At 43.9% G+C, this 57,671-nt stretch carries 50 protein-coding genes (1 of these 50 running past the window's edge); 26 read left to right on the forward strand and 24 right to left on the reverse strand.

Features of this window, described 5'->3' with window-relative positions; all coding sequences use genetic code 11:
* Nucleotides 1-168 precede the first annotated feature (168 nt).
* A complete protein-coding gene (gene galB, locus M1P97_RS19350) occupies nt 169-2,676 on the reverse strand; it encodes a beta-galactosidase GalB (RefSeq protein ID WP_249389939.1) in 2,508 nt (835 codons plus the stop codon).
* A 115-nt stretch (nt 2,677-2,791) separates the two neighbouring features.
* On the opposite strand from galB, the gene M1P97_RS19355 reads away from it, so the two are divergent.
* The 3 genes from M1P97_RS19355 to M1P97_RS19365 all read left to right on the forward strand — a co-directional run bounded on the left by M1P97_RS19355 (nt 2,792) and on the right by M1P97_RS19365 (nt 5,258).
* Nucleotides 2,792-4,096: an anaerobic C4-dicarboxylate transporter family protein gene (locus M1P97_RS19355; protein ID WP_195374441.1), complete on the forward strand. Its 1,305-nt coding sequence runs from the start codon at nt 2,792-2,794 to the stop codon at nt 4,094-4,096.
* A 115-nt stretch (nt 4,097-4,211) separates the two neighbouring features.
* Nucleotides 4,212-4,796, forward strand: a complete 585-nt coding sequence (locus tag M1P97_RS19360) for a cupin domain-containing protein (protein ID WP_249389940.1) — start codon at nt 4,212-4,214, stop codon at nt 4,794-4,796.
* A gap of 99 nt (nt 4,797-4,895) precedes the next feature.
* Nucleotides 4,896-5,258, forward strand: coding sequence for a thioredoxin family protein (locus M1P97_RS19365; RefSeq protein ID WP_195374439.1), 363 nt, complete (start codon nt 4,896-4,898; stop codon nt 5,256-5,258).
* Here M1P97_RS19365 and M1P97_RS19370 read toward each other — a convergent pair.
* A complete protein-coding gene (locus tag M1P97_RS19370; RefSeq protein ID WP_195374438.1) occupies nt 5,242-5,892 on the reverse strand; it encodes a DUF5715 family protein in 651 nt (216 codons plus the stop codon). The two genes, M1P97_RS19365 and M1P97_RS19370, sit on opposite strands and share 17 nt — an antisense overlap.
* 106 nt (nt 5,893-5,998) lie before the next feature.
* Here M1P97_RS19370 and M1P97_RS19375 point away from each other — a divergent pair, with 106 nt between their 5' ends.
* The 5 genes from M1P97_RS19375 (at nt 5,999) to M1P97_RS19395 (ending at nt 9,787) form a co-directional block, all read left to right on the forward strand.
* Nucleotides 5,999-6,166: a hypothetical protein gene (locus tag M1P97_RS19375; protein ID WP_249389941.1), complete on the forward strand. Its 168-nt coding sequence runs from the start codon at nt 5,999-6,001 to the stop codon at nt 6,164-6,166.
* 116 nt (nt 6,167-6,282) lie between these two features.
* Entirely contained in the window at nt 6,283-7,299 is a 1,017-nt protein-coding gene (locus M1P97_RS19380) for a PhoH family protein (protein ID WP_195374437.1), read from the forward strand.
* A 7-nt stretch (nt 7,300-7,306) separates the two neighbouring features.
* Nucleotides 7,307-8,257, forward strand: coding sequence for a phosphoribosylaminoimidazolesuccinocarboxamide synthase (locus tag M1P97_RS19385; RefSeq protein ID WP_195374436.1), 951 nt, complete (start codon nt 7,307-7,309; stop codon nt 8,255-8,257).
* A 6-nt stretch (nt 8,258-8,263) separates the two neighbouring features.
* Nucleotides 8,264-9,028: a bifunctional demethylmenaquinone methyltransferase/2-methoxy-6-polyprenyl-1,4-benzoquinol methylase UbiE gene (gene ubiE, locus M1P97_RS19390; RefSeq protein ID WP_195374435.1), complete on the forward strand. Its 765-nt coding sequence runs from the start codon at nt 8,264-8,266 to the stop codon at nt 9,026-9,028.
* Nucleotides 9,029-9,046: 18 nt separating this feature from the next.
* Nucleotides 9,047-9,787: a shikimate dehydrogenase family protein gene (locus tag M1P97_RS19395; protein WP_195374434.1), complete on the forward strand. Its 741-nt coding sequence runs from the start codon at nt 9,047-9,049 to the stop codon at nt 9,785-9,787.
* Between the two features lie 247 nt (nt 9,788-10,034).
* On the opposite strand, the gene M1P97_RS19400 is transcribed toward M1P97_RS19395, so the two are convergent.
* Together M1P97_RS19400 and M1P97_RS19405 are read right to left on the reverse strand one after the other, a co-directional pair.
* A complete protein-coding gene (locus M1P97_RS19400) occupies nt 10,035-10,799 on the reverse strand; it encodes a TIGR03915 family putative DNA repair protein (protein WP_195374433.1) in 765 nt (254 codons plus the stop codon).
* A gap of 4 nt (nt 10,800-10,803) precedes the next feature.
* A complete protein-coding gene (locus M1P97_RS19405) occupies nt 10,804-12,063 on the reverse strand; it encodes a putative DNA modification/repair radical SAM protein (RefSeq protein WP_195374432.1) in 1,260 nt (419 codons plus the stop codon).
* A gap of 67 nt (nt 12,064-12,130) precedes the next feature.
* Between M1P97_RS19405 and M1P97_RS19410 the strand changes: the two genes are divergently transcribed.
* Nucleotides 12,131-12,958 carry a helix-turn-helix domain-containing protein gene (locus M1P97_RS19410; protein WP_195374431.1) on the forward strand — a complete coding sequence of 276 codons (828 nt, stop codon included), beginning with the start codon at nt 12,131-12,133 and terminating at the stop codon, nt 12,956-12,958.
* Here the strand turns inward: M1P97_RS19410 and M1P97_RS19415 are convergent.
* Nucleotides 12,953-14,167: a multidrug effflux MFS transporter gene (locus M1P97_RS19415; protein WP_195374430.1), complete on the reverse strand. Its 1,215-nt coding sequence runs from the start codon at nt 14,165-14,167 to the stop codon at nt 12,953-12,955. The genes M1P97_RS19410 and M1P97_RS19415 overlap by 6 nt on opposite strands.
* Before the next feature lie 147 nt (nt 14,168-14,314).
* On the opposite strand from M1P97_RS19415, the gene M1P97_RS19420 reads away from it, so the two are divergent.
* On the forward strand, nt 14,315-15,487 hold the full coding sequence (locus tag M1P97_RS19420; protein WP_195374429.1) for a glycosyltransferase: 1,173 nt from the start codon (nt 14,315-14,317) through the stop codon (nt 15,485-15,487).
* 3 nt (nt 15,488-15,490) lie between these two features.
* Here M1P97_RS19420 and M1P97_RS19425 read toward each other — a convergent pair whose 3' ends face one another.
* The 12 genes from M1P97_RS19425 to M1P97_RS19480 all read right to left on the reverse strand — a co-directional run bounded on the left by M1P97_RS19425 (nt 15,491) and on the right by M1P97_RS19480 (nt 30,878).
* Nucleotides 15,491-16,735, reverse strand: a complete 1,245-nt coding sequence (locus tag M1P97_RS19425) for an ABC transporter permease (RefSeq protein WP_195374428.1) — start codon at nt 16,733-16,735, stop codon at nt 15,491-15,493.
* A gap of 86 nt (nt 16,736-16,821) precedes the next feature.
* Entirely contained in the window at nt 16,822-18,021 is a 1,200-nt protein-coding gene (locus tag M1P97_RS19430; protein ID WP_195374427.1) for a pyridoxal phosphate-dependent aminotransferase, read from the reverse strand.
* Between the two features lie 141 nt (nt 18,022-18,162).
* A complete protein-coding gene (locus M1P97_RS19435; RefSeq protein WP_195374426.1) occupies nt 18,163-19,059 on the reverse strand; it encodes a YitT family protein in 897 nt (298 codons plus the stop codon).
* Nucleotides 19,060-19,484: 425 nt separating this feature from the next.
* Entirely contained in the window at nt 19,485-20,453 is a 969-nt protein-coding gene (locus M1P97_RS19440) for a hypothetical protein (protein WP_249389942.1), read from the reverse strand.
* A 343-nt stretch (nt 20,454-20,796) separates the two neighbouring features.
* Nucleotides 20,797-21,150, reverse strand: a complete 354-nt coding sequence (locus M1P97_RS19445; protein ID WP_249389943.1) for a hypothetical protein — start codon at nt 21,148-21,150, stop codon at nt 20,797-20,799.
* 134 nt (nt 21,151-21,284) lie between these two features.
* A complete protein-coding gene (locus tag M1P97_RS19450) occupies nt 21,285-22,460 on the reverse strand; it encodes an MFS transporter (protein ID WP_249389944.1) in 1,176 nt (391 codons plus the stop codon).
* A 68-nt stretch (nt 22,461-22,528) separates the two neighbouring features.
* Nucleotides 22,529-24,412, reverse strand: a complete 1,884-nt coding sequence (locus tag M1P97_RS19455; RefSeq protein ID WP_195374422.1) for an ABC-F family ATP-binding cassette domain-containing protein — start codon at nt 24,410-24,412, stop codon at nt 22,529-22,531.
* A 150-nt stretch (nt 24,413-24,562) separates the two neighbouring features.
* Complete coding sequence (locus tag M1P97_RS19460; protein WP_249389945.1) at nt 24,563-25,447, reverse strand: hypothetical protein; 885 nt, start codon at nt 25,445-25,447, stop codon at nt 24,563-24,565.
* A gap of 57 nt (nt 25,448-25,504) precedes the next feature.
* Entirely contained in the window at nt 25,505-27,307 is a 1,803-nt protein-coding gene (locus tag M1P97_RS19465; protein ID WP_249389946.1) for a FimB/Mfa2 family fimbrial subunit, read from the reverse strand.
* Between the two features lie 41 nt (nt 27,308-27,348).
* Nucleotides 27,349-28,287, reverse strand: coding sequence for a FimB/Mfa2 family fimbrial subunit (locus tag M1P97_RS19470; RefSeq protein ID WP_249389947.1), 939 nt, complete (start codon nt 28,285-28,287; stop codon nt 27,349-27,351).
* An 81-nt stretch (nt 28,288-28,368) separates the two neighbouring features.
* Complete coding sequence (locus M1P97_RS19475; RefSeq protein WP_249389948.1) at nt 28,369-29,769, reverse strand: Mfa1 family fimbria major subunit; 1,401 nt, start codon at nt 29,767-29,769, stop codon at nt 28,369-28,371.
* Between the two features lie 308 nt (nt 29,770-30,077).
* Complete coding sequence (locus tag M1P97_RS19480; RefSeq protein WP_394803934.1) at nt 30,078-30,878, reverse strand: phospholipase A; 801 nt, start codon at nt 30,876-30,878, stop codon at nt 30,078-30,080.
* A gap of 196 nt (nt 30,879-31,074) precedes the next feature.
* Here M1P97_RS19480 and M1P97_RS19485 point away from each other — a divergent pair, with 196 nt between their 5' ends.
* Entirely contained in the window at nt 31,075-32,868 is a 1,794-nt protein-coding gene (locus M1P97_RS19485; RefSeq protein WP_249389950.1) for a MutS-related protein, read from the forward strand.
* 33 nt (nt 32,869-32,901) lie between these two features.
* Here M1P97_RS19485 and M1P97_RS19490 read toward each other — a convergent pair whose 3' ends face one another.
* Nucleotides 32,902-33,699 carry a M48 family metallopeptidase gene (locus M1P97_RS19490; RefSeq protein WP_249389951.1) on the reverse strand — a complete coding sequence of 266 codons (798 nt, stop codon included), beginning with the start codon at nt 33,697-33,699 and terminating at the stop codon, nt 32,902-32,904.
* 183 nt (nt 33,700-33,882) lie between these two features.
* Here M1P97_RS19490 and argR point away from each other — a divergent pair, with 183 nt between their 5' ends.
* From argR to M1P97_RS19515, 5 genes are all read left to right on the forward strand, one after another.
* On the forward strand, nt 33,883-34,326 hold the full coding sequence (argR, locus tag M1P97_RS19495; protein WP_075560094.1) for an arginine repressor: 444 nt from the start codon (nt 33,883-33,885) through the stop codon (nt 34,324-34,326).
* A gap of 66 nt (nt 34,327-34,392) precedes the next feature.
* Nucleotides 34,393-34,983, forward strand: coding sequence for a GNAT family N-acetyltransferase (locus M1P97_RS19500; RefSeq protein WP_195374409.1), 591 nt, complete (start codon nt 34,393-34,395; stop codon nt 34,981-34,983).
* Nucleotides 34,984-34,995: 12 nt separating this feature from the next.
* A complete protein-coding gene (locus M1P97_RS19505) occupies nt 34,996-36,195 on the forward strand; it encodes an argininosuccinate synthase (protein WP_249389952.1) in 1,200 nt (399 codons plus the stop codon).
* Nucleotides 36,192-37,160: an N-acetyl-gamma-glutamyl-phosphate reductase gene (argC, locus tag M1P97_RS19510; RefSeq protein WP_249389953.1), complete on the forward strand. Its 969-nt coding sequence runs from the start codon at nt 36,192-36,194 to the stop codon at nt 37,158-37,160. Before M1P97_RS19505 ends, argC begins: the two co-directional genes overlap by 4 nt.
* Before the next feature lie 10 nt (nt 37,161-37,170).
* Nucleotides 37,171-38,298: an aspartate aminotransferase family protein gene (locus M1P97_RS19515; protein WP_249389954.1), complete on the forward strand. Its 1,128-nt coding sequence runs from the start codon at nt 37,171-37,173 to the stop codon at nt 38,296-38,298.
* 93 nt (nt 38,299-38,391) lie between these two features.
* Here the strand turns inward: M1P97_RS19515 and M1P97_RS19520 are convergent, their stop codons facing one another.
* Nucleotides 38,392-38,901, reverse strand: coding sequence for an FKBP-type peptidyl-prolyl cis-trans isomerase (locus M1P97_RS19520; protein WP_249389955.1), 510 nt, complete (start codon nt 38,899-38,901; stop codon nt 38,392-38,394).
* 126 nt (nt 38,902-39,027) lie between these two features.
* On the opposite strand from M1P97_RS19520, the gene M1P97_RS19525 reads away from it, so the two are divergent.
* From M1P97_RS19525 to M1P97_RS19535, 3 genes are all read left to right on the forward strand, one after another.
* Complete coding sequence (locus M1P97_RS19525) at nt 39,028-41,262, forward strand: S9 family peptidase (protein WP_195374404.1); 2,235 nt, start codon at nt 39,028-39,030, stop codon at nt 41,260-41,262.
* 35 nt (nt 41,263-41,297) lie between these two features.
* Nucleotides 41,298-43,154 carry a mechanosensitive ion channel family protein gene (locus M1P97_RS19530; protein WP_249389956.1) on the forward strand — a complete coding sequence of 619 codons (1,857 nt, stop codon included), beginning with the start codon at nt 41,298-41,300 and terminating at the stop codon, nt 43,152-43,154.
* Between the two features lie 102 nt (nt 43,155-43,256).
* Nucleotides 43,257-43,814, forward strand: coding sequence for a copper resistance protein NlpE N-terminal domain-containing protein (locus M1P97_RS19535; RefSeq protein ID WP_195374402.1), 558 nt, complete (start codon nt 43,257-43,259; stop codon nt 43,812-43,814).
* An 87-nt stretch (nt 43,815-43,901) separates the two neighbouring features.
* On the opposite strand, the gene M1P97_RS19540 is transcribed toward M1P97_RS19535, so the two are convergent.
* Nucleotides 43,902-45,116, reverse strand: coding sequence for a C1 family peptidase (locus tag M1P97_RS19540; protein ID WP_195374401.1), 1,215 nt, complete (start codon nt 45,114-45,116; stop codon nt 43,902-43,904).
* Nucleotides 45,117-45,231: 115 nt separating this feature from the next.
* Between M1P97_RS19540 and proC the strand changes: the two genes are divergently transcribed.
* Both proC and M1P97_RS19550 read left to right on the forward strand, forming a co-directional pair.
* Nucleotides 45,232-46,035 (forward strand): pyrroline-5-carboxylate reductase, encoded by an 804-nt coding sequence (gene proC, locus M1P97_RS19545; protein ID WP_129732387.1) that lies wholly within the window; start codon nt 45,232-45,234, stop codon nt 46,033-46,035.
* Nucleotides 46,036-46,050: 15 nt separating this feature from the next.
* On the forward strand, nt 46,051-46,956 hold the full coding sequence (locus M1P97_RS19550) for a HEPN domain-containing protein (protein WP_195374400.1): 906 nt from the start codon (nt 46,051-46,053) through the stop codon (nt 46,954-46,956).
* 995 nt (nt 46,957-47,951) lie between these two features.
* Here M1P97_RS19550 and M1P97_RS19555 read toward each other — a convergent pair.
* Both M1P97_RS19555 and pruA read right to left on the reverse strand, forming a co-directional pair.
* Nucleotides 47,952-49,127, reverse strand: a complete 1,176-nt coding sequence (locus M1P97_RS19555; protein WP_195374399.1) for a proline dehydrogenase family protein — start codon at nt 49,125-49,127, stop codon at nt 47,952-47,954.
* Nucleotides 49,128-49,226: 99 nt separating this feature from the next.
* Nucleotides 49,227-50,858: an L-glutamate gamma-semialdehyde dehydrogenase gene (pruA, locus tag M1P97_RS19560; RefSeq protein WP_195374398.1), complete on the reverse strand. Its 1,632-nt coding sequence runs from the start codon at nt 50,856-50,858 to the stop codon at nt 49,227-49,229.
* Between the two features lie 189 nt (nt 50,859-51,047).
* Between pruA and M1P97_RS19565 the strand changes: the two genes are divergently transcribed.
* From M1P97_RS19565 to M1P97_RS19585, 5 genes are read left to right on the forward strand one after another with little or no spacing between them, the layout of a single operon-like run.
* Complete coding sequence (locus M1P97_RS19565) at nt 51,048-51,236, forward strand: ferredoxin (RefSeq protein WP_195374397.1); 189 nt, start codon at nt 51,048-51,050, stop codon at nt 51,234-51,236.
* Nucleotides 51,237-51,267: 31 nt separating this feature from the next.
* Nucleotides 51,268-52,272 carry a L,D-transpeptidase gene (locus M1P97_RS19570; protein WP_195374396.1) on the forward strand — a complete coding sequence of 335 codons (1,005 nt, stop codon included), beginning with the start codon at nt 51,268-51,270 and terminating at the stop codon, nt 52,270-52,272.
* A 33-nt stretch (nt 52,273-52,305) separates the two neighbouring features.
* On the forward strand, nt 52,306-52,992 hold the full coding sequence (locus tag M1P97_RS19575) for a murein L,D-transpeptidase catalytic domain family protein (protein WP_165359844.1): 687 nt from the start codon (nt 52,306-52,308) through the stop codon (nt 52,990-52,992).
* A gap of 49 nt (nt 52,993-53,041) precedes the next feature.
* Nucleotides 53,042-55,426, forward strand: coding sequence for a PDZ domain-containing protein (locus tag M1P97_RS19580; RefSeq protein ID WP_249389957.1), 2,385 nt, complete (start codon nt 53,042-53,044; stop codon nt 55,424-55,426).
* Nucleotides 55,427-55,463: 37 nt separating this feature from the next.
* Nucleotides 55,464-56,111 carry a pentapeptide repeat-containing protein gene (locus tag M1P97_RS19585; RefSeq protein ID WP_249389958.1) on the forward strand — a complete coding sequence of 216 codons (648 nt, stop codon included), beginning with the start codon at nt 55,464-55,466 and terminating at the stop codon, nt 56,109-56,111.
* Nucleotides 56,112-56,129: 18 nt separating this feature from the next.
* Here the strand turns inward: M1P97_RS19585 and M1P97_RS19590 are convergent, their stop codons facing one another.
* Together M1P97_RS19590 and M1P97_RS19595 are read right to left on the reverse strand one after the other, a co-directional pair.
* Nucleotides 56,130-56,396: a GNAT family N-acetyltransferase gene (locus M1P97_RS19590; protein WP_195374393.1), complete on the reverse strand. Its 267-nt coding sequence runs from the start codon at nt 56,394-56,396 to the stop codon at nt 56,130-56,132.
* Between the two features lie 51 nt (nt 56,397-56,447).
* Nucleotides 56,448-57,671, reverse strand: the final stretch of a protein-coding gene (locus tag M1P97_RS19595) for a DUF748 domain-containing protein (RefSeq protein WP_249389959.1). The gene runs 2,271 nt beyond the window's last position; 1,224 of the gene's 3,495 nt are visible here — the last part of the coding sequence; its start codon lies beyond the right edge, outside the window; it ends in the stop codon at nt 56,448-56,450.

The following is a 57,671-nucleotide window of genomic DNA, read 5'->3' on the forward strand; positions in this document are numbered from 1 at the left end:
TAATCGCCCAAGAGGAATACCATGCTGAATTTTCGTTACAATGTTTAGTTTCTCTTCAAAACTGTGATGTCTATACATAAAAAATGCACCCCTAAAGTTTTATGTCTAACTTTTGGGGTGCACTTCACATTTCTGCGAAGGGGATTTTCTTTATACATTAAAATAACCTTATCGGCTGATCAACTCAATCTGCGCACTCTTCACACCCGGTGAGGAAGCCTCGAAGTAGATTGTTCCCGGAGTTTCTTCCGTTTGCACAATTGCTGTAAGCTGGCCGCTGAACAATTTCATCTGCGGAGCCTGGAAAGACTCGAGGCTGGCAGCGTTACCGTTGGCTGCCGCTTTATATGTTCCGGCACCACGAACGTTAAACTTGATCTGGTTGGTTGCATCCGGACAAAGGTTTCCATTCTTATCCACCACCCGTACGTTGATGAATGAAAGGTCTTTGCCATCGGCTGTCAGGTTGGTACGGTCGGCACTCAGTTCGATATGATGAGGTTTGCCGGCTGTATGCACTTCTTCTTCGGCTACGGCATTGCCATCCTTATCGTAGGCTACCACCTTCACTGTTCCCGGTTCATATTTGGTGTCCATCCACATCAGGCGATAACGTTTCTGACGTTCGAAACTCTTCTGGGCAGCCTCGGTATAACTGCTGTCGATGCCGATACTCAGATCTTTCGTACGTTTGCCCTGGCTTTTCCCGTTGATGAACAGTTCGGCAGAAGGATAGTTGGTATAGACGAATACCGGAGTCACTTCACCCTCACGTCCCGGCCATGTCCAGTGAGGCAGGATATGCAAAGTCTTTTCCGCTTTGTTCCAATGGCTGCGGTACAGGTAGTAACGATCCTTGGGGATACCTGCCAGGTCGATGATACCGAACAGGGAACTGTGGCTCGGCCAGTTGGTGTAATACGGGGTCGGCTCGCCCAAATAGTCGAAACCGGTCCATACGAATTCGCCGATACAATACGGCAGGTCTTCGTGCTGGATAAAGTCATCTTCCGGCAGGTTCGACCAACCGCAATGTTCCACATCGTAAGAAGAACTCTGGTGGTCGTCGTAAACTGCCATCGCCTTGCGTTCAACGGGGAACTTATACACGCCACGTGAACTTACTGTCGAAGCCGTTTCACTTCCCAGAATGATCTCCTGCGGCAGCTTCTTATAGTTTTCCTGATATTTGAACGGACGGTAATTGAAACCGGCCACTTCCATCACAGCTGCAAAGTTATTGTTCACAACAGCATCCGGGGCATCCATCCCCTGGGTAACCGGGCGGGTCGGATCTTCACGATGGCAGATATCCTGCAGGAAGCGAGCTATCTTGGCATCGCCTTCACGCCACTGGTTCGGCACTTCGTTACCGATACACCACATAACCACACTCGGATTATTGCGGAAATTATGAACCAGGTTAACCATATCTTTTTCAGCCCATTCATCAAAAAACAGGTTGTAACCGTTCTTACATTTAGCCACGTTCCATTCGTCGAAGCTTTCAGCCATCAACATCATACCCATCTCATCACAAGCCTTCACCAGGTCGGGAGCCGGCATATTGTGTGAGGTACGGATCGCATTACATCCCATATCTTTCAGGATACGGATCTGGCGACGGATAGCCGCATCATTCACGGCAGCACCCAACGGACCCAGGTCATGATGGTTACAAACACCTTTGAAAACAGTCTTCTCACCATTCAGGAAGAAACCTTTACCCGGAATGATCTCGATCGAACGAATACCGAACGGAGTCGAATAAGTATCTTTCAGCTCTGTCCCATTCTTATAAAGACGACTTTCCGCCACATAGAGGGCAGGCATATCCGGCGACCAGAGTGTCGGGGTATGAACGATAAATTCCTGATCGACCGTACCGTTATTATAAACGATATCCGTCAACGGCAGTGTAGACTCCACCAGCATTTCCCCGTTCGGGTTGCGAAGGCTTGTCTTCACGGCATATTGCTTCGGATCGGCTCCGGCAGGCAAATCGACCTTTGTGTTTACATTTACTTTGGCGAACTCTTTCTTTACGACAGGTGTCGTTACAAAGGTTCCCCAAACCGGAATATGGGCATCTTCCGTGACGATAACATGCACGTTACGATACAGGCCGGCTCCGGGATACCAGCGGGAAGACTCCGGCAGGTTTTCCAGGCGGACAGCCAGCGTATTCTTCTGCCCCGGTTTCAGATACTTTGTAATATCAAAATGGAAAGAATTATATCCGTACGGCCAATAACCGACTTCCTGTCCGTTGATATATACTTTGGCGTGGCTCATCGCCCCGTCAAAAAGGATCGTAGCCTTCTTCCCATCGGCAAACCGGGGCACCTCAAACTGGGTACGGTACCAACCCACACCGACAAAAGGCAGACCTCCTGTACGACCGGCATGTTCCATTGCCTCTTTCTGGCCATCCTGTGAAATAGCCACTTCCTGTTTGTCGTTCTGGGAGCTGAACGGACCGTAGATGGCCCAATCGTGCGGAACCGTCACGGATTGCCATTTACTGTCGTCGAAAGCGGGTTTGATAAAGTCGGAGTTATCTTCGCGAGTAAACTTCCAGTTCTTTTCTAACAGAAATTCACTGCGGACCTGGGCCGATAAGCTAGTTACCAGTCCTAATAACGCGACTAAAATTAGGGATTTGAATCTTTTCATGCGCATTTTAAATGTATTTGTAGTTCTTAGCTCAGCAAAAATAATGAGTTTTTAGTTCTAAATCACTAAATTTGCAACTTTTAGAAACTAAATCTACAATAACAAGTTACTGAATATGTTAATTCAACTAGCATTTGTATTAATTGCAATTATAATCGGAGCCCGCCTTGGTGGTATCGGGCTCGGCGTTTTAGGTGGGCTCGGGCTTGCCGTACTAACTTTTGTCTTCGGTCTCGAACCGACCTCTCCCCCTATCGACGTGATGTTAATGATCGTAGCAGTCATTGCAGCAGCTAGTTGCATGCAGGCTGCAGGAGGTTTGGACCTGATGGTGAAATGGGCAGAAAAGCTTCTTCGGAAGAATCCTTCCAAAATTACAATATTAAGTCCGCTCGTCACCTACATTTTTACGTTTATTGCCGGAACCGGCCATGTCGCTTATTCCGTACTCCCGGTGATTGCCGAGGTGGCGACTGAAACAAAAATACGTCCCGAACGTCCGTTGGGTATTGCCGTGATCGCTTCACAGCAGGCTATTACCGCCAGCCCGATCTCCGCGGCAACCGTAGCCTTATTAAGTATGCTGACCGGACACGGATTCGATATAAGCCTGATTAATATCCTGATGATCTCTGTCCCCTGTACATTGGCAGGCGTATTGGCCGGAGCTTTTTACTCCCTCCATGTCGGCAAAGACCTGGAAGACGATCCCGAATTCAAAAGACGTATCGCCGAAGGAGAGTTCAAGACGGAGAAATATGAATTGAAGGACGTAAATAACAAGAAGGCGGCAGCCTGGTCGGTTGCCATCTTTATTCTGGCTACGATCGGTATTATCCTGTTCGGTTCTATCGAAAGCATCCGTCCGGTATTTAACGGGACTTCCTTGTCTATGGCTTACATTATTGAAATATTGATGTTATCGGCAGCCGCCATTATTCTGTTGGCTACTAAAACCGACGGGATCAAAGCCGTGCAAGGTTCTGTTTTCTCAGCAGGTATGCAGGCTGTCGTTGCCATCTTCGGTATAGCCTGGATGGGAGATACATTTATCGGAGGAAATATGGCGGAGCTGAAAGGCTCTATCGAACAGATCGTTACTGAAATGCCCTGGTTATTCGGTATCGCTCTATTCCTGATGTCTATCCTGTTGTTCAGCCAGGCTGCGACCGTACGCGCTTTATTGCCTTTAGGTATTGCACTGGGAATCTCCCCTTATATGCTGATCGCCCTTTTCCCCGCAGTAAACGGTTACTTTTTCATTCCGAACTATCCGACCGTAGTGGCTGCCATCAATTTTGACCGTACAGGAACGACACATATCGGAAAATACATATTAAATCACTCATTTATGGTTCCCGGACTGATCGCGACCGGCGTTTCCGTATTGCTTGGTTTACTTCTTATCCAGCTGTTTTAATAGTAATGAATATACTTCTTATCTAAAAAAATAAGAGATTCTAACACTCACAGCACTATCGTTTTAGGAGGAAAAGACTTATCTTTGACAGAATCGTAAACACAAAAGGCAGAGGATGACAGTGGAGAACTTTATCTTGCCGGATCTTTTAAAGAATATGCGTATTTTTAACGGAGAAGTAGAGAATTTTAAAGTATTACAACATTCAGCCAGATCTAATCGGGAAAACATCCGCACTTTCCTGACACATCATTCTATTGTATATGTAGTATCAGGAACGCTTCATCTGATGAATAACGGTTCCGAACTATTTGTACAGGAAGGCGAAATGTGTCTTATCGCTCCGGGAGCCTATTTCTCCTCGGAGCTCATCGGCAATCGGAACTATTCCATGCTTGCCCTATTTTTCAATCAATGGACCGCACAATATATTCTTAAACTACCCGGAATAACCGGTATCTTAAACGAACAACATAAACCGGCCTCTTGCCAGAAGGTACATATTATCCCTAAAGAGAATATATTCCGAAACTTTTTCGACTCCATCGAATTATATTGCAAACTTGAAAAAGAGGTGAAGAATGAAATGATACCCGTCAAATTCGCCGAACTGATTTATATATTATTGGAAGGTCCGCATAAACAAACGATACTGTCGTTCCTGTCAGAAGCAGTGATGCACGACAAGAAAAAGTCCTAAAACAACTTTCGGAAAATTGACAATAATATAAGTCATATTGCCATTTCATACCTCACCTATCCGATGTAACTTTGCATCATCAATTAAAACAAAAAGCATATGAAACCCATAGAACTGACAAAAGCAGAATTCATCCGGAAAGTTGGTAACTTTGAAGCTGATCCAAAAGACTGGAAATATATAGGAGATAAACCTTGTATCGTAGATTTCCAGGCACCCTGGTGCGGTTACTGCAAACGCCTGGACCCGATACTGGCTGAGTTTGCACAGACTTATGAAGGACAATTATATATCTACAAAGTAAACGTAGACAACGAAGAAGAGTTGGAGACAGCGTTCAACATCCGCACAATACCGACACTTCTTCTATGTAAAATGGACGGAACGAAAGAACTCATGCTGGGCACACTCCCCAAACATGAACTGAAAAAGGTGATCGAAAACCTTATTTCCGTACAGTAATGTGAAAACATCCTTGCTTGCGTTCGTGCTTTATATAACAGCGGTCTTCTCGTCTCAGATCGCGAAGCACGGATGCAAGTACCATTTTCAAACGGTCGTTGTCGATGTTCAGCGTATCTTTCTCATCTATCTTGGTATAGCGTACCCACGAAACGTCGAAAGTGGTTCCATAACGGTGGGCAGAGTTCATCGATGCATTGTAGTTACGTTTACCCAATTTCTTGACATCGTCTACGGTACGGGTAACACTGGTTACTTTCACCTTATATAAAGATGCATTCAGATTGTACAGCGAGTCCTGAAAATTGCGGCCGATATCCTCCAGCAAAGTAGCCGCTTCAGGGATCAGATAAGGGATGGAGTGTTTCAACTCTTCTACCTCATAATAATCGTTGGTCTTGATTTCTTTCATTTTCTTTGAAGCATGTCCGGCTTCTTCCCGGTTACCGATAGGCTCAATACCAATCTTTTGTGCCACCGCCAGCTGAACATCGTTCAGATCATTAAAATCACGATTATAACTGCCATTATACCATATGGTTTTCAACTCACCACGTTTTTCTTTACAAGAAGAAAAAGCACAAACAGCCATAAATACGGCCAGCAAAGTCATTATATTTATAAATATCTTCATCCTTTTTGATTTTGGGAAACAAAAATAGGAAAAATACCAGACTTAACAGGATAAGGGAAAGAAGATTTCGTACTTTTGTGAACAGCATAAATAAAAGAATATGGATATGAGCACTTTAGAACTGAAACTTTCACTGATTGAACAACTGACGCAAATCGACGATGAGCAGTTGTTGCATAAGATCAAAAATCTGATCAGCCCCGACCTCATCGAAAGACATGCCATATGGGATTGCAGGCAAGACGACTGGAAACTAAAAGATATGTTCCCATAGTTATTCTCAAAAAAAAGCCCAAATCTATTTAGGAGATAAAGAATATTACTAATTTTGCGTACCTGAATAAAAAGCAGGATAGAACATAAAACTATAAGGAAAAAGGATAAGAACGGATGATAGAACGAATATATATTCTTGAAAGTGTAGACCCGGTTATTTTTTACGGAGTGAATAATGCGAACATGCAACTGATAAAAACGTTGTTTCCGAAACTTCGCATCGTAGCCCGCGGAAATGTGATGAAAGTAATCGGTGATGAAGATGAGTCCGAGCTATTCCTGAAGAAAATCCGCGAAGTTGAAAAATACTGTGAAGAGTTCAACTCCCTGACAGAAGACGTGATCCTCGACATTATCAAAGGAAAGACTCCGACAGTCGTTAAACAGGAGAACCTGATCATTCACGGTATGAATGGTAAAGCGATCGTTGCCCGTACCGAAAACCAGCAACTGCTCGTTAAGGCTTTCGAAGAGAACGACCTTGTATTCGCCACCGGTCCGGCCGGGACAGGTAAGACATTCGTTGCCATCGCTCTTGCCGTCAAAGCATTAAAAAACAAAGAAATAAGAAAGATTATCCTGAGTCGTCCCGCCGTTGAAGCCGGAGAAAAACTGGGCTTCTTGCCGGGAGAGATGAAAGACAAACTCGATCCGTATCTCCAGCCTCTGTACGATGCTTTGCAGGATATGATACCGGGAGCAAAACTCAAAGAATATATGGAGAACAATGTCATCCAGATCGCTCCGCTTGCTTTTATGCGCGGACGTACGCTGAACGATGCCGTAATTATCCTCGATGAAGCACAGAATACGACTACGCACCAGATCAAAATGTTCCTGACCCGCCTGGGGATGAACGCAAAAATGATCGTTACCGGTGACGTCACCCAGATAGACCTTCCCCCTACCGCCACTTCCGGACTGGTGCAGGCCATGCAGATCCTGAAGGGAGTGAAAGGGATCGGCAGGATCGAATTCGACAAGAAAGATATCGTCCGTCATAAGCTGGTACAACGTATAGTGGAAGCGTACGACAAATTCGACGACAAACGACGCAGTGAGACAAAGCCCCACTCGCCTAAAACAACAATAGAAAAGAACAACAAACTATCAGAAAACAATCAAAAATAAATTGGTCATGAAGAAGGCGTTAGTTAAAACAGATTACAATTTTCCGGGACAAAAGAGTGTTTATCATGGTAAAGTACGCGACGTGTACAATATCAACGATGAAGTATTGGTAATGGTCGCAACCGACCGTATCTCTGCTTTCGACGTAGTATTACCGGAAGGAATTCCTTACAAAGGCCAGATGTTGAACCAGATTGCAGCCAAATTCCTTGACGCAACCACCGACATTTGCCCGAACTGGAAAATGGCCTCTCCCGACCCAATGGTTACCGTTGGTGTACAGTGCGAAGGTTTCCCTGTCGAAATGATCGTACGCGGTTATCTTTGCGGTAGCGCATGGCGTGCTTATAAGAGCGGTGTTCGTGAAATCTGCGGTGTCAAACTGCCGGAAGGTATGCGCGAAAACCAACGTTTCCCGGAACCAATCATCACTCCGACAACAAAAGCAGCTATCGGTGCTCACGACGAAGACATCTCTAAAGAAGAAATCCTGAAACAGGGACTTGTTTCTGAAGCAGACTACGCCGTACTTGAAAAATATACAATGGATTTGTTCAAACGCGGAACAGAGATCGCAGCCGGACGCGGCCTGATCCTGGTCGACACCAAATACGAATTCGGACACCGTGACGGTAAGATCTACCTGATCGACGAAATCCATACTCCCGACTCTTCCCGTTACTTCTATTCCGAAGGTTATGAAGACCGTTTCGCCAAAGGTGAACCGCAGAAACAGCTTTCAAAAGAATTCGTTCGCGAATGGTTGATGGATAACGGTTTCCAAGGTAAAGCAGGACAGGTGGTTCCTGAAATGACTCCGGCTATCGTCGAAGGTATCAGCGAACGTTACATCGAGTTGTTCGAACATATCACCGGTGAAAAATTCGAAAAAGGCGATACAGACAATCTGTTGGCCCGCATCGAAAAGAACGTAACAGACTATCTGAAAAATAAATAAGAGCATATGAAGTACGGTTCAGAACAGATATTACCTTACAACGGAGAAGAACAGAAGAGCACACAAGTCAGACGTATGTTCGACTCGATTGCAGGCACCTATGATCTATTGAACCATACGCTCTCGTTCGGAATCGATAAAATATGGCGCAGGAAAGGCATTGCTTTCCTGCGTCCTTTTTCTCCGCAGTCTATACTGGATATCGCCACCGGAACAGGCGACCTCGCCATTTCCATGCATCGCAAACTGAAAGCCCGGCAGATCATCGGGGCCGACATTTCCGAAGGCATGATGCAGGTCGGACGCGAGAAAGTGGCCAGGGCCGGTTACTCGGAATATATATCATTCGAACAACAGGACTGTACGGCGCTCACCTACCCCGACAATTCGTTTGACGCCGTAACTGCTGCATTCGGAGTACGTAACTTTGAAAATATCGAACAAGGGATAGCAGAGATGTTCCGGGTATTGAAACCCGGCGGTCATCTGATGATCCTCGAGCTTTCCACACCGGAACATTTTCCGATGAAACAACTTTACCGGATCTATTCAAAGACGATCATTCCATGCATCGGCCGGTTATTTTCGAAAGAAAAGGCTGCTTACAGCTATCTGCCGGCATCTATCAAAGTAGTTCCGCAAGGAAAGGTGATGAAAGAACTGCTCGTTCGCCGGGGATTCTCCGAGGCACGGGTTCGCACCTTTACTTTTGGAATTTGTTCATTATACACAGGTTGTAAGGGTAGTTCGCAAAACACCCCTACGAAATAAACAGAAAGAGAAAAGGCTATGCAGAAATATGGTTTATTGGGATATCCACTCGGGCACTCGTTTTCCAAAACTTATTTCAACCAGAAGTTTGAGGCGGAAAAAATAAATGCTCAATATATTAACTTCGAGATTCCGAACATCAAGGATATCAAAACAGTATTGAAAGAGAATCCGGACTTAAACGGTCTGAACGTGACGATCCCTTACAAGGAACAGGTTATTCCTTTTCTGGACGAACTGGATGAAGACGCACGTCTGATCGGTGCTGTGAACGTGATAAAGTTCACCAAAGGCCTTTTCGGTAAAAAGCTGAAAGGATACAATTCCGACATTATCGGGTTCAAGCAATCGATTGAACCGCTTTTGAATGAAACACACCGAAAAGCACTGATCCTGGGTACCGGCGGAGCTTCGAAGGCTGTCTTCCAGGGTTTAAAACAGTTGGGAGTCGGGGCCACGCTGGTTTCACGCAAACCCAAAGAATTTTGTATCACTTACGATGAGATCACGCCTAAAATAATGGAGCAATACACCGTGATCGTCAATACGACCCCGCTGGGAATGTTTCCGGATATCAATAAATGCCCCGACATTCCTTACGACCTGCTCACACCCGATCATCTGTTATACGACTTGTTGTATAACCCGGATGAAACTCTTTTCATGAAGAAAGGGAAAGAAAAAGGAGCCGTTGTCAAGAACGGACTGGAAATGTTGTTACTTCAGGCATTCGCAGCCTGGGAGATTTGGCAGAAATAAATTCAGGGCTTTCTCACTGTAAGAAACGTTCGCCCACATTTTTTGAAGCTCTCTCACCGTGAGAAACGTTCGTTAACGTTTTGGGGAGCTTTCTCACTGTGAGAAACATTCTTTTTTGCTTTTTTGAAGCATTCTCACCGTGAGAAACGTTCTCTATCCTTTTTTGAAACTTTCTCACAGTGAGAAGCCTTCTCCATTTCTTGTTGGAGCTTTCTCACGATGAGAATCCGCTTTTTATCCTGTTCCTCTATTGTTTTTCCGTCATATATTTCCAGAAACGGGCAGGCATATGCTGCCGATGCAATTTCGGGTTCAGCCGTTCCTTGATGGCGATCGATTTAAAATAAGTCTTCCACATCTGCTGGAAAAGTTTTTCATCCTTATCCATGATACTTTCACTGAGGAAACCGGAAAGCAGATGGGCCTCCTTATGCTCAAAACGCACTTCGACAGCTTCCGTCAGGTCATAATAATAACCATATTCGCGTTTCAGGTCATACACCAACCATTTCTGATCGGAAAAGCGATCCTTTAAATGAGGAATAATCAGGGGTAATACATTATATACAGGTTCCAGTGCCGCAAAGAAAGTACCGTCGGCCGCCTTCTGGAAACGGAAGAACTGCATGTTGCGGAGCCGTTCGTTGTTTACCTTCTTCCATATTTTAGCCAGTTCCAACACATCCGGATCACCGAAATTCAGCTCTATCGACCGGGGATGATCGACTGCTTTACGGATATAACGAAACAGCAGCATATCTATCTCCGGCAACTCCGACAACCAGGTCACCGTCAGCATCGAAAGCGAGGTCTGCGACAATTTCTTTTGCAGCCCTTTCCATACCCGGTCTGCCTTCCCGCTGTCCGAACAAATGGTAACCGTTTCCTCACAGAACAGGGGCAACGGCTCTCCTTCCGTCCTCAGCGCATCCGGAAACGATTTACGGGAATACGCATCGAAGACGGCCGTTAGCAATCCTTCAAAAGTCTTATCGTATATAAAAACTACCATAATATTATTCCGGAAACTGTAAAGTCAATTGCCTGTCGTCTATCTTCTTTCTGCCTTTTTGTAATAACAGATGGCGGACATTCTCCGGTTTCAGCTCATTTACCGTATGCATCGGCAGTTCATTGCAGGTGATAAAATATTGCGCCTTCTTCATCACAATACCCATTTTCTTTAATTGCTCGGCTCCCAGGCGACCATAACGGCGGGATACGACGATCAGTTTAGCCGACTTCACGCCTATGCCCGGTACGCGGAGGAGCATTTCATAATCTGCTTTATTAATATCGACCGGGAACGCCTGCGGGTTACGCAACGCCCACGATAGCTTCGGATCTAATTCCAGATCGAGATCCGGATAGGCATCGTTCACGATCTCATCCACCTTAAACTGGTAGAAACGCAATAGCCAGTCGGCCTGATACAAACGGTTTTCGCGTACCAAGGGAGGCTGCTTCAGCATCGGTAGACGTGTGTCGTAATCATTCACAGGGATAAAGCCGGAATAATACACCCTTTTCATTGTCGGACGCTGATAAAGTGCCGACGACAGGCGAAGGATATCTTTATCCGTGTCGGCCGTAGCCCCTACGATCATCTGCGTGCTTTGTCCCGCCGGGGCGAAACGCGGAGCATGCCGGAACCGCTTACGCTCTTCCGCACTCTGCAAAACGCCTTGCTGGATATAACGCATCGGAGCAAAGACACTCTTAAAGTCTTTCTCGGGAGCAAGTACCTGCAAGCTTTGTTCATTCGGGATCTCGATATTCACACTCAACCGGTCGGCATACAGACCGGCTTCGTTCACCAGTTCCTGACTGGCACCGGGAATACTTTTCATGTGGATGTACCCGTTGAAACGGTGTATCAGGCGCAGATCCTTTATGGCACGCACCAATCGCTCCATCGTATAATCCGGGCTCCTGACAACCCCCGAACTCAGAAACAATCCTTCGATATAGTTACGACGGTAGAACTCGATCGTCAGATCGACCAACTCCGAAACGGAAAGCGTCGCCCGCGGCAGGTCGTTGCTCCGGCGGTTGATGCAATAAGCACAATCATACATGCATGAATTGGTCAGCATGATTTTCAATAAAGAAATACACCGTCCGTCTTCCGCAAAACTATGGCAAATACCCCACCCCGCCGCGCTTCCTATCATTCCGCTTTTCTTGGAACGGGAAGTACCGCTTGACGCGCAGGATACATCATATTTAGCCGATTCAGCTAATATCTTTAGTTTTTCGAGAACAGTTTCATTCATATTTCAGGAGGATATGCCACACAAAAATAAGGATTAAAAAGCTATCTTTGCGATAAAATATAGTGAAATGTTCTTAGATAATATTCCCGTACATAACCTGGATGAAACGGACTTCTTCGTCGTCGAACGGATCGAGAACTGCGCGCCTTTGAATTTTCAGGGATCGCACCGACATAATTTCTACGAACTGCAATTCTTTACGGAAACGGGGACAAACGAAAGCCACAATATCGACTTCGTCGAATATCCATTGCAAGCAAACCTGCTTTACCTGCTCCGTCCAGGACAAGTACATACACTGAAATTAAAAGATCAGAAAGGATTCCTGTTCGCCATCAATCCCGATTATTTCGAGCGTCTCTGCCTTCATATCGAGAGGTATGCGGATCATACATTTCCAACTATGCTTCTTCTCCCGGAGAAAGAAATCCCGGCTATCCGCCAAATCATTCAACTGATCTACACCGAACATGAAGGGCTGCACCGAAAAAGCCTGCTCAACTCATACATGCACGCCTTGATCACCCATCTGTTATTATTATACACCGATACCCGGGTCGACCAGGATATACGCGTCAGTAAAGTCTTGTCCTTGATAGACAAATATTACATCAACGAGCGATCCACCGACTTCTACGCCTGCGAAGTAAACCTCAGCAACAAACGGATGAACGAACTGACAAAAAAGGCCGTCGGCCACACAGTCAAACAACTGATAGACCAACGGCTATTACTGGAAGCCAAACGCATGATCAGTTCCGGTGCTTCGAGCTTCAAGGAAATTGCGTTCAACCTGGGATTCAGCGAAGCTTCTTATTTTACCCGCTTCTTCAAGGAACAAAGCGGCTGTACCCCCGAACAATTCCGGTCGTTATTGAAGAAAGACCTGTCATGAACGGACTTTGATCATCGCCAACCGTCGCCGCGTATCGACAAACAACAGCATAAAAGAGGTTAGCCCGCAAACGAACAGTCCGCACATCATCGGCACCACCGAATTGTTCTGCAGGAAACTGACCACAGCCGACAGTATCCCGGTAAACAACAATTGCAGAAATCCCATCAATGCCGAAGCCGCCCCGCTGTCTTCCTTAAAATAAGCCAGTCCAAGCGAAGTCGTTGCCGGCAGCAACAATCCGATCGGGATCAGATTCAGGAAAACCAACACCAATAAAGGCACGACAGAAGTCGACACCAACGAAGTTACCACCAGCAACACCCCGATCAACAATTGAAAAGCAAGCGTATATCTCACCAGCTTCTTCAACGTCATATATTTCAGAAAGAAATTAATAATATAGGTACCGAACATCAAGCCCAACGAATTGACCGCGAAAATAATGGCAAACATATCTCCCGACATTCCGCCCTTTTCCATGATCAGGAACGGAGCATTGGAAACATATACCATCAAACCACCGTAAGCCATACAGCCTATTATCGTATAAACCATATACGGCCAAACTTTCATCACCCGTACGTACCCTTTCACCATCTCCCGCAACGAAGGTTTCTTCGCTTTCACACCTTCGGGTAAAGGTATCGATTTACTTTTCGGAAGGAATATCCAGGTCAGCAGAATGGTACAAGCACCTAACAACGCCATCGTATTGAACACCCCGTGCCAATGCCATTGTTTCAACAGCAAATTGCCGATAGTCGGAGCAATTACAGGAGCAATACCTGAAATAATCACCAATAAAGAGAACACCTTCGTCCGTTGTTCATTCACAAACAAATCGTTCACCGCTGCACGTCCGACCACAACACCGGCACATCCTCCGAAAGCCTGAAAGAAACGGATCACCCAAAGTTGTTCGATCGAAGTCACATAGATGGAAGCAAACGAACTGACGGTATATAAAGCAGTCGCGAGCAAGATCGGATTTTTCCGTCCGTAATAATCGGAAAGCGATCCCCAAAACAGTTGCCCGATAGCAAAACCCGCCAGGAAGATGGATAAGGATATTTGTACTTCACTCAGAGAGACCTGCAGACTTTCGGCAATATCCGTAAAAGCAGGAAGATAAAGGTCTATACTCAAAGGTTCCAGTGCAGCCAGTAAGGAAAGGACCAGAACCACAATTCCCATTTTTCTATTCATCACGTTATTCCTATTAAAATTACCGCGACAAAAGTACTGTCTTCTTTCCGTCCGCCTTTTACATTAATTGCACATTTACTGGGATAATATGGTTATTAAGCAGGAAACATGTACATTTGTACGTTTTTTAAAAATACAGCCTCGATAATGAAAGACTTATTTATACTCAACAATATAGAACTGATCCTGGCAGGTATAACTGCCGGTTTATTTATCATTCAACTTTTGTATTATCTGGTGACATACGCCCGCCCATTAAAGGAATCCAAGAGAAACAATACAGAGAAAAAAGAGGCCCAACCGGCCGTATCTGTTATTGTCTATGCAAAAAACGAATCCGAAAACCTACGGAGACATTTACCATCTTTATTGACTCAGGACTATCCCGAATATGAAGTAATCGTGGTGAATGACGGCTCTACGGACGAGAGCGATGAAGTATTGAAAAAGCTAAAAAACGACAATAAACATCTGTATCACACCTATATTCCGGAAGACGTAAAATACCTGAGCCGAAAAAAACTGGCCCTGACTGTCGGAATCAAAGCTGCCCGACACGACGTCCTCCTTTTCACGGAAGCGAACTGCGAGCCAATGAGTAAGAACTGGATCTCCACGATGGCACGTAACTATAATAAAGAAACCAGTATCGTATTGGGATTTTGTGCTTACGGCAACCATAAGGGCTTCTTCCATAAACTAGTCGCTTACGATAACCTGATGAGCGGACTACAATATATATCCTCAGCCTTAACCCGCCACCCTTATGTCGGCAACGGACGTAACCTATCTTATAAAAAAGATTTATTCTTTGCCCACAAAGGATACTATAAATCCTTGAGCCTGCACGCCGGAGACGACGACCTGTTTATCAACGAAGCGGCAAACGGTAAAAACACAAAAGTGGAATATACTCCCGAAAGCATCACTGAAATGGCAAAAATAGAACGGTTCGGTATGTGGAAAGAAATGAAAGTTTCACGCGCTGCCACCCATCGTCATTATAAGGGGGGGACACTGACTTTCTACAGGATGGAAAGCATGAGTTATTTCCTCTTCTTCCTGGCGGTTGTTGCCGCAATCGTTCTCGGTATTTACGGAAACTGGCTGTTATCCGTTCTCGCAGGCTTGTTGTATATCACCAGATTTGTAGTGAAAGCGACAATCCTGCATAAATCAGCTCATTTGTTACAGCAGAAGCCGGTAACAGGCTGGTTATTCTTCCTTGAACTGATTCTACCTTTATTCAACCTATATGTAAGGATATACCGGGCGTTTCGCGGGAAAAACGACTACACTTTCCGGTTGGGAAACAAATAAAGATTATTCGAAACGGATACTTTTTGCCGGATCGATCTTGGTGATCAGGTAAGAAGGGCCCAGCATCATCAGCATAGACGCACATAAAGTTCCGATATTCAACAGGACAAGCGATAGAATATTCAGGTCGATGGGAACTGCATCCAGATAATAAGTGGAAGGATCAAGCGTGATAATATGGAAATGAGACTGTATCAGACAAATAGCAATACCGATCACATTCCCCCAAAGCATTCCTTTCCCGATAAGGAAAAAAGAAATATAAAGAAAGACTTTACGGATACTGGTATTGTTTTCCCCCAGTGCTTTCAGGATACCGATCATATTGGTTCGTTCCAAAATGATGATCAACAGGCCTGAGATCATGGTAAATCCGGCTACTGCAAAGATTAGGACCAATATCACCACCACATTTATATCCAATACATCCAGCCAGTTAAAGATCATGGGGTTCATTTCCTTTATCGAACGAACAAAATAGGTATTCCCGTTCCGGTCCTGCTTCTCTACGAGATCGAAATACAAATCCTCCGCAGTCTGATCCAGATCGTCATAATCATCGACCAGTAATTCCAGACCGCTCACCTGATCCTTTTCCCAACCGTTCAAACGGCGGATCTGCTTGATATCAGCCAATACAAACAACTTATCATAATCCAGGAATCCCGTCTCATAAATACCTGTAATCGTAAATTTACGTGCACGGACATCTTCTTGTACAAAATAAGTCAGAAAAGAATCCCCCAGTTTAAGACCAAGCAGATTAGACAGATATCTGGAAATAATAACATCTGTGGAAGTTTTATCCGGATTTATCGTGAGTATTTCGCCCTCCTTCAGGTTATTGCGAAAGAAAGACCAGTCATAATCCGTATCCACCCCTTTCAATACAACTCCCTGAAAATCGTTATCGGTCTTCATAATCCCCATCTTCGTGGCAAAAGTCTCCACATGGCGAACCCCGGGAAACGCATGAAGCGCCTGAAGCAAAGAATCGCTTACCGCTATCGGTGTCGACTCGTACGAACTATTATTATCAAAGTTAGTGATCTGGATATGAGAACCAAACCCGATCACCTTATTACGGACTTCCTTCTTAAAACCAATTACGATCGCTACAGAAAGAATCATCACAGCCAGCCCGAGTGCAATACCGATTATGGCAATACGCACAGCAGGAGGTGTGACCTGACGATCACCCTCTTTGCTAAAATGAATTCTTTGCGCTATAAATAGTTCTAAGTTCAATTCGATTCAGTTGATAGTTGACAGTTGACAATCGACAATTGAACAAACATTTAACTGCCAACTGTCACTTGTCAACTGCCAACTGATTAAACGACTCTTCCCGGATATGCCTCCAGTGCCTTTGCTAAGACGATCAGTGCATTAGCTAAGTCTTCCTTTTTCAGGACGTAAGCGATACGAACCTCGTTCTTTCCTAAGCCGGGTGTTGTATAAAAACCGGAAGCCGGAGCCATCATAACCGTCTGTCCCTCATATTCGAACTCATCCAGACACCAGGCACAGAACTTGTCGGCATCGTCTACCGGCAACTTGGCTACGGTATAGAATGCTCCCATAGGGATCGGAGAATAGCATCCCGGAATACGATTCAAGCCGTCGATCAGGAATTTACGACGTTCCACATATTCGTTATACACCTCCAGCATATACTCTTCAGGCGTATCCAATGAAGCCTCGGCAATGATCTGTCCGATCAATGGAGGACTCAAACGGGCCTGACACCATTTCATAACATTTTCCTTCACCATCTGGTTCTTCGTGATCAGCGCACCGATACGGATACCGCATTCGCTGTAACGTTTAGACACTGAATCGACCAACACCACGTTATTCTCTATCCCTTTCAAATGGAAAGCAGAGATATAAGGGGCCCCGGTATAACAGAACTCGCGATATACCTCATCCGAGAAAAGGAACAGATCGTACTTCTTCACGATATCACGGATCTGATCCATCTCCTTTTGTGTATAGAGATAACCGGTCGGATTGTTCGGGTTACAGATCAGGATCGCTTTCGTACGCGGTGTGATCAGTTCCTCAAAACGTTCTACCGATGGAAGAGCGAACCCCTCGTCGATAGTGGACGGAACCGTTTTGATCACAGCCCCGCAGGAGATAGCGAAAGCCATGTAGTTCGCATACGCAGGTTCCGGAACAATGATTTCGTCACCCGGGTCCAGGCAAGCCATAAAAGAAAAAAATACAGCTTCGGAGCCACCGGTAGTGATGATTATATCGTCAACATCTACATTGATATTGAATTTCGCATAGTAGGTAACCAATTTCTCACGGAAACTACGTATTCCCTCACTGGGAGAATACTCCAAAACTTTACGGTCAATACGGCGCATGGCCTCCATCGCGACTTCAGGAGTAGGTAAATCCGGTTGACCGATATTCAGATGGTACACCTTGGTACCCTTTGCCTTAGCCTTATTGGCTAGCGGAACTAGTTTTCTAATGGGGGAAGCCGGCATGTCGACACCCCGCTGTGAGATATTAGGCATTACTTTTTCTATATGTTAGTTTAAAGTTCGGCAAAGATAGGAAATAATTGAAAATTGAAAGTTGAAAATTGAAAATTAATGTCGGTTTGCACGTTTTCCCGTCATTTAATTTTCAATTTTCAATTATCATTTTTCAATTCCTCAAATTCCCGGACGAGGAGAATCCTTGCTTGCATGCATTGTCGATATAAAGGCACTCGGATCTATCTCTTTGATCTCATCTTTCAAACGCGGCATGTCCTTACGTTCGGCTATTGTAAAAATGATCTCTTTCTCCTTACCTTCATACATTCCCCGTCCGTGCAGGAATGTACCGCGCATCCCCATCTTTCCGACAATAAGATCCTTTATTTCCTGTGTCTTTTTCGACACGATAAATACGGCACGGTTCGGGTTTTCCGTCTGGAACATCTCAACAACCTTGCCATATACGAAAATAGTGAACCAGGAATACAAAGGAACAGCCCAATCCTTAAAGACGATTAAGCCCAGCAATACGACTGCCGAATCCAGCAGAATGATCATATTGCTGACTTTCAGATTGGAATTGTTGGCTATCACGCGGGCAAGAACATCTGTTCCTGCACTCGTACTTTGCGCCTTAAAAATACAGGCTACACCGATACCCAATATTGCTCCGCCATAAAAACAGGCTATAAAAGTATCGTTCTCCACCAACGGTTCATTTCCACAGAAATACGACAAAGTATCCGTAAAGATGGATATCAGAAGGAATGTCACAATCGTTTTAGGACCGGACGACAGACCGATCTTTTTCATTGCCAGGATCATCAACGGAATATTAAAGCATAAAGCAGTAGCACCCATCGGCAAACCATCCGGAAAAATCGAGAAAACCCCTTTCGTTACATAATGTATCACAATGGAAATACCATAACACCCTCCCGGAACAATCTTAAAAGGAGCAAGGAACAATACATAACTCAGTGCCTGAAGAAAAGCCCCGACCACGATAAAAGAGTAGTCGACGACAGCACTTTTCAAAGTAGCATTAGAAGGAAGACTTAGCTGTTTCATAACAAAGATTAAACGTTATTTCATTATTTGTTTTTTTAGTGTCGCAAAGATATAGAAAAAAAGAAGAGACTGCACCAACAAAATGTGCAATCTCTTCTATCAATTTTCAGTAACCGTTCTCCGAATGATATTTTATCCGAATCCTTTCTTTATTAAAGGCTCAATGCGCGGTTATTATTATTTGTTACATTCAACAATGTTACATATTTGCGATACTAATCCTGAGTCAGAATCTTTTTCTACCCAAGAAGAAATTAATTGTAAATAATAACAAGTAAATATCTATTGAATTCCGATCAATCCACGAAATATACCAACAGCTATTTGCCAATAACCAATATTGGTAGGATGTATTCCATCGGTATCTATAGTCTCATTCCCCGGAACATAATTATCAGAAGGACGTTCTATACTAGGGTAGGCATTTAGAGAGCATTATTGTCTATAAAATACGTAAAAGAGACATAATCGGGAGAATTAGCCAAATCATTGTATGCCTTATTCAAACGATGAACTTTCAAGTTAAAACCTTTCTCTCCATAAATACCGGAAGTTATATTAGCCGGATATTTATTACCCAATCCACCATTTTGGGAAGGCAGCAAAGCACTACCTAACAGAACCCGGCAAGACGGGAAACTTTTATGAATCCGATTAATAATTTTTTTTGCTCCATTTATAATAAAAGATTGATCGGCAAATGGATCTAGCCATAATAATTCATTGATTCCTAACTGTAAATAGATATAATCAAGTTGTCCATTACAATATTGATCGACATAAGATCGGATATCAAAACCATCTATATATTTTTGCCAAGTCCAACCGGGGTTTCCTTCCCAACCAATAGTATGACTATCATTTTGTAATCGACCGACCAAATAAAAGTTAGTTAAAGATAGCCCTTCAGGTAGTTGAGCCACTCCCGGAGTATTTTTTAATCGGCGACTTAATTCTATTGGAGTCTGTCCAGCATACATTAAGCTATTCCCCAAACATAAGATATTCTGGCGAGACTTCGGATTTTTAGCTTTTCTAGTAATAAGAGTTACATCTTTACGATCAAGTATATTTCCCTTGAAATCATAGATTTGGAGTTCCATCGTACATTCACCGACATCTTTCGAATCTGGTATATATCGCCAGTATTTACTATAACTGTTCCCTTTGTCGCATTTCAAAGCTAAACCGCAATTTTCAGCGTCATAGTTAATAATACTATTAAAATAAATTTTTAAAGTATCTCCTACTACTGCATATATTTTATCACCGATTGTCAATTCTATGTCTACATCTGAAAGAATTGGTTTGTCTATGTCCTCATCATCCTGGCATGAAATGAGAACGAATAAGCTACTAAATAATAAAAAAATCGATCTATATCCCATTCTCATTTATATCTACATTAGTTTGTTACTGTAAAAAATATATCATCTTTGACAAATGTAAAACATTAAATCTGCATAACCGATAACAACCACTTCTTTTACAAACCTATAACCTTTTTTTCAAATTCAGTTTTGATATTCAAGCAGACAGCTTATACCTTTCATACGAGGACCACACCCAACGTAAATAAATCATGAATGATACCAGACAACTCATAATAGATTAATCAATATTTTTAAGTGCCACAATATATAAAAAGAAGAGACTGCACCAACAAAATGTGCAATCTCTTCTATCAATTTTCAGTAACCGTTCTCCGAATGATATTTTATCCGAATCCTTTCTTTATTAAAGGCTCAATGCGCGGTTATTATTATTTGTTACATTCAACAATGTTACATATTTGCGATACTGATCGGGAGTCAGAACCTGTTTCATCAATTTCAAGTTCCCGTAAACAGCCTGATGCATCTTCTCCTGTTGTTTGCTTTCGCTTGAACGAAGGCTTGCACGTTGCATATCAAGGAAATATTCATTTATATTTGCTACTTCATTTGTCTGAGATGGAGTTAATTGTAAATAATAACTCAGTTTTTCAAAGTTAATAGCAAACGGTTCCTTACTCATCTTACGGTTCTCGCGTGCAAAACCTACTGTTGCACATAATAAAATGGCTGCTACAGCCATACCTAAACGTCTCATAATACCTAAACATTAAATTAATAAACCTAAACATGGAGGCCGCTGCCTCCAATCTATCTCTCTTTTATTCTTGCGTTCAGATATATAACAATATGTTTTATAACATTGTTCACGAACAGGTATTTGAAACGTAATCAGTCTATCAGTTTATTCTTCTCATACGACGACCGTACCCAACGCAGATAAACCAGAAGCGACACCAGGCAACAACCCGAACCGACTAAATAAGCTGTTGCCAGATCAGCACGTGAAGCAATAAAACCGGCAGCAAGCATACCGATTCCCACACCGAAATCGAAAGAAGTCAGATAAGTGGAAGTAGCCGTCCCACGCATATGATGCGGAGCCACATTCACAAAAAGACATTGAATAGCCGGTACACAAACACCAAATCCGATACCGATAGCCAGCGCAGAAGCGAAGAAAACAATCTCATTATGGAAAAGGGCAAAAACGGCAAACGAAAGTGTCAGGAACGTCAGTGCACTGATCGAGACCAGATGAATCTTTCCGTGATCGACCAAACGTCCGGAAATAAGACGGGCCACTCCGACTCCTATCGCCATGAAAATAAAGAAATAACCCGGATTTGCGACATTGATTTCTTTCCCGTACAACACCACAAAAGAGGTCACCATCCCATAAGGAATCGCACTCAACAGATAGGCCAGCGCTGTCGGCAATGCTTTCACCAGGATAAAACGATCCAGTGAAAAAGTTGGTCTCGGTACTTTCTCCCGCTTCGGATAACGGATCAGGCAAACCGAACCGACACCCACCAAAGCGATTACCAATCCGGCAAAAACCACGGGATGAAAACCGAACCGATCATAGATAAACACGGCCACCAACGGCGAGAGCGACATCGCCAGATTGATCGTCAACCCATAAAAACCCATTCCCTCCCCTCTTCGTTTGGAAGGAATCACATCGATCGCTATGGTATTTCCGGCAACGGAAGTCATTCCCATAAACCCACCCTGAATAAAACGAACTGTCATAATAGTCAACACCGTCGTTGCAAACAAATAACCGGTAAACATACAGGCAAAAACCATAAAAGCCAACAAATATAATGGCTTGCGAGAAAAACAATCCACCAGATATCCGGAGAACGGACGAACACATAACAAACCGATCGAATAACTGGAAAGAGCGATTCCCACTTCCGACGGATTAATCTTCAAAACTTCCACCAAGTAAACCGGCATAGTTGGCATCAACATGTAGAATGAGAAGTTCATCAGGAAATAAGAGATACAACACTGAATGAAATTCCGGTTCCAAAGCACAGGTTTCGTTTCGTTCATATCTTTAGTAATTAAATACGGATGGAAATACTCCCACCCGTACATTATATTATATATGTAATATCGTATTAAGCCAATTCACTTAGCTCCAGCCAACGCATTGTCTTTTCGTCGATTTCTTCAATTACTTTCGCAATACGTTCCGACTTAGTCATCAATTCATCGTTGCTAAGCGTTCCGCTACTCATTGCTGTTTCCAGTTCTGCCTTTTCGGCTTCAAGCTGCGGTATTTCCACCTCCAGTGCTTCAAATTCTTTCCGTTCTTTGAAGGTCAGTTTCTTTTTCTGCTCAGGCTGCGGACGGTTATTCTTTTCAGGAGCCGGTGTTTGTTTGGGCTGACGGGCCGCCTCCGCCTCTTTCTCCAACTGATCCTGCACCTCTTTCCAGTCACGGTATTGGGTATAATTACCAGGAAAATCCTTCAAATCGGCATTACCACGGAATACCAACAGGTGATCGACTACTTTATCCATAAAGTAACGGTCGTGCGAAACAACGATTACACACCCCTTAAAGTTACGCAGATACTCTTCCAATACATTCAGGGTCACAATATCCAGATCGTTGGTCGGCTCATCCAAGACAAGGAAGTTCGGGTTACGCATCAGGACAGTACACATATAAAGACGGCGTTTCTCTCCACCACTCAGTTTGTAAACATAGCTATGTTGCTTTTCGGGAGTGAACAGGAAATAATTCAGAAATTGGGAAACACCCAACTTCTTTCCGTCCCCAAGATCGACATATTCGGCTATATCCTGCACGACATCGATTACCTTCATCTGCTCGTCAAACTGCAATCCATCCTGACTGTAATAGCCGAAACGGACTGTTTCGCCGACATCGAAGCGTCCGCTATCCGGTTCCACTTCGCCCATCAGCATTTTAATAAAGGTAGACTTCCCTGTTCCGTTGTTACCTACGATACCCATTTTTTCGTAACGGGCAAAAATATAATTGAAATCTTCTACTATCTTGATATTGCCGAAACTTTTCGTAACATGCTCCGCTTCAAATATCTTCGAGCCGATATAGGATGCTTTCACATCCAGGTTCACATTCCCGTTGTCCCGTTGCTGCTTGGCTTTCTTTTCCAGTTCATAAAAAGCATCGATACGATATTTAGCTTTCGTACCGCGTGCCTGCGGCTGACGACGCATCCATTCCAACTCTTTACGCAACAGGTTGTTGGCACGTTCCACCTCTGTGTTCATCGTCTCCATCCGTTCCTGACGCTTTTCCAGATAATAGCTGTAATTACCTTTATACTGGTAAATTTGCTGACGGTCTATTTCGATAATCTCGCTGCAGACACGGTCCAGGAAATAACGGTCGTGCGTAACCATCAGGATACTTATATTCGCACGGCTCAAATATCCTTCCAGCCATTCGGTCATCTCCAGATCGAGGTGGTTGGTCGGCTCATCGAGAATGATCAGTTCGGGGTCGGTGATCAGAACGTTAGCCAATGCCACACGTTTCAACTGTCCACCGGACAGATGTTCTACTTTCTGATCGAAGTTTGTAATCTTCAATTGTGATAGAATTTGTTTGGCACGCTGTTCATAATCCCAGGCTTTCAGGTTATCCATACGCATCAGGATATCCTGCAGGTTGGAATGATCATCGCTGGCCATAGCTTCTTCATACTCGGCAATCAGGCGTACCGTCTCATTGGGAGAATAGAAACAAGCCTGCAGCACGGTCAACCCTTCCGGATAAACAGGTGTCTGCTCCAGATAACCGACACGCAGGTCGTTGCGGAACACAACCGCCCCATTATCATAATCCTCCTTTCCGGCAATGATATTCAGTAATGTAGTTTTACCTGTACCGTTCTTTGCAATAAGGCCCACTTTCTGACCTTGTGCAATACCAAATGTAATATCCTCAAAAAGAACCAAATCGCCGAAGCTCTTGGTCAGTCCGTCTATCTGTAAATAACTGATCATATTGCCTTGTATACTTTACTTTAAGGAGCAAAGATACAAAAATTCGGTGGAGAGTCGTTACACGAATATTTACCATAACAAACTTTCCAATAATAACCGTATACTTTTTAGATCACTATTTTATCATAAGCCCCACTCGTGTGGGGAAATTTAATCCGATAATGCAGCCTTTACACTGGTTTCCATTCTATACCGAGGTGCCATACTCCTTAACCCTGTAGTTTGGTTCTCATAAATCCGTATATCTATGTCATAGATATAATTCCGGTATGGTATCGGCAATTCGGTAGAAAACTCCTGCTTCTCTGAAGAATTATTTATCCGGGTATACAGATAAATCTGCGGCGCCTTTTCAGCTTCGTACATATAAACGATATTCATATACTTTCCGGTTCCATCCGGTTCAAAAGTAATCGGATCGGCAATATTAAAATAATCAGAGCTCGAAAGCCCACCTCTCAGTCCCTCTACAATATGGGTATAACTTGCCTCATTGGCTATGACAAACGTATTATCCGTACTTAATGCAGGATTTTCCGGGAACGTAAGTGTGATCCTGTATTTGGCACAAGTACGTTCCACATTCACGATAGCAGAAGAATTCATATCGGTAAAGTCGTAGTCCAGTAATTCTCCATACATGCAAAAGCCTTCATCCGGATCCAATTCATGGTTCTTATCCACTGCAGGAGTAGTCAGATCCATTATATCATCGAGAGTGTTAACTGCAGCCAAGTCGGCATTCCCATAATTGGTGATCATATAAACATCCTTCTTTTGAAGCTCGGACAACTGGAGAGGTAAAGCGATCAGCCTGTATTCATCCATGTCCATTGAACCTATATTGACATATTTATAAGCAATCTCATTGGAAGAGGGCTCAGTGAGGAATAAGGCAATAGTATTAATTGTCTGTTCGCTCTTCAGATTATCCTCATCTACCATCGTTTTACTTTTAAAATTGCCCTGTTGTAGCCTGATATACGCAGTTGTATCCACATCCGGCTTCGGCATATTGTCGTCACTGCAACTCATTGTGCTGAATAATATTATTGATACTACAAAAATCAGTCTGTACATAATAATTTCCTCCTATTCAACAGTTCTTACACAACGGGTTGTAGCATTGTAATCAAACCGCTGGAAGTTCCCGTATAACACTTTGTCCCAATTGGCACGGTTAGACAAATCCACGTAACCGGCAGAATACCAGAATGCCTTTACCTGAATAGCCGCTTCATTGTAAATCCAGGACTCTCCGGCAGGTGTAGCGGGAGGAGACGGAAACGGCCATCCTTCCAGATAATCATCCACTCTTACCTTAATATCTCCGGGGGTGTAATAGGTATCGACTACCCCCAACTTTACGTCACTGATTTTGTCTTCCCAGTTATTTTCATTCATCAACACAGTAGCCGATAAATCCCTTCCTGTCAATTTCTCCAGTAAAGATTGGGCTGCCTTCCTTAAAGTCAGGGAATAATAAGGAATGGGGGCACCCGGATGATTTTTATTGTAAGTATTGGCATCCCATGTATTCGACATCCATATCGTATAAGTCTTATCCAACAGTGCCATATAAGACATCAACTCACAGGAATTAATCATTCGCCACCCTTTACCATATTTCTTCTCGCAGTAGTAAGGCGCCTCCCCTTCCTTGATAGCCGGTTGTCCGGTTGCAGGATCATAATAAATAATTTCATCACCATACCCCTCTTTCAGTCCTTGCGATAAAGTTTCATCTCTTGTCATCATCTCGATCTTTCCACAATCGGTAGGCATAACGATACTCGAATCCGTTGGAAGTACGGGAGGAAGTACAATATGCTCATTACCCTGAAATATATACGTATATGTATCTTTTACCCAAGGCTCCACTTCAATCCGCGTTTCAATTTCTCCTTCGGTATTTATATACGCATTTACGATATAATGATAATTACGGATCACACTATTGTCCGACAAAACCGGAACAATACGTCTTTGGTCGGTAATACCGACTTTATCCGGATCGTTCTCTATTGCGAACACTTTATTATTGATATATAATTCCGTATAATCCGTACCATTCTCCGGAAGAAGTAATTCCGGGATATAGAACACAACGGCTCCTATGCTATCCTTCTGGTAATTAAGCTCTGAAAGAGATGCCTCCAGGGAAGAGCTTCTATCACCCGGATAATAATTGTCATAAGGAGGAACGGATAAGTCCGAAGCTACATTTTTCAGTTGAATGGAAGTTACGGCATGGTCGGGAAGTGTACTGCCCGGTACTTTCTTACGAATGACAACTTCCACTTTCGCCATGGCCCGTATCAACTCTACGCTGTTTGTAGGTAAAGGCAGTAGTACGGGAGCCTGCTCGGTTCCACCCTTGACTACCGTGATATTCTCATAAATACCCGACATCAAAAAACGTCCTTCCCGACTACTTCCGTCAGGTTTAAATCCGGAGTTATAGGCTATATCGGTAAACCTGGCATCTGTGCTGAAATCAGACTTATTCGATATATCGAGCAGAGCCGATACAAAATCGCCGGAATAGACAGATTCATTCGCAATGAAGTAGAAATCATAAGTACCCGGATATATAGTGACGGGATTGCTCGTTGTTTCAAAGCCATCGGGAAAATAGAGTTTCCGGTTAAATACAACAGAACCGTCGCCGGAATCGAATGCAATCATCCGGACTTCATCTACACGGTCCTCCCAGAAACGTCTATCATCATTGATGCTCGATAATGAAGTACGGACTGACAAGTTGATAAAAGCATACCCATCCGTACCGCTATCGATACGCTCCTCATCCGCACAACCAGACATTGCCATCAGTAGGAAAAGCAAGCCTGCCAGGCAATGTCTATATTGTATGTTATATTTTACCAATCTCATTATTTTCATTCATTAGTGGCCAGTTTATTCCTAGCCGGAAATCACATTTCCGTATCGTAGCTATGCACCAGCCAGTTATTTACCCATATTTCCGTGATGACATAATTACCACATTCGCACTGGTCTTGTGTTGTGAATCTGATGGCAAAATCATGGTCACAGTTTAAATCGACTTCAGGATTTTTCAGTAAAAGCGTACCTAACAGACTGCCTCTATAAAGTTCTTTACCGCTTACCTTATTCCGAACCACAATTGTATTATTATGGCCTGTTTCAAGTTTCAGAAGAGAAAATTCTGCATTCAGCTGACTGCTATATGACAGAGCAACAGGATTGTGCCTTACTACTTCATCACCGGCAATGCTTCCGTCCATTACCATGGAGCCATTATCGGATTCAACATACACTTCATGATCTTCAACATTACCCTTCAACCCTTCCACGGAAATTGTGAGTCGGTTTGTAATCTCCTGAAGATTAACAGAGGTCGTTTCCGCAACAGCTGAAGTTCCGCCATCCATGTAAACAGCACGGCTTTCACCGGAATAGACTCGTCCTTCCTTTATCAAAGCCGCTACACTCTTCGAACGTTGCAGACGGAACAACAAATCGCTTTTTGTTGTTTTCCCCAGCTGTAGCTGTTGGGTTTCAAAATACGGAACATTGATTCCCGCCCATGCCATCACTGTGTAAAGCCCTTTATCTGCGATAGTTATTTCCTCACTATATCCTTTTCCCAGAGTAACATCACCCTTATGGGCATATGCTACCAGTATATCGTTTTCATCAAATACACATAAAGTCAAATCTTTAACTTCCGCCGGATAAACAGTATCCGTCTCACAAAGAGACTTGGAATATACAGATACTATAAGTTTCTGAAAATAATCGCAATCGTAATCCTCTTTAATACATCCGGAAAAGAAAAACAAACAGAAGATTATGCTTATCGACAAAATTGATTGTAAACATAATTTCATAAAATTACTTTTAGCTACAATTAATATAATTATACTGTTCCTGCCTAAGTCCGAGAACCCAGCCCGGAACAGTATAATACATTAAAATTCAATATCATAAGAATGTACAGTCCAGTCCAACACTGTGACTTCGACAGACATATTCGTTTGTTCGGGACTTAGAGGATCAACAGGGTCGATTGGTATTTCGGGTTCTTCAGGACCTGGTTTCGGATCTGGATTCTGAGGATTTACGGTATTCGGATCTTCCGGATACAATGGATTCCAGTTATAACTAAGTCTTTTGAAACCAGTAATATTAACATGGTAAATGTGATTCCTCACTACCGGAGAGTTCAAAGGGGTAGCCAGATCATCGGGATTCAGCCACGCATAGTTAATCATCTTCCCACCAACGTAAGTAGCTACTTTCTGGTTAGAGACAGCAGCAAGCGCCGCTTGTTTGGAAGAATAGATCTTTCCGTCGGTCTGGCCCACATAGAAAGTTCCTCCAGTCAAAGTTCCTCCGTCAACGATAGCAGACGGGTCCGGAGTAAATTTAGCTCTTACCAGTACATAAGCTGTATTTCCTTTTCTATACTGAGTTGTAGCCAGATCGCCTTCCGTATGGGTGTTCTCGAACAGATACTGACCTTTCAAAGCCTTATATCCTTCTCCGGCAACCGGTTTCGTGGGAACTGCATTCTTTACTGACAAGCCCGAATAATCGTAATAAGTATCGGCCTGGCCTACGTACTCGCCCAATGCCGGAACGTAGTCGCTACCATAGGATACGTAGTCAGTCTGAGCGAGCCAGTGAATCTTATTAGTTCCCTGGGCTACGGAGAAGTTCACTTCGGAGACAGAACCGATTTTTGCTCCCTGATCATCGGTCAGATCTGCTGAAGCCGTAGTAGTTACAATAACCCTCGATGCAATACGGTCAACACTCACCGCTATCTTATTCGTGCCGTTCGACACATCCTGTATAGGGACATCAGGAGCAATGCTCTGGTTTTCCTCTTTTCCCGTCATTGTAATCAGGTCATAGTCTTCACCGTTTGCAGTTATTACCGTTGCCAGACCATCCGTCGCTATAAGGTCCTTCTCTGTCATAATACTAGTACCCAGCGGATTCGGATCATTTATAACGATATAAATAGTTTTATATCCGGAAGTCGTTTTAAACGGTTGACTCGGAGATATAGTCGTTTGCGAACGAGAAATATCCGATCCCATAAAACGTTTCGTTTCAATAGTTCCATCTCCCGATCTCATATATACGTCGAGTGTCTGCAGACTGTCCAGTCCGGCATAGGTACCATCCTCATTATAATCATTTGGAAGTGCTTTACTCGTTGTCTTTCCGGGAAGATTAACCGATAAACTCATGTAGGTAGGTATTCCCTCTTCCTTTCCTGTCGTTTCCTGAATGTTGTCATCGCTACATGCAATGAAGCCTAGCCACATCAATGAGGCTAATAAAATTATCTTGATATTCATAATCACTCTTTTTTTAAAATAAGGCATTCTTATCAAGTTAAGAATGCAAAAATAAAATGGTTCTACTCACTCTTTACCTTCACTATATTAACCACATGCGTAATGGTGAATTTATATAAATAACATTCCTTATTGAAAAAAAGTTTTTTGATCTATACCTATTTCAAGCAAAGTCTATTTTCCTGCCCAATAAAAGTTTCACCAATATAAAATTCAGTTTTTTCTTAATGAAACTTTTTTGGAATAGGGAACAATCTAATCAGGACAGAATATAATGCCAATTTCCTTCACAGAATCATTCAAGTTTCTCAATAAATACTGAAATCCTGTGGTTTTATCACAAAACCGATGCGCAACATACTCTTGAACTGATTATATTCCAGCAAATTCTCACCATATCCGTTATAGTATTGAAGGAAGAAATATTGGTTTTCGTTATTATTGAATTTATAGCTCAGCTCTACCTGGGTATTAAAGCTGAACCATGTTTTACGTTTCGTCAGGATCACTCCGCAGTTAAAACGTTTATTATCCGTTCGAAAATTAGTTGCTATCTGGAATATACCGTTATATTTCAGCAAGTTCTTGTTATACTTACCGTCGACGATCGGTATCCAGGTTTTGAACTGGGCTTCCCAGTTCTTGTTGAGGACAACCGCTGCAGCAAATGTGACCCTATTCCAGCTACGCGAAGCTGTGCTGTCTTTCCCATTCGACTCATGTTCAAGCATCAGATATCCTTTTCCGATATATTTGTTATGATGGATAATCAGATGCCCGAGCCCTATTCCCGGATTAAAGTTCAGGTCGCGCATAGGAAGAGATTTTTGGAAAACATTCCAAAAGGCTTTCTGTGTATACTGGATAAAAAGATAAGTATCGAAAGGTAATTTACTTTTAGTTAACCGCTGGGCTATACTCAACTGAAACTTGACATCCGAATTGGCTGCAGTCGGTTTATGGCCGATCGTTGTTCCACCGATAAAATAGTTATCCTTAAACAGTGAAAAATAAGGAGCTTTATCCAATACGGCACGTACGCTATCTGCATTATATTCCATCTTAGGATCTTTCACAAGCACCTGGGCTGTTACTTTTACAAAACCCATGATGAATAAAACCAACAGAGACAATGTTATTTTCTTCATAAACATTATTATATAAACCCTATAAACAAAACAAAGGTACTATTCCTTTATCCAAACAATTCACCCTGATCGCCTGAATAATGGTCCATTCGGTAACCCTTTTTTTATTAATAACCATTCCTTAACTGGTATGTTCATTTTTTATATCTTTGTCCACATGGAAAAAGTATACCAATATTATAACGAAACTATTACAGCCTATAAACGCCGTTCGGATAGTCTGAGAAAGAAAATGCATTTATGTGGGACAATCCGCTTGTTGCTGGTTGCCGGCCTTGTCGCTAGTATATGGCTACTGAAAGCAGAAGGCTGGTTAGTGTTGTCCGGTGCGGTCGTATCGTTCATTATCCCGTTCATCGCACTAATGGTTTATCATACGCACTTGTCCTATCTGAAAGAGTACGCAGATACTTTAGTACAATTATGCAACGACGAATTAAAGGCGTTGGATTATGACTTCAGTGCTTTCGACGGAGCACCGGAAAAGAGTTCGGCCGATCATTCCTTCAGCCTGGATCTCGACCTGTTCGGCAACCGTTCTATCTTCCAGTCGATTAACCGGACAGTGACAGTGGTTGGAAAAGAGACACTCACCAAATGGTTTATCGATCCGCTTACCGACAAAGAGGAAATAAAGAAACGCCAGGAGGCTATCCTGGAATTAAGCTCACTAACCCAGCTAAGACAACATTTCTTTGTCACCGGCAGACAATATCCTAAAGAGAAAGGAGATGTCAATACATTAACTGCATTGACGAATCATACTCCCTCGTTTATTACCAGTACACTTTGGAAATGCCTGATCTGGATTATTCCTGCATGCTGGGTTGCCCTGTTTATCGGGATCGCATTGGAGTTGATCAGTTTTTCCTTTTTCGGAATATTCTTTGCTTTTGCATTCTTGTTATCCAATATGCGCACCAAACAAATCACTGCGCTTCACAATTCCGTGAATAAAATGGAAATGATACTTTCCACCTATTCCCTACTGATCAAAAGTATAGAAGGCGATATTTTCAAATCGGCAGAACTTTCGGATATAAGCAAACAGTTTGCAGGAGCAGACGGGACAGCCTCGAAGGCGTTAAAGAAGCTATCCAAATGTATAGGGGCTCTCGACCAACGAATCAGTTTCATAGGAATTATTCTGAATGTCTTTATCTTACGCGATACCCGGACTGCAATGAGATTGGAAAGCTGGATACAGACACATGCAGAAGACATCCCTCATTGGTTTGAGGCGTTGGGGCGCTTCGATGCTTACAGTTCGCTGGGAGGATTTGCCTTTAATCACCCGGAATACATTTATCCGGAGATAGCCGATACTTATTTCAAGATGAGTGGTAAATCATTAGGACATCCGCTACTTCGCCGTGACGTTTGTGTGAGAAATGATATATCCATCGAGAAAAGTCCCTGGTTTCTGATCATCACCGGGGCGAATATGGCAGGTAAAAGTACTTACCTACGTACGGTCGGAGTAAATTATCTGTTAGCTTGTATCGGAGCTCCGGTTTATGCCGATTCACTGACGGTATATCCGGCAAAAATGGTAACCAGCCTGCGCACTTCCGACTCGCTCGTCAGCAACGAATCTTATTTCTTTGCCGAACTGAAACGCCTGAAGATGATCATCGACCGTTTGCAGCAAGGGGAAAAACTATTTATTATTCTGGATGAGATATTAAAGGGCACCAACTCTATCGACAAACAAAAAGGATCGCTTGCCCTGATGAAGCAATTGGTGTCTAACCAGACTTGCGGAATTATTGCAACCCACGACCTGGCACTGGGCGAACTGGAAAAAGAATTCCCTGCCCAGATAAAGAATTACCGTTTTGAGGCAGACATCAAAAATGAAGAACTGACCTTCTCGTATCAACTGCGTGAAGGGGTTGCACAGAATATGAATGCTTGCTTCCTGATGAAAAAAATGGGGATCACCGTGTAATCCCCATTCCTTTTATCTTAATTTCAACTTTTTTTATTTCTTCGTCCGGTACTTTTCTATCTCCGGAAGATATCTTTTAATATCATTTATACGTGTTGCATCACTCGGGTGAGTACTCATAAACTCCGGTGTGCTGCCTCCTTTTCCGGCAGACATCTTTTGCCAGAAGTTTACCGCCACTTCCGGATTATAACCTGCCATAGCCATAAACACCAGCCCCATATAATCGGCTTCCGATTCATGCTTACGCGAGAAAGGCAGCATGACGCCATACTGTGCCCCCACTCCGTAGACGGTGCTTGCCAACGTCTGAACAGTTGCACTTTTATCACTTACAGCCTGTCCCAGGATAGCAGCACCATATTGGGTCATCAACTGCTGGCTCATTCGTTCGTTACTATGTTTGGCTACGGCATGGGCCACTTCATGACCAACTACGACCGCCAACTCGTCATCCGATGCCACCAAAGGAAGCAAGCCCTCATATACCACGATCTTTCCACCCGGCATACAGAAAGCATTCACCTGGTTGTCTTTCACCAGATTAAATTCCCATTGAAAATTCTTGATCTCGCTTTCCATTCCATTGGCTTTCAGATAAGCCTCGGTTGCAGCTGCGATCTTCTTCCCTACCCGGGTAACCATTTCACTCTTAGCCTTATCAGTAGATTTCGTGGCCGATTTCATATAGTCGCCATATTGTGTCAGGCTTGATGACAACACTTCCTGATCCGAAACAAGCAGTACTTGTTTTCTTCCCGTCAAAGGCACACTTCCGCAACTAGTCAGCAATAAAAATACCGCCATTAATAAACCTGTAATCTTTTTCATATCTCTCATTTAGTTTTTACCGATACAAAATTATCATTTCTTTATAAGAATAAAACAATTCCAAAGGCATTTTTGCTCAATAGATATATAGGATAAATAATTATGCAAAAAAACAGCGCAACAATGTATAAATATTCAATTATTCCCGTTATATTTGCAACCGTTTTGCATAAATATACAAACATGAGTACAAAGAAGGAACGATTGGACGCTATTTGTCGCATCATACAAACAAGGACAATATGTAATCAGGAAGAGCTGCTTAAAGAATTGGAAGCCAGCGGATTTCAGGTTACACAGGCTACTTTGTCGCGCGACATAAAGCAACTGAAAGTAGCCAAAGTACACGATGCAAACGGCGATTATGTATATTGTCTGCCCGATTATTCAGCGTTGATACAGCCGAAAAAGCCCCAGACACAACATCATCCCAACATCGAATTTTCCGGAAATCTGGCAGTTGTAAAGACAAGACCGGGATATGCGATGGGTATCGCTTCCGATATCGACACCCACGCTCCTCACGAAATACTGGGAACGATAGCCGGAGACGACACGATCCTGATCATCCCCCGCGAAGGGATCAGCCGGGACCGGATAGTAAAAGCATTATCACATTTTATATAAGGGCGATAAGGGAGATTGGAGATCTTCCGTTTATAAACAAAGTAGACAAAGAACAAGCAGTAAGAAATGGAACAGGAAACAGAAATCGATGTAATGATCGCTGATGCCTCTCATGAGGTATATGTCGACACAATTCTTGATACAATAGAGGCCGCTGCCAAGGTACGCGGAACCGGTATCGCAAAGCGTACGCATGAATACGTGGCCCAAAAGATTATAGAAGGGAAAGCGGTCATTGCGCTGGCAGGGGATAAGTTTGCAGGTTTCAGTTATATAGAATCGTGGGGAAATAAGCAATACGTCACCACTTCCGGGTTAATCGTTCATCCGGATTACCGTGGATTGGGTATTGCCAAACGGATTAAGGATATGACCTTCCAGCTGGCTCGTATGCGTTGGCCGAAAGCGAAAATATTCAGCCTGACATCAGGAGCGGCAGTGATGAAAATGAACACGGAACTGGGATATGTACCGGTGACTTTTGCCGACCTGACTGACGACGAATCATTCTGGCGCGGTTGCAACGGTTGCGTAAACCATGACATCCTGGAACGTACAGGCCGCAAATATTGTATTTGTACAGCCATGCTGTTCGACCCGGCCGACCCGCATCGTGCCAAAAGGGAAGCAGACGAAAGAAATAAAAATAATAAATAAAACAAACAGACAATGAAAAAGAAAGTAGTAGTAGCATTCAGCGGAGGTTTGGATACCTCTTTTACCGTAATGTACCTTGCCAAAGAAAAGGGTTACGAAGTATATGCGGCCTGTGCTAACACTGGTGGTTTCAGCGAAGAGCAGTTGAAACAAAACGAAGAAAACGCCTACAAACTGGGTGCAACAAAATATGTTACAATCGACGTAACTAAAGAATATTACGAAAAGAGCCTGAAATATATGGTATTCGGTAATGTACTGCGTAACGGCACCTACCCTATTTCCGTTAGTTCAGAACGTATCTTCCAAGCATTAGCCATTGTCCGCTATGCAAACGAAATCGGTGCAGATGCTATCGCTCACGGTTCAACCGGTGCCGGTAACGACCAGATCCGTTTCGACATGACTTTCATGGTACTGGCTCCGAATGTAGAGATCATTACCCTGACACGCGATATGGCGTTGACTCGTGACTATGAAATCAACTACCTGAAAGAAAATGGCTTTGTTGCCGACTTTACAAAACTGAAATATTCTTATAATGTAGGTCTTTGGGGAACTTCCATCTGTGGAGGAGAAATCCTTGATTCAGCACAGGGCTTACCTGAAAGCGCTTACCTGAAACAAGTGGAAAAGACCGGTAGCGAAGAATTACGTATCGAATTCAAGAACGGAGAGATCCATGCTGTAAACGGTGAAGTATTCGAAGATAAGATCGCCGCTATCCAGAAAGTAGAAGAGATCGGCGCAGCCTACGGTATCGGCCGCGACATGCACGTAGGCGATACGATTATCGGTATCAAGGGACGTGTAGGTTTTGAAGCTGCCGCTCCCATGCTGATCATCGGTGCACACCGTTTCCTTGAAAAATATACATTGAGCAAATGGCAGCAGTACTGGAAAGACCAGGTAGCCAACTGGTACGGAATGTTCCTGCACGAAAGCCAGTACCTCGAACCGGTTATGCGCGATATCGAAGCCATGTTGCAGGAATCACAGCGCAACGTAAACGGTACGGCTATCCTCGAACTCCGCCCGCTTTCATTCTCAACCGTCGGTGTTGAATCGAAAGACGACCTGGTGAAGACTAAATTCGGTGAATACGGCGAAATGCAGAAAGGCTGGACGGCAGAAGATGCGAAAGGCTTTATCAAAGTAACTTCCACTCCGTTGCGTGTTTATTATAATAATCATAAGGACGAAGAAATATGATCAAGATCGGAATTATAGGTGGTGCGGGATATACGGCAGGCGAACTGATTCGCTTGCTGCTTAATCACCCGGACGCCGAGATTACATTTGTGAATAGTACCAGTAACGCCGGAAACCGGATCACTGACGTTCATAGCGGCCTGTTCGGAGAAACCGATATGCGTTTTACCGACCAGCTTCCTCTGAACAGCATCGACCTTCTTTTCTTCTGTACCGCCCACGGCGACACAAAGAAATTTATGGAAAGCCATACTGTCCCTGAGAACGTGAAGATCATCGACCTCAGCATGGATTACCGTATCGAAAGCGACGAACACGATTTCGTTTACGGTCTGCCCGAACTGAACCGACGACGTATCTGCAACTCCCGACACATTGCCAACCCCGGTTGTTTTGCCACCTGTATCCAACTAGCCGTTTTGCCGCTGGCCAAACACCTGATGCTGAATTCAGAACTGCATGTGAATGCGATCACCGGATCGACAGGAGCCGGTGTTAAACCTTCGTCGACTTCTCATTTCAGCTGGCGAAACGATAATATTTCGATCTATAAGCCGTTCACTCACCAGCATCTGGCAGAGATCGGACAAAGCCTGCGCCAGTTGCAGAACAGTTTCGATAGCAGTATCAACTTCATACCGGTAAGGGGTAATTTCTCCCGTGGTATTTTTGCCACCACTTACATCGACTGTAAGGTTAGCCTGGAAGAGATCAAACGTATTTACGAAGAATATTACGACGATCATTCTTTCACGTTCATTACAGATAAGAATCCGGATCTGAAACAGGTGGTAAACACAAACAAGTGTCTCCTGTATCTACAGAAATATGAGAACAAATTATTGGTCATATCTATGATTGACAACTTGTTGAAAGGAGCCAGCGGACAGGCTGTGCATAATATGAACCTGCTGTTCGGTTTAGAAGAGACTGTAGGATTACATCTTAAACCGTCAGCGTTTTAAATAAGACAAAATGAAACTATTCGACGTATATCCTTTATTTAATATAGAAATAGTAAAAGGAAAAGGATGCCATGTATGGGATGCGGAAGGGACTGAATACCTCGACCTGTATGGTGGACATGCCGTTATCTCCGTCGGTCATAGCCATCCTACTTATGTAGCTGCTATCACCGATCAGGTGAACAAACTGGGATTCTACTCCAACTCGGTTGTCAATAGCCTGCAACAAAAGCTGGCAGACAAACTGGGTAAAGCTTCCGGTTATGACGATTATTCCCTTTTCCTGATTAACTCCGGAGCCGAGGCTAACGAAAATGCTTTGAAGCTGGCTTCATTCCATAACGGTAAAAAACGGGTAATTGCTTTCAAGCATGCTTTCCACGGCCGTACTTCCGCAGCAGTTCGCGTAACGGATAATCCGAAGATAATTGCTCCGGTCAACGAAGACCTGGCTGTTACTTATCTGCCGTTGAACGATGCGGCAGCTGTTGAAGCGGAACTGCAAAAAAGGGATGTATCTTCTGTTATCATTGAAGGTATCCAGGGTGTTGGCGGAATCCAGCTTCCGACAGACGAGTTTATGAAGGAGTTGCGTGCTTTGTGTACCAAATATGAAGCTTGCCTGATCCTGGATGAAATTCAGTCGGGTTACGGACGTAGCGGAAAATTCTTCGCTCACCAATATGCAGATATTAAACCCGACCTGATCACAGTAGCCAAAGGGATCGGTAACGGTTTCCCGATGAGCGGATTATTGATCAGTCCGATGTTCAAGCCTGTTTACGGTATGCTGGGAACGACTTTCGGAGGTAATCATCTGGCTTGTGCCGCTGCTATCGCCGTATTAGACATCATGGAAAATGAAAAATTGATCGACAATGCAGCGAAAGTAGGAAACTTCCTGATCGAAGAATTACACAAGTTGCCAGGTATCAAAGAAATCCGTGGCCGTGGTTTGATGATCGGTATCGAATTCGAAGAATCCATCAAGGAAGTACGTAGTAAATTACTGTTCGAAGAGAAAGTCTTTACAGGTGTTGCCGGAACGAACACGATCCGTCTGCTTCCCCCGCTGTGCCTGACAATGGACGAGGCTAAAGAATTCCTTGCCCGTTTCAAAAAAGTACTTAATGCTTAATTAGTTCTTTATTATAAAAAAGGCCGTCGACGGAGAATTTTCCGAAGACGGCCTTTTCTATTTTATCCTTTTCTACGATCGAAAGTACTGTTATTACTTAACATCCTCCACTCTATATTTAAAAATCAGTGTAGACCCCGCCGGTATCGAACCGTTATTCATATAACCATATCCCAAAGAAGCAGGAAGAATGGCCTCAATAGAGTCCCCTACAGAAGTATCCAATATAACACCGCGTAGCCCCAAGATCAATTGATCTGCAGAATATTTCATGACTGACTTCTTCTGAAAGTTTGTTCCATCAATTAAATGACCTTCCAGGTTTAACTCCAACACTTTATCGCTAGTCGGATATTTCGGTTCATCCAGTTTTCTATCGATTATCCGGTACAACGTAGTATCCCCATACTTCACCAGTTCGTGATAAACCAGTTCTCCATTCTCGTCCTTCTCCAGTTTCTTTTCGCGAATATACTCGCGGTTCTTCTCGAAATAAGCCAATTGCTCCGGAGAATATTCAAAACTATCATTACTATTATCACAAGCGGTAAACGTACTCAACATCACCATCACAGAACATGCGACTGCATAAATTGATCTCATTCTTCGATTTTATTTTATTATTAAATTCTTTTGAAGCCGCAAAGATAATAATAAAGAGTTTCTGCTTTGTTATCTCAAAGAACTTTACGTTATTTGCATATACAGAAACAAACACAATAAATACAAATGAAGCTAAATAAATTCTTTGTTGCCGCCGCTATTACTATTTGTTGCAGCAATTTGTGTTCCGCACAAAAATCATTGGAGTTAGAAGAAGTACTGAGTGGTAAACTGATCCAGACCAAAGGTGTCGGGGCCATGAACTGGATGAAAGACGGCGAACGATACAGCCGCCTGGAGCAGAATAAGGAAGAAGGAGGAATGGATGTCGTTGCCTACCGTGCCAAAGACAATGCCCGAGAAGTGGTTATCCCCTCTTCTCTGTTTAAAGATCCACAGACAGGAAAACACATCGGAATGGGGCGCCTCTCCTGGAGCAATAACAACGACAAGGTTCTTATATTCAACAACACCAAACGTGTCTGGCGTTATGATACGCGGGGCGATTATTGGGTACTCAGCCTGCAAGACGGCAACCTGCGCCAACTGGGCAAAGGACTACCCGAATCATCCATGATGTTTGCCAAATTCTCTCCCGACGGGACAAGAGTAGCCTACGTTTCCGACAACAATCTTTATGTAGAAGATATAAACTCCGGTAAAAGAACCCAGTTAACCAGCGACGGAAGCCAAACCATCGTTAACGGTACATTCGACTGGGTATATGAAGAAGAATTCAGTTGCCGCGATGGTTTCCGCTGGAGCCCGGACGGCAAATACATAGCCTACTGGCAGAGTGATACGGAAGGGACCGGCGTATTCGACATCATCAACAATGTCGACTCCATCTATCCCACCATCCTGCATTTCCCCTATCCGAAAGCAGGTACTACCAATTCAGCCGTAAAAGTAGGATATATCCCGGCTGAAGGAGGAACGACCACCTGGATCAACATTCCGGGAGATCCCCGTAACAACTACATTCCGCGCATGGACTTCATTCCGGAAAGCAACGAACTGTTCATCCAGCAGTTGAACAGGGAGCAGAACACCAATAAAGTATGGGTTGCCAAAATCGGTAGCGCTACACCGGAAAATATCTTTACAGATAAAGATGCCGCCTGGCTGGATACAAACGATAATATCCTGTGGCTGAAAAACAATCAATATTTTACCTGGGAAAGCGAACGTAGCGGATGGCGTCACCTGTATCGCGTGAGCCGTGACGGAAAAGAGATCGTTCCTGTCACAAAAGGTGATTTCGATTATATCGAGCCGGTAGGAACCGATTTGCAGAAAGGTTTGGTTTATTTTATCGCTTCACCTGAAAACTATACACAACGTTACCTGTACAGCGCAAACCTGTTCGGCAAAGGTGAAGTGAAACGCCTGAGCCCGGAAAGCCAACCGGGACAACACCGTTATAATATGTCTCCGACCGGAAAATGGGCCGTGCATACATACAGCAATTCGGTAACCCCTCCGGTGATCGACATGGTTTCATTCCCCAAGAACCAGTCCGTACGTATCATTGAGGATAATGCAAAAGCTAAAGAACAATACGATGCCCTGGGATTAAGCCCGAAAGAGTTTGTCAAAGTAAAATCAGGCGACCTGCAACTGGATGTCTGCATGATCAAACCGGTCGACTTCGACCCGTCGAAGAAATACCCGGTGATCATTGAAGTCTATGGCGAACCGGCCGGATCGACCGTGCAGGACGTATGGGGTGGCGGCGACCTGTGGAACCAATATATGGTTAACCAGGGATATATCTACGTCAGCATCGAAAATCGCGGAGCCAATGCACCACGCGGACGCGAATGGCGTAAATGTATCTATGGAGAAGTCGGCACATTCGCATCCGAAGACCAGGCACGAGGCATACAAGACCTGGGACGGCAGTATCCGTTCATCGACCTGTCCCGCATCGGTATCAACGGATGGAGCGGTGGCGGCAGCCAGACACTGAACTGTATGTTCCGTTATCCGGAAGTATTCCATACCGGTATTGCGATCGCCTTCGTTGCCGACCAGCGTTTATATGATACCGTTTACCAGGAACGTTATATGAATACTCCGCAAAACAACCCGGAAGGCTACCGCAAGGGCTCTCCCATCAGTTACACGGAAGGTTTGAAAGGGAACCTGTTATTGATACACGGAACCGGCGACGATAACGTACATTACCAGAATTGCGAAATGCTGATAGACGAGCTGGTCAAACATGGGAAGATCTTCAGCCAGATCAGTTATCCGATGCGTAGCCACGGCATCTACGAACGCGAAGGTACTACTATGCACCTGCGGAAAAGCATGGCGGATTACTGGTTGAAACATTTGCCGGCCGGAGGTAGATAAGCACGATAAATTTAAAGCATAGAGTAAAAAACACTATGAAACATTTGGTATTATGCATTGCCGTAATATCGGCTATATTCCTTGTGCCGACCCGGGGAACCTCCCAGATCAGAGAAAAGGCAGAAGGATTACTGAACGCCGTTATTACAGATAATAAAACAAACGAAATCCCGGCCGACTCTATATCGGCAATTGAAGATAAGGTCCGGTTAGATTCTATCAGACTGCAGGAACTCGAGCTTCAGGTGCAGGAGATGAAGTTGAACGAAATAGTACTCCGGAACGAGTTGAACGATGCACTGCATAGGCATATCACGACCGATTCGCTGAAAAAAGAGGAACAACGCCGTAGTATCGACTCGCTACGGACACTGACTCCCGGTGTTCCTCTTGTCATCGATGACGACACCCTCCTCACTTTTTATGCCAAGAGAGGAGGCGTATCGGCACACGACCGGGCGGAGAATGCCGTTAACCTGATCCAGAAAATAGGAAAAGACCTCAGCCTGAAAACAGACTCCGTAAGTCTGTTTCACAGCGAATACCAGACAGACATCATGTATGGCGAAAAAGTGATACTAAGTGTCACTGACCAGGATGCCGTATGGCAAAATACAGAAAGAGAAGAGCTAGCTAAAAAATACCAGACGATTGTCAACGACAAGATCCTGTCGCTGAAAAAAGAACACGGTATACTTCAGGTCACCAAACGGGTGACACTATTCATCCTGGTATTGGTCGTTCAGTATTTCTTATTCAAGCTGACCAATTACCTGTTCAGGAAATTACGCCGCCGGATCATCTGGTTGAAACAGAACAAGCTCAAATCCATTACCATACGTGAATATGAATTCCTCAATACCCACCGGCAAGGCAGGATACTCATATTCCTGAATAATATTTTACGCTATATTGTGCTGTTGATACAGCTTATGTTCAGTGTACCGATGCTGTTCGCTATCTTTCCACAGACAGAGAACCTGGCAATGAAACTGTTTTCCTACATCTTGGAGCCTGTCAAAATGGTTCTGAAATCTGTTATCGAATACATTCCGAACCTGTTCATTATCGTTGTCATCTATTACTGTGTAAAATATATCATCAAAGGTATCCAATACATAGCCAATGAGATTGAAAGTGAAAAATTAAAGATCACCGGGTTCTATCCGGATTGGGCACAACCATCTTTCAATATCATACGCTTCCTGCTTTATGCATTTATGATCGCAATGATCTATCCGTATCTGCCGGGGTCCGACTCCGGTGTATTCCAGGGAATATCAGTCTTTGTCGGACTGATTGTTTCCCTCGGATCAAGTACGGTTATCGGAAATATCATCGCCGGGTTGGTTATTACCTACATGCGTCCGTTTAAATTGGGCGACCGTATCAAACTGAACGAGACAACGGGAAATGTAATTGAAAAGACACCTTTCGTAACCCGTATCCGCACCCCAAAGAACGAAGTGGTAACGATCCCTAATTCATTCATCATGTCGTCACATACGGTGAATTATAGTGCCTCCGCCCGCCAGTTCGGCCTGATCATTCACTCGACGGTCAGTATCGGTTACGACGTTCCCTGGCGCCAGGTTCATCAGCTACTGATCGATGCGGCACGTTCTACGCCGGGAGTGCAGCCTCATCCGAAGCCGTTCGTACTGGAAACAGAGTTACAGGACTATTATCCCTGTTATCAGATAAATGCTTATATAAAGGATGCCGACCGGCTGTCGCAAATCTATTCAGACCTGCACCAGAACATACAGGATGTATTCAATGAAGCAGGTATAGAAATCATGTCGCCCCACTATTATGCAGAACGTGACGGAAGTGCGGTTACTATTCCGCCTGAGTACCAGCAGAAACCGGACAGTCCGGATAAAAAGTGAGAAACAGCGCATTATATAGTTAAAAAAGTCCTCCTGCAAAACAAAATGCAGGGGGACTTTTGTTATATCGGCAAAGTCACTAATAAATAAAAATGCACAATAATGAAAAAGTATTTTATCGCAGTAGCAGCTCTGGCTTTATTAGCTGCATGTAGCGGGAAGAAAACAGCCGAACCCGCTTTAATTGAGGAAGAAAGTATCGCAGTAGCAGAAGCAGTACCCGACGCACCAGTTTTGCCTGAAGTAACAGGAAAAACAACAAAACCTGTGAATATGCGTGATTCACTGAAAATCGATCCTAAAAAGGGAACTGTTATTCAGAAAAAATATAAGGGAACATTCCCCGCTGCAGATGGTCCCGGCATCGTTTATGACCTGACTTTATATTATCAGCAAGATAGCGAAGATGGCGTTTATGAAATGGATGCCACTTATCTGGAAGCAGAAAACGGACAGGATAAAACATTCTCTTCTACCGGTAAACGCCAGGTAAAACATGGCACACCTGCCAACTCAGAAGCTGTCGTTTACGAATTGATCCCAAGCGATGGAAGCATGGCATTTTATTTCCAGGCAGAAGGCGACAGTCTGACACTATTGAATCAGGAATTACAAAAAGCAGCATCAGATCTGAATTACACCCTGACGCTCGTTCCATAAAGAAGCACATCTTTGTATAAATAGAAAAGAGGCACCCCAACTCCTACCGGGAATGCCTCTTTTCGTTTTATTTTCGGATATATTGAATTATTTAATACCTAACTTAGCTTTAATAGCTTTAGGCAGTGCATCTTTATGAACGACAATGTTCATTGTTTTGTAGCGTACGAATGCTTTTGATGCATACCAAATACCGTTATATTTGTTGGCTGTCCCCCAAGAGTTTTTCACCATGTAATATTCGTTTCCTTCCTGATCTTTGGCAATACCATAAATCTGCATACCGTGGTCGTCAGTAGTTTCCCAGTTATCATAAGCCAACTGGCGTTCTGCCTGCGTACACCATTTCTGCGGTTGCGGTTTCGTATTCAATTTCTTTTCTTCCGGTTTCATCTTCAACCAATGAGCCATGTCCGATCCACTCAGTTCCTGTACCTTTTCGTTGTCAGGCATAACAGCTACCCCGTCGCGGGTAAAGCCGGACTCACTTACGTCGGATCCCCAGGCAATCGTATAGCCTGTATTGATCGCATTGTCGAACACTTCCATGAATTCGTCGATCGGCAGGTTGTAAGACAATGAGTGACGCCAGTTATCCTGGATTTCCAGCGAAAACTGCGTATAGAACGGATGATGCGTATAAGAAGTCAACGATACATAATCCGACGGTTTTAATCCTGTAGATTCATAGAATGACTTCGGAGTGTATTCTTTTCCTTTATAAGTAAACTTTTCCGGAACTTTTCCCAGATAGATTTCATGTACGGCAGCTACTGCCTTTTTCCACAACAGGTTGTAATTCTCGTCATACTGGAATTTTTTTACTTTACCGCCGGCCATAGCACCTACCATAGCATCTGTGAGGGCAGACAACTCTCCATGGTTACTCAATGTATCGCTATACATCACCCCGGGGCGCATTTCTTCTTCCGGCACCAAACCGAAAGCTTCCATTCCATAAATCACATCATAGAAAGACCCACCCTGCGAGAATGAAGCATCACCATGAGTACGGACAGCCATATCGGCACGATCCTGATAAGTGTGGTAAACGGTAAACATCTCCGAAAGATCATATTCTCCCTTTCCCATACGAAGCAATTCAGATTCCAGGAAAGCCATACTAGAGTAGCACCAGCAAGTACCTGCCCGGTTCTGATTCTTAATGGATGTAATCGGGTTTTCCTTTACTGTCGTAAAAATGAAACCTTCTTCTTTTTCTCCCTCTTTTTCTTGTGCTCCGACATTTGTTGCAGAGAACGCACAAGCCAACATCAAGCTGGCAACAATAAGTTTCTTCATCTTTTATTTTCGATTTTATTAGCAATTATACATTTTGTGACAAATGTACGGGTTTTATTCCTTTTTTCCATACTTTTGTATCTCATGATTTTACAATAAATAAATTAACGGAGATATGAAAATTACTATTATCGGAGCCGGAAGTATCGGCGGTGCCATCGCCAAAGGACTGGCCAAAGGAAATATGTTCAAAGCATCGGACATCACCTGCACGGCACAGTCTCAAGCAACATTGGACAAAATGAAAGCTGCCAATCCTGACTTCGTGTTGTCGCTCAACAACATCGAAGCGGTTAAAGGAGCAGACATCATCGTCATAGCGGTAAAGCCCTGGCGGGTGGAAGAGATCATCGACCAGGTAAAAGGAGTGCTCGATTACGACAAACAGATCATCGTTTCAGTGGCTGCCGGCATCACCTTCGATACACTGAATTCTTATCTCACCAAAAATACCAGTTACGAAGACTGGGTAACCCCGGCCCTTTTCCGTATCATGCCTAACACGGCTATCGAGGTACTAAGCAGTATGACTTTTGTCTCCGCCCATAACGCAACACCTGAACAGAGCGAACTGATTATCAATATATTTAATGAACTGGGCAATGCCATGCTGGTTGAAGAACGCCTGATGGGTGCCGGTACGGCTTTGGCTTCCAGCGGTATCGCTTTCGCCCTTCGTTATATCCGTGCCGCCATCGAAGGTGGCGTCGAACTCGGTTTCTATCCGAAGCAAGCTCAGGAAATCGTTGTCCATACCGTAAAAGGGGCAACCGACCTGCTGTTGGAAAACAAAAGTAACCCGGAAATGGAAATCGACAAAGTAACGACTCCCGGCGGTATCACGATTAAGGGATTGAATGAAATGGAACTGTCCGGCTTCACCTCTTCTGTTATCAGAGGGTTGAAGGCCAGCAAATAAAAATGTAAACATGAAATGAAGAAGTCTTTATCCCATTTATCCGAAGAGAAGCAAGAAGATTTACGTTTGATAACTCAATACGTAGTAGAGTCTCTTGCCGATCAGTGCGAAATGATCATCCTGTATGGTAGCTACGCACGAGGTAATTATGTGGAGTACGACCAACGGGTTGAATTTGGGATACCGACTTACTTCATGAGTGATTTCGATATATTGGTTATCACCCGCAACGACTGCCATAGTTATGGTATTAAAAGATTGCTGGAAAAGGTCGAAGATCGCTATTACAAATATAAAGGACAGGAAAGATATGCTTTCACTACCCGCATCCATTTTATTGATGAAACCATTAAGGATTTTAATAAGGGGATCACAAAAAGCCGCTACTTCTATAACGATATAAAAAAAGATGGCATCCTGCTTTACGATAGCGGTAATTGTAAATTAGCCCGCCGCCGCAAACTTAATTTCTCAGAGATTGAGGAACTGGCAAAGGAATATTTTGATGCAAAGTTCAAGCTAAGTACAAACTTTATGAAGGGCGCTTATTTTTATTTAGGTGAAGGAGAATTCAATATGGCCGCATTCCATCTGCATCAGGTTTGCGAGAATTTATACCATGCAATCATCCTGACACACACTTTATATACCTTTAAAGACCACAATCTGGAGGAACTGATTAAAGCCGCCAAAACACATACCTTAGAAATAACGAAAGTATTTCCCCATAACTCAGACGAAGAAATCCGGTTATTCAACCTTTTACTCAAAGCTTATATAGAAGCTCGATACAACAGATACTACACCATTACAAAAGAAGATATAGAAGCCCTGATCCCACGGGTAGAACTTCTGGCAAAGATCACCAAAGAAGTCTGCGAGAATAAAATCAAAGAATATGCCAGCCGTGCCAGGGGATAAAGGGGTTGGTTTATTTATTATCAGGGGGGAATGGTTCATTTATTGACAGATTTGAATGTAGTGTCGTTTGTAAGGGCGGTTCGCGAACCGCCCTTACAGGCGCCGTCACAATGGAACAGGCAGGTTCGGCCGTAGGGGCGGGGTCTGCCCGCCCTTCTTCACCGGTTGTTATATTATTGTCGCAAAGGGTGGGCAAACCCCACCCCTACAAAACCTGTCATTTGGATTCACCTTTTTCTAAAATATAAATGTTTCCTAAAAACTGGGTTCATGGGTTCATAAACAACAAATACCTTGATATACAATACGTAAACTGATGAATGCATATCTTTTTTTGCATTCACCCGCATTCACTGTATGAACCCCAATTTAGATCCGGGTTCATACTATAACATACATGTTACCAGACATATACCCAAGAAATGAATGATATGAACCTTTATTTCAAAAAACTTTTTTCTAAATAGGTATTTACTGGCAGCTACATCTGGATAAACTAACTCCGGCACCCATTTCAAATGGGTCGGCTGCGATTTTAAATGAGTGCCTATCTATTATGAAACAGGTAACTACCCATTTCGAAATCGCTACCTTACTATTCCGGAAAAGACTTAAGGCTTTTACAAAATAAAACGTATGCGCATTTTTCCCTGTAGGGTAGCGGCTTACTCTCTATATCCTATCGGATCATACCCTTAAGGGTAACAGGCATTCCCCTATAGTCAGAAAAGGAGGTAGCACTATTGTGTTATTGCAGTAATACAGGTGTACTGTAAATCCAGAAATAGTTATCCGCCAAGAAGAAATAAACATCGGACAAAAAAGTACCGGTGTTTTGAAATGTTAAGACCTGTCTTTTACAAACAAAAGTCCGGTCTTTTGATTTTAAAAGACCGGACTTTTATTTTATATATGTCCTCCACCGTAATACACTATCAATAAAGCCTTTGAAGACAGTGACAGATGAGACGTTCATGCGAATTTACTACGAAGGATTATTTTTTAGCATTCTTACGCCGATTCATTTCCGATTGTAACATCTTCAATTCGCGACTTGTCTGTCCTGCAACCGAAGTGTTTTCCTCGGCACGGCGGATCAGGTAAGGTAATACATCTCTCACCGGAGCATACGGAACATATTTTGTCACATTGAAACCTTCGTGTGCCAGGTTGAATGAAATATTATCACTCATTCCAAGCAACTGGGCAAAGTAAATACGCTGGTCATCACGCTTGATGCCTTTTTCATCCATCAGTTTGGCCAGTTTATAGTTACTCTCTTCATTGTGAGTTCCCATAAACATTTCAAAATGATCCAGATGATCCATGGTGAAACGAACAGCCTCATTAAAATTCTCGTCGGTAGTCTTTTTATCTTTGCAGATAGGATCAGGATAACCCAATGCGGCAGCACGCGCACGCTCTGCTTCCATATAAGCACCACGCACAAATTTAACACCGGCTATATACCCCCTTTCTTTGGCATCATCCAGTATACGCCGCAGATACGGCATACGGTCGTGACGATACATCTGCAAAGTTGCGAATACGATGGCACGCTTTTTATTGTATTTCCGCATCGCCTCGTCGGTCAGTTCGTCCAGAGCATCCTGAAAACAATAATCTTCGGCATCCACGATCAGACGTACATCATTCTCATAAGCACGCTGGCAGAAAGCCATGAAACGTTCCCTGAATTCGCGGAACGCTTTTACCTCTTCTATGGTCATCTCCCCCCTTTTTTCAGAAGCTTTGGCAAGTAGCTCATCGGTCGTAATGGTGGAAGGTTTAAATACAGCATAAGCCAGGTTAGAATTACCTTTGGCAAAGTCGATCGAACGTATCGTCTCTTCGAATGTAGCCTGGATACCTTCAGGAGTCTGTTCACCTTCAGCCGAAAAGTCGAGGGTGGAACGTACATTGAATTGTCGGAGATGGTCAATGGCTTTCGTACAGTCCTGAAGTGTTTCCCCTCCAACAAACTGTTTATATAAAGTAGGCTTCACAGCCCAGGCCAAAGGAAAATGTATCTTTAAAGCAATATTGCTGGCTACACTTGCACACTTTACCAGCCACGGGTATTTGATTGTATTGAACAGTAAATAAGCGTTTTTCAATTCTGATTGCGATTTAGATGAAAAAGCAATCTCGGTATTATCAAAGTCTAACATAGTATTTGATTTTAAGAATTGGCAGATAACAGTTGACAGTCGACAGTTTCAAAGCAGATTTACCTGTCAACTGTCACTTGTCAACCGTCAACTAATATGTTATTTTTCCCCTAAGAACGGATAACCGTAAGAAGTAGGTGGAACCAAAGCCTCTTTGATGCAACGAGGATTAGTCCAGCGGATCAGGTTCAACGGACCACCGGCCTTGTCGTTCGTTCCGGATGCTCTCGAACCGCCGAACGGTTGCTGTGCAATAACGGCACCTGTCGGTTTATCGTTGATATAGAAGTTACCGGCTGCATAACGCAGTTTGTTGAATGCCTTATCGATAGCGAAACGATCACGAGAGAAGATCGAACCGGTCAATCCGTAAGGAGATGTCTGGTCGCAGATTTCCAGTGTTTCTTCAAACTTGCTGTCTTCGTAAACATAGATAGTAATTACCGGGCCGAAGATTTCTTCCACCATCGATTTGAATGACGGATTTGTAGTCTGGATAACTGTCGGTTCGATATAATAACCTACCGACTTGTCGCCGTTACCTCCAAATATGACTTCTGCATCCGGTGCCTGTTTTGCATAATTGATATATCCCATGATATTATCGAACGAAGGTTCGTCGATCACAGCATTGATAAAGTTTGTGAAGTCTTGTACATCCCCCATCTTGATCTCTTTCAGCATATCGCCTACCATTTCTTTCACTTCTTTCCACATAGAAGCAGGAATATAAGCACGTGAACCGGCCGAACATTTCTGCCCCTGGTATTCGAATGCACCACGAACAATAGCTGTTGCCACGTCTGCTGCCGGAGCCGAAGGATGGGCGAAGATAAAATTCTTACCGCCTGTTTCACCTACGATCTTCGGATAAGATTTATAATGCCCCAGATTTTCACCCATCTGACGCCACAATGTATTGAAAGTAGAAGTAGATCCGGTGAAATGGAAACCTGCCAGATCGCGACTGGCTGTAACCACCTTGCCGATTACACTTCCCTGTCCCGGGATAAAGTTGACTACACCGTCAGGAAGTCCGGCTTCCTGGAATACCTTCATCAACAGATAGTTTGAATGGATAGCAGTTGTAGATGGTTTCCATACGGCCACGTTACCCATCATGGCAGGAGCCATATTCAGGTTACTGGCAATAGAGGTGAAGTTAAACGGAGTCAGGGAGAATACGAAACCTTCCAGTGCACGATATTCCATCCGGTTCAGGATACCTGTATCCGAATAAGGCTGGTCGGCATATACCTGCCCGGCATAAAATGTACTGAAACGCAGGAAGTCAATCAACTCGCAGGGAGCATCGATCTCTGCCTGGTACGGGTTCTTGCTCTGTCCCAGCATCACCGAGGCATTCAATAAATAACGATATTTTGTAGCGAAGAGTTCTGCCACCCGCAGCATGACCGAAGCACGTTCCACCCAGGGCAACTCCGACCATTCCTTATGCGCTTTCATAGCTGCATCAATGGCCATCTGTACCTCTTTTTCGCCGGCTTTATGATAAGTTGCCAGTACATGATGATGATCATGCGGCATAACCACCTTACCGGTGTTACCTGTACGAACTTCTTTACCACCGATGATCAATGGAATATCCCATTCTTCATTGGACAATTGTGCTAACGTGCTTTTCAATGCTGCTTTTTCACTCGAGCCGGGAGCATACGATTTTACCGGTTCATTAATAGGCTTAGGAAATCTAAAAATAGCGTTATCCATGTTGTTTTTAGTTTATGAATAGTTAATCAAAGATTTTATGTGCTGTAAACATAGTAAAATAATTTTAATTCATAGCGACTTAAGCGTTAAATTAGTTTTAATCGGCCTTCATTTCGTGTATAAATTACATCAACCATTTCACCCCTTGATTTGTTATGCTTATATAAATCATCTTTAATGTATACAACTATGGCAATTAAAAGTGTTTGGATAGAAGAGGACTGTATCGCTTGCGGTACTTGCGAAGGCATCTGCCCGGAAGTTTTTCACGTAACTGACCGTTCCCACGTAAATGAAGGAGTAAACTTTAACGACTACGAAGAAGGAATAAAAGAAGCTGCTGAAAGCTGTCCGGTCAACGTTATTAAATATGATTGAGTGAGACAAATGTCTCACTCAAGAAACCAGTATGAAAAGAGCGGTCTTATTTCCGGTATTTTGTCTCGTTGCCCTCAGTTATTGTACAACGAAGACGGACAAACCCGTATCCGGTGATTTATCCGTACCGGACTCGACAGTTGTCGATGTTGCGGAAGAGGTGGAAGTGGCTCCCAAAGAAATTATCATTGAAAAGGAGCTACTTTACGACCAGCATACCCTGGCCGACAGCTATCCTTACAAAGATACCACCCGCGAATTCCAATGGGATAAGATACGCGAACGGCTTACATGGCTCGAGTCGACCCAACGGGAACCGGCCACCTGGTCGATCTTACAAAACTACAGGAACAAGAACGGTGAAGCTCCCTTAGTCAGGAACTATCACCGCGACTCTTACCGCCGCATCGCCGATTCGCTGGGAGTAGAACGTTTCCAGGGCGTACCGCTTTATTTACCGACCGATACCTCCGTCCCTGAGTTATACGGTCGCGACGGTTCGCTGGTGAAACACCTGGAAGATTATACCAACTTTATAAAGGTAGCTTCCGTACATACGGGAAAAGAATGGATGGTGCCCCGCAAATATATCGAAACCATCGCCGACACAGTTGTATTCAGAAAGGCAATCTTTGTCGATACAAAAAACCAGAATATAGCGACAATGGAACACGTCGGTGACAAATGGCTGGTCAGAAGTATGAACCCGGCAACCACCGGCTTGCACAGGCCTCCTTATGCCCAGGAAACCCCTCCCGGCATTTTCGTAATCCAGGAAAAGAAGCCACGGATGATCTATCTGGTAGACGGGACGACGGAGACCGGAGGCTTTGCTCCTTATGCCAGCCGCTTTACCAACGGAGGCTATATACATGGCGTACCTGTCAATGCGCCACGAAAGAATCTGATTGAATTCAGCCCATCGCTGGGTACGACTCCCCGTTCCCACATGTGCGTCAGGAATGCAACCTCACATGCTAAATTTATTTACGATTGGGCACCTATCGAGGGAACTCTTGTTTTTGTTTTTGATTAAAAATTATAACTTTGCAGTCTGATTCACACTGACATGCACAAAATTTTCTTATATCTGTTCCTTCTGTTTATCCCGGTAAACTTCTCTTCGATGAGTCGGCCGGTGCCACGCACGTCTGCAACTTCAAGCTGCCGACAGTTATATATGGAAATGGAACTGGAAGGGGTTGTCAATTATGCAGCCTTCGAACAGGCCATAGCCGGATATAATAAGATCGAACAAAAAAGCAAAGAGATACTTACGCTGGTCGATTTCAGCAAACCTTCTACGGAGGAACGTTTTTATGTATTCGATATGAGACATAAAAAGTTGTTGTTCACCTCGCTCGTCTCCCATGGGAAGAATAGCGGTGGAAATTATGCCACCTCTTTCTCCAACGAGAACGGGTCTCTCAAAAGTTCATTGGGATTCTTTCTGACAGAAAATACTTATCAGGGAAAAAACGGTTATTCATTAGTACTAAACGGTCTGGAAAAAGGGATTAACGACCGTGCCAAAGAGAGGGCGATCGTGATTCATGGGGCGGCTTACTCCAACCCTTCCGTTATCGCTTCATCCGGTCGTCTGGGACGCAGCTTCGGTTGTCCGGCCCTGCCACAGTCGGTCAGCAAACCGATCATTAATACGATCAAGGGTGGTTCGCTGTTGTTTATTTATGCCAATAATCAGAATTATCTGGCCTACAGTCCTATCCTGTCCAAACAGATCGCTACTATGTAAAAGGAAAAAGATACTATACACTAATAAACAATTTTAAATCTAATTGAGAATGAAAAGCAACGTACTGAAAGCTTTATTTCCAATACTGCTAGCCTTTATAGCATTGCCGATATCGGCACAATCAGAGATTTTCGTTTCCCCGACAGGGAAAGCCAATGGTGACGGAAGTGTTCAAAATCCATTCAACCGTATTCAGGTTGCATTGGAAAAAGCCCGGACAGAAAAAGGAGAGATCGTTATCTACCTGCGCGAAGGGAAATATATACTCGACAAACCCATCGTTTTCACACCCCAGGACGGGAACGATACCCGGCAGTTATCTGTAAAAGCCTATCCCGGCGAACAGGTAGTTCTTTCAGGAGGAATACCACTATCCCTGCAATGGACACCTTACAAAAAAGGAATTATGAAAGCCAAAGTAAGTGGTAATCCGATCATGGATATATTGGTTGTCGACGGACAACTGCGACACATGGCCCGCTATCCTAACTTCGATGAGAAAGCAGTCCGCTTCAACGGGACTTCCGCCCAGGCCACGGCACCTGAACGGGTAAAGAAATGGAAAAATCCGGCCGGAGGTTATCTACACGCCATGCACAGGCATGACTGGGGCGATTTCCATTACCTCATCACCGGAAAAAATAAGAAAGGAGAACTAACGATGGAAGGTGGTTGGCAAAATAACCGCCAGTCGGGACTTCACCCGGACAACCGGATGGTCGAGAATATATTCGAAGAACTGGACGCTCCCGGCGAATGGTTCTATGCAGCCGACGAGCAGGTTTTATATTATTACCCGCTTGAAGGAGAGAACGTATCCGAGGCCCTTTTCGAATCTCCCCAACTCAGACACCTGATCGAATTCCGGGGTACGGAAACCAACCCGGTAAAAAACATCACGGTCGACGGGTTGGAACTGACACAAACCCTCCGTACATTTATGGAACCTTACGAGCAGCTACTCCGTTCAGACTGGACGATCTACCGGGGAGCAGCCGTTTTCTTCGAAGGAACAGAATATTGTGCACTGCGTAATTGTTACCTGCACAACCTGGGAGGAAATGCCGTATTCTTCTCCTATTATAACCGCCATTCGGAAATATCAGGTTCTCACCTTACACAAATCGGAGCGAGTGCCGTCTGCTTTGTCGGTGATCCCGCCGGTGTCCGTTCACCCAGTTTCGAATATGCAGAATTTGTCCCCTACGAACAAATCGATCATGAGAAAGGCCCCCAAAATAATAATTACCCGGCTCAATGCCTCGTATACGACAACCTGATCCATTCGATCGGACTGTTCGAAAAGCAGATCACAGGGGTCGAATTATCCATGTGCCAGGCCATTACCGTCAGCCACAACAGTATTTACGATACTCCCCGTGCCGGAATCAATGTCAGCGAAGGGACATGGGGCGGCCATATCCTGGAATTCAATGATATTTTCGACACAGTCAAAGAAACCGGCGACCACGGCTCTTTCAACTCCTGGGGACGCGACCGCTATTGGCATCCCAAATATCAGGAAATGGAATCGATCGCCGCCAAAGACCCGGCCCTGATCCTGGCGGATGCCTGCCAGACCACCGTTATGAGAAACAACCGTTTCCGTTGCGACCGGGGGTGGGACATCGACCTGGATGACGGTTCCAGCAATTACCATATATATAACAACCTCTGCCTCAACGGAGGGATCAAGCTGAGAGAAGGTTTCTACCGCATAGTCGAAAACAACATTATGATCAACAACTCCTTCCATCCGCATGTCTGGTTTAATAACAGCGGCGATGTCTTCACACGCAATATTGTCATGACCGAATATAAACCGATCGGCATACGTGAATGGGGATTGCTGGTAGACTACAACATTTTTACAGACAGCTTGTCGCATGCCGCCGCACGCAAGAACGATACGGACGAACATTCCATCGTCACTCCCATACAATTCCGCAACCCGGCAAAAGGAGATTTCACCGTTCCCGACGATTCCGAAGCAATCACCAAAGGCAGTTTCCACAATTTTGCCATGGATCAGTTCGGCGTTGTCTCTCCCCGCCTGAAAGCGATCGCTCATACGCCCGAAATGCCGACACCGATCATGATCGCCGGCCACGCCGACAGCGATATTACCGACTGGTGCGGTGCCACGATCAAAAGTTTGCAGACATTGGGCGAACGCTCGGCCACGGGAATGGACTCCGAACGGGGTGTATATGTCATTTCCGTCAATGCGCTGGGAGGTAAACTACGGGATTACATACGTCCCAACGACGTTATTATCCAGATAGGAAAAACTCCGGTAAATAACCTGAAGGAGATGCAGGACGCACTTCAGAATATCGACAAATCGAAAGATATAGAATTTATAATATTCAGGACACAGAAGGAGAACAAAGTCACGATCCCGGGAAAATTACTGGACAAACTCACTAAATAATAATTATCTTTACCGGCTTATTAAAAAAAGATATATCATGAAGATAACCGCTCCCCGGGTAACAGCTGTTTTAAAAGAAGATGCCCTATTGGACGAGACACTCCTGAAAGACGGAGAAGACGTGACGGAATATTCTTTCAAAAACCAACGGGTATTTGAGATCAAGACAAAAAATATAAATATGCAATCCTGTCTGTTCACGAACTGTATGCTGATCGGTTGTGGCATAAAAAAATCGCAGTTCAGCGATATAATCTTCCGGAACTGCGATCTTTCGAATGTCAATTTATCCGAATCCGGCTTCCATCGTGTCGAGTTTATCGATTGTAAACTGATCGGTGTGAACTTCTCGGAATCGTCATTAAATCATATTACTTTCAGCAACTGCAAAGCTGAATATATCAACCTGACCATGAGCAAACTGAAATATGTGGGCTTCAACCAATGCGACCTGAAAAGTGGTTCGTTAGAAAGTTGCCGGTTTGCCTATACGGTATTCGATGCGTGTAACCTGAAAGAAGCGGAATTTTACCGTACTTCCTTGAAAGGTACAGATTTAAGCAACTGCGACATATCCGGCATACGGATAAGTCCCATTACAGGTTGTGAGTTACGTGGAGCTGCAGTAACTTCCCTGCAAGCACTTGAACTAGCCCATTTACTGGGTGTTACAATCAAAGGATAATCATCATTTTCAAACTGGTTATCTTGCATATTCCTGATGTCTTTTTAACCATGCAACAGCGTACGAGCAGATTGCCCGTGGCTTTAATTGATTCTCTAATGCGTAGTCGAAAGCCGCTTTCACTAAGGAAGCGGCAATACCTTGCCCCTCCAGAGGTTCCGGAACTATTGTGTGAATAATATCCAGATTATTACCGACAAGCCTGTATTGTACAAAGGCCGTTAAATCATTCGTTTTCACCTCGAAGCGATATTTCTCCGGGTGATGAACTATATCATATTCCATGTATTCGTTTATTATTTATCTACAAAACAACGCTCTTTGATATAAAACACTTTATCTCCGGATAAGTTCATCCGTTATTTCGTTTTTATCACCTTTCTTTTCGGCCTGCGCTTTGGTTCTTTTGGGATGAAAGAAATTCTTTATTTTAGTTAAAAAGCCGCTGACTTCTTTGGCGACATCCTGTGTCTTTTTAGAAACGCCCACCGACTCGATCAGGGGCGGACGCAATATTTGCCATAAATAATTAAATGTGGAATGATAAGGGTCCCGTTCAATTGTCAGGTGAGACTGCCTGGGTTTATGCCCTCCCTTTTCCGGATGATCCGGATTATCATGTTTCAACACCAGGTTTGCCAGGCGTGATAAAAACTTGTTATCGATCACCTCCCCATGCTTTTCTTTGAAGAGTTCTGCTTTCAGGTCTCGATAAAGGAAGAGCATATCGACGTTAGCTCCTTTGCTGGAGGCTTCCGTACTAAATGTAAAATCATCCAGTTTACCGCTTTCGATCTTGGCAAATGCCAGCGGGGTTATCAATTCATTCAAAGCTGTCAGGTCGAAATCTTTCATATGGGCATTCAGGATAAAACGATCGTTCAATGAATCGACTGGCAACAACCAGGTAGCTGTAAAATAGCCTGCTCCCATCAGCTTTCCATTTGCGTCGAGGCGGATATACTGATCCGGACGGGTAACGATATTGGTAAATCCGGAAAACTTGCCGTTCATCTCCGTAAAGAATAATTTTCCCGGTTTTATTCCTTTCCGGGCCAGCTCTTCATAAACGACAGAAAAGTTATTGACATCCAGGCTATCGACAGCTAGTTTAACCGGAGCTTTCTGCAGACCGGAGTAAATCATCGGAACAATATGACGGGGTACGATTATTTGTTGGTTCTTAAAATTCTGAAGGACGGCATCATCCACCTGCACCTTTCTCACTTTTATCACTTTCTGTGTAATCCAGGCCGGCAAATCGATCCCCGCAAGATTCAAACGTCCCACTTTGACATCAAACCAGTCCTTATGTTCGGGTTGGAGATAGGCAAATTCCATTTTGGGATATTTGGAAAGCAGGTGGATATCTGCCAGGTCGAGCTGCGTATTATTCAGACTCACTTCACCGATACTCAATGTATAAAAGCCATTATCCAATGGGAAGGACAGGTCTTTCGTATTGAACCGGATTGTTTTCAGCTTAAACAGACGGTCTGCTGCATTGACATGTAATCCTTCCAATAGCAGGCTGGCCGTATCGTTATTCAATACGGCATT

It is taken from the genome of Parabacteroides leei (genome assembly GCF_023369805.1).
Taxonomy (GTDB): domain Bacteria; phylum Bacteroidota; class Bacteroidia; order Bacteroidales; family Tannerellaceae; genus Parabacteroides; species Parabacteroides leei.

What these genes read in the sequence shown, in the direction of transcription:
- galB (WP_249389939.1), bottom strand. Translation starts at nt 2,676, where the DNA reads ATGAAAAGATTCAAATCCCTAATTTTAGTCGCGTTATTAGGACTGGTA.
- M1P97_RS19355 (WP_195374441.1), top strand. Translation starts at nt 2,792, where the DNA reads ATGTTAATTCAACTAGCATTTGTATTAATTGCAATTATAATCGGAGCC.
- M1P97_RS19360 (WP_249389940.1), top strand. Translation starts at nt 4,212, where the DNA reads ATGACAGTGGAGAACTTTATCTTGCCGGATCTTTTAAAGAATATGCGT.
- M1P97_RS19365 (WP_195374439.1), top strand. Translation starts at nt 4,896, where the DNA reads ATGAAACCCATAGAACTGACAAAAGCAGAATTCATCCGGAAAGTTGGT.
- M1P97_RS19370 (WP_195374438.1), bottom strand. Translation starts at nt 5,892, where the DNA reads ATGAAGATATTTATAAATATAATGACTTTGCTGGCCGTATTTATGGCT.
- M1P97_RS19375 (WP_249389941.1), top strand. Translation starts at nt 5,999, where the DNA reads ATGAGCACTTTAGAACTGAAACTTTCACTGATTGAACAACTGACGCAA.
- M1P97_RS19380 (WP_195374437.1), top strand. Translation starts at nt 6,283, where the DNA reads ATGATAGAACGAATATATATTCTTGAAAGTGTAGACCCGGTTATTTTT.
- M1P97_RS19385 (WP_195374436.1), top strand. Translation starts at nt 7,307, where the DNA reads ATGAAGAAGGCGTTAGTTAAAACAGATTACAATTTTCCGGGACAAAAG.
- ubiE (WP_195374435.1), top strand. Translation starts at nt 8,264, where the DNA reads ATGAAGTACGGTTCAGAACAGATATTACCTTACAACGGAGAAGAACAG.
- M1P97_RS19395 (WP_195374434.1), top strand. Translation starts at nt 9,047, where the DNA reads ATGCAGAAATATGGTTTATTGGGATATCCACTCGGGCACTCGTTTTCC.
- M1P97_RS19400 (WP_195374433.1), bottom strand. Translation starts at nt 10,799, where the DNA reads ATGGTAGTTTTTATATACGATAAGACTTTTGAAGGATTGCTAACGGCC.
- M1P97_RS19405 (WP_195374432.1), bottom strand. Translation starts at nt 12,063, where the DNA reads ATGAATGAAACTGTTCTCGAAAAACTAAAGATATTAGCTGAATCGGCT.
- M1P97_RS19410 (WP_195374431.1), top strand. Translation starts at nt 12,131, where the DNA reads ATGTTCTTAGATAATATTCCCGTACATAACCTGGATGAAACGGACTTC.
- M1P97_RS19415 (WP_195374430.1), bottom strand. Translation starts at nt 14,167, where the DNA reads ATGAATAGAAAAATGGGAATTGTGGTTCTGGTCCTTTCCTTACTGGCT.
- M1P97_RS19420 (WP_195374429.1), top strand. Translation starts at nt 14,315, where the DNA reads ATGAAAGACTTATTTATACTCAACAATATAGAACTGATCCTGGCAGGT.
- M1P97_RS19430 (WP_195374427.1), bottom strand. Translation starts at nt 18,021, where the DNA reads ATGCCTAATATCTCACAGCGGGGTGTCGACATGCCGGCTTCCCCCATT.
- M1P97_RS19435 (WP_195374426.1), bottom strand. Translation starts at nt 19,059, where the DNA reads ATGAAACAGCTAAGTCTTCCTTCTAATGCTACTTTGAAAAGTGCTGTC.
- M1P97_RS19440 (WP_249389942.1), bottom strand. Translation starts at nt 20,453, where the DNA reads ATGAGAATGGGATATAGATCGATTTTTTTATTATTTAGTAGCTTATTC.
- M1P97_RS19445 (WP_249389943.1), bottom strand. Translation starts at nt 21,150, where the DNA reads ATGAGACGTTTAGGTATGGCTGTAGCAGCCATTTTATTATGTGCAACA.
- M1P97_RS19450 (WP_249389944.1), bottom strand. Translation starts at nt 22,460, where the DNA reads ATGAACGAAACGAAACCTGTGCTTTGGAACCGGAATTTCATTCAGTGT.
- M1P97_RS19455 (WP_195374422.1), bottom strand. Translation starts at nt 24,412, where the DNA reads ATGATCAGTTATTTACAGATAGACGGACTGACCAAGAGCTTCGGCGAT.
- M1P97_RS19460 (WP_249389945.1), bottom strand. Translation starts at nt 25,447, where the DNA reads ATGAGTTGCAGTGACGACAATATGCCGAAGCCGGATGTGGATACAACT.
- M1P97_RS19465 (WP_249389946.1), bottom strand. Translation starts at nt 27,307, where the DNA reads ATGAGATTGGTAAAATATAACATACAATATAGACATTGCCTGGCAGGC.
- M1P97_RS19470 (WP_249389947.1), bottom strand. Translation starts at nt 28,287, where the DNA reads ATGAAATTATGTTTACAATCAATTTTGTCGATAAGCATAATCTTCTGT.
- M1P97_RS19475 (WP_249389948.1), bottom strand. Translation starts at nt 29,769, where the DNA reads ATGAATATCAAGATAATTTTATTAGCCTCATTGATGTGGCTAGGCTTC.
- M1P97_RS19480 (WP_394803934.1), bottom strand. Translation starts at nt 30,878, where the DNA reads ATGGGTTTTGTAAAAGTAACAGCCCAGGTGCTTGTGAAAGATCCTAAG.
- M1P97_RS19485 (WP_249389950.1), top strand. Translation starts at nt 31,075, where the DNA reads ATGGAAAAAGTATACCAATATTATAACGAAACTATTACAGCCTATAAA.
- M1P97_RS19490 (WP_249389951.1), bottom strand. Translation starts at nt 33,699, where the DNA reads ATGAAAAAGATTACAGGTTTATTAATGGCGGTATTTTTATTGCTGACT.
- argR (WP_075560094.1), top strand. Translation starts at nt 33,883, where the DNA reads ATGAGTACAAAGAAGGAACGATTGGACGCTATTTGTCGCATCATACAA.
- M1P97_RS19500 (WP_195374409.1), top strand. Translation starts at nt 34,393, where the DNA reads ATGGAACAGGAAACAGAAATCGATGTAATGATCGCTGATGCCTCTCAT.
- M1P97_RS19505 (WP_249389952.1), top strand. Translation starts at nt 34,996, where the DNA reads ATGAAAAAGAAAGTAGTAGTAGCATTCAGCGGAGGTTTGGATACCTCT.
- argC (WP_249389953.1), top strand. Translation starts at nt 36,192, where the DNA reads ATGATCAAGATCGGAATTATAGGTGGTGCGGGATATACGGCAGGCGAA.
- M1P97_RS19515 (WP_249389954.1), top strand. Translation starts at nt 37,171, where the DNA reads ATGAAACTATTCGACGTATATCCTTTATTTAATATAGAAATAGTAAAA.
- M1P97_RS19520 (WP_249389955.1), bottom strand. Translation starts at nt 38,901, where the DNA reads ATGAGATCAATTTATGCAGTCGCATGTTCTGTGATGGTGATGTTGAGT.
- M1P97_RS19525 (WP_195374404.1), top strand. Translation starts at nt 39,028, where the DNA reads ATGAAGCTAAATAAATTCTTTGTTGCCGCCGCTATTACTATTTGTTGC.
- M1P97_RS19530 (WP_249389956.1), top strand. Translation starts at nt 41,298, where the DNA reads ATGAAACATTTGGTATTATGCATTGCCGTAATATCGGCTATATTCCTT.
- M1P97_RS19535 (WP_195374402.1), top strand. Translation starts at nt 43,257, where the DNA reads ATGAAAAAGTATTTTATCGCAGTAGCAGCTCTGGCTTTATTAGCTGCA.
- M1P97_RS19540 (WP_195374401.1), bottom strand. Translation starts at nt 45,116, where the DNA reads ATGAAGAAACTTATTGTTGCCAGCTTGATGTTGGCTTGTGCGTTCTCT.
- proC (WP_129732387.1), top strand. Translation starts at nt 45,232, where the DNA reads ATGAAAATTACTATTATCGGAGCCGGAAGTATCGGCGGTGCCATCGCC.
- M1P97_RS19550 (WP_195374400.1), top strand. Translation starts at nt 46,051, where the DNA reads ATGAAGAAGTCTTTATCCCATTTATCCGAAGAGAAGCAAGAAGATTTA.
- M1P97_RS19555 (WP_195374399.1), bottom strand. Translation starts at nt 49,127, where the DNA reads ATGTTAGACTTTGATAATACCGAGATTGCTTTTTCATCTAAATCGCAA.
- pruA (WP_195374398.1), bottom strand. Translation starts at nt 50,858, where the DNA reads ATGGATAACGCTATTTTTAGATTTCCTAAGCCTATTAATGAACCGGTA.
- M1P97_RS19565 (WP_195374397.1), top strand. Translation starts at nt 51,048, where the DNA reads ATGGCAATTAAAAGTGTTTGGATAGAAGAGGACTGTATCGCTTGCGGT.
- M1P97_RS19570 (WP_195374396.1), top strand. Translation starts at nt 51,268, where the DNA reads ATGAAAAGAGCGGTCTTATTTCCGGTATTTTGTCTCGTTGCCCTCAGT.
- M1P97_RS19575 (WP_165359844.1), top strand. Translation starts at nt 52,306, where the DNA reads ATGCACAAAATTTTCTTATATCTGTTCCTTCTGTTTATCCCGGTAAAC.
- M1P97_RS19580 (WP_249389957.1), top strand. Translation starts at nt 53,042, where the DNA reads ATGAAAAGCAACGTACTGAAAGCTTTATTTCCAATACTGCTAGCCTTT.
- M1P97_RS19585 (WP_249389958.1), top strand. Translation starts at nt 55,464, where the DNA reads ATGAAGATAACCGCTCCCCGGGTAACAGCTGTTTTAAAAGAAGATGCC.
- M1P97_RS19590 (WP_195374393.1), bottom strand. Translation starts at nt 56,396, where the DNA reads ATGGAATATGATATAGTTCATCACCCGGAGAAATATCGCTTCGAGGTG.